The organism is Streptomyces gossypii (assembly GCF_025165795.1).
Lineage (GTDB): Bacteria > Actinomycetota > Actinomycetes > Streptomycetales > Streptomycetaceae > Streptomyces > Streptomyces gossypii.
The window spans coordinates 385991-443661 of record NZ_JAJAGO010000006.1 but is presented as its reverse complement, the minus strand read 5'-3'; the positions used below and the strand labels follow the sequence as shown (position 1 = coordinate 443661).

General features: G+C 71.4%; 37 protein-coding genes and 1 other RNA gene (2 of these 38 running past the window's edge). 25 read left to right on the top strand and 13 right to left on the bottom strand.

The window, feature by feature from the left end; all coding sequences use genetic code 11:
- Window positions 1-191 carry the 5' portion of an Rv3235 family protein gene (locus tag LHJ74_RS15680; RefSeq protein WP_260218634.1) on the bottom strand. The gene continues 427 nt to the left of window position 1, outside the view, so the window shows 191 of its 618 coding nt (coding positions 1-191); it begins with the start codon at window positions 189-191; the stop codon falls past the left edge of the window.
- A gap of 273 nt (window positions 192-464) precedes the next feature.
- Here LHJ74_RS15680 and LHJ74_RS15675 point away from each other — a divergent pair, with 273 nt between their 5' ends.
- From LHJ74_RS15675 to LHJ74_RS15650, 6 genes are all read left to right on the top strand, one after another.
- On the top strand, window positions 465-971 hold the full coding sequence (locus LHJ74_RS15675; RefSeq protein ID WP_260218633.1) for a DUF6912 family protein: 507 nt from the start codon (window positions 465-467) through the stop codon (window positions 969-971).
- A gap of 71 nt (window positions 972-1042) precedes the next feature.
- Entirely contained in the window at window positions 1043-1813 is a 771-nt protein-coding gene (locus LHJ74_RS15670; RefSeq protein ID WP_260218632.1) for an HAD family hydrolase, read from the top strand.
- Between the two features lie 335 nt (window positions 1814-2148).
- Window positions 2149-7122, top strand: coding sequence for an NAD-glutamate dehydrogenase (locus LHJ74_RS15665; protein WP_260218631.1), 4974 nt, complete (start codon window positions 2149-2151; stop codon window positions 7120-7122).
- A gap of 177 nt (window positions 7123-7299) precedes the next feature.
- Entirely contained in the window at window positions 7300-8445 is a 1146-nt protein-coding gene (locus LHJ74_RS15660) for an acyltransferase family protein (RefSeq protein WP_311203301.1), read from the top strand.
- Between the two features lie 169 nt (window positions 8446-8614).
- Window positions 8615-9595 (top strand): class I SAM-dependent methyltransferase, encoded by a 981-nt coding sequence (locus LHJ74_RS15655; RefSeq protein WP_260218630.1) that lies wholly within the window; start codon window positions 8615-8617, stop codon window positions 9593-9595.
- A 302-nt stretch (window positions 9596-9897) separates the two neighbouring features.
- Window positions 9898-12162 (top strand): bifunctional glycosyltransferase/CDP-glycerol:glycerophosphate glycerophosphotransferase, encoded by a 2265-nt coding sequence (locus tag LHJ74_RS15650; RefSeq protein WP_260218629.1) that lies wholly within the window; start codon window positions 9898-9900, stop codon window positions 12160-12162.
- Window positions 12163-12264: 102 nt separating this feature from the next.
- On the opposite strand, the gene LHJ74_RS15645 is transcribed toward LHJ74_RS15650, so the two are convergent.
- From LHJ74_RS15645 to LHJ74_RS15615, 7 genes are all read right to left on the bottom strand, one after another.
- Complete coding sequence (locus tag LHJ74_RS15645) at window positions 12265-16239, bottom strand: bifunctional glycosyltransferase/CDP-glycerol:glycerophosphate glycerophosphotransferase (protein ID WP_260218628.1); 3975 nt, start codon at window positions 16237-16239, stop codon at window positions 12265-12267.
- A gap of 222 nt (window positions 16240-16461) precedes the next feature.
- Window positions 16462-17994 carry a hypothetical protein gene (locus tag LHJ74_RS15640; RefSeq protein WP_260218627.1) on the bottom strand — a complete coding sequence of 511 codons (1533 nt, stop codon included), beginning with the start codon at window positions 17992-17994 and terminating at the stop codon, window positions 16462-16464.
- A gap of 483 nt (window positions 17995-18477) precedes the next feature.
- Entirely contained in the window at window positions 18478-19431 is a 954-nt protein-coding gene (locus LHJ74_RS15635) for a carbohydrate ABC transporter permease (RefSeq protein ID WP_375546754.1), read from the bottom strand.
- Complete coding sequence (locus LHJ74_RS15630; protein ID WP_375546753.1) at window positions 19428-20855, bottom strand: carbohydrate ABC transporter permease; 1428 nt, start codon at window positions 20853-20855, stop codon at window positions 19428-19430. Before LHJ74_RS15630 ends, LHJ74_RS15635 begins: the two co-directional genes overlap by 4 nt.
- A 20-nt stretch (window positions 20856-20875) precedes the next feature.
- Window positions 20876-22240 carry an ABC transporter substrate-binding protein gene (locus tag LHJ74_RS15625; RefSeq protein WP_260218625.1) on the bottom strand — a complete coding sequence of 455 codons (1365 nt, stop codon included), beginning with the start codon at window positions 22238-22240 and terminating at the stop codon, window positions 20876-20878.
- Between the two features lie 85 nt (window positions 22241-22325).
- Window positions 22326-24161 carry a glycoside hydrolase family 13 protein gene (locus LHJ74_RS15620; RefSeq protein ID WP_260218624.1) on the bottom strand — a complete coding sequence of 612 codons (1836 nt, stop codon included), beginning with the start codon at window positions 24159-24161 and terminating at the stop codon, window positions 22326-22328.
- A 312-nt stretch (window positions 24162-24473) separates the two neighbouring features.
- Complete coding sequence (locus tag LHJ74_RS15615) at window positions 24474-25736, bottom strand: ABC transporter substrate-binding protein (protein WP_260218666.1); 1263 nt, start codon at window positions 25734-25736, stop codon at window positions 24474-24476.
- Window positions 25737-26040: 304 nt separating this feature from the next.
- Between LHJ74_RS15615 and LHJ74_RS15610 the strand changes: the two genes are divergently transcribed.
- The 3 genes from LHJ74_RS15610 to LHJ74_RS15600 are packed head-to-tail and all read left to right on the top strand — an operon-like array spanning window position 26041 to window position 29644.
- Window positions 26041-26547: a PadR family transcriptional regulator gene (locus tag LHJ74_RS15610; RefSeq protein ID WP_260218623.1), complete on the top strand. Its 507-nt coding sequence runs from the start codon at window positions 26041-26043 to the stop codon at window positions 26545-26547.
- Window positions 26544-27299 (top strand): ABC transporter ATP-binding protein, encoded by a 756-nt coding sequence (locus LHJ74_RS15605; protein WP_260218622.1) that lies wholly within the window; start codon window positions 26544-26546, stop codon window positions 27297-27299. The genes LHJ74_RS15610 and LHJ74_RS15605 overlap by 4 nt, the downstream gene beginning before the upstream one ends.
- Before the next feature lie 2 nt (window positions 27300-27301).
- The gene (locus LHJ74_RS15600) at window positions 27302-29644 is read left to right on the top strand and encodes an ABC transporter permease (RefSeq protein ID WP_260218665.1); all 2343 of its coding nucleotides are present in this window, start codon (window positions 27302-27304) and stop codon (window positions 29642-29644) included.
- Window positions 29645-29746: 102 nt separating this feature from the next.
- Here LHJ74_RS15600 and LHJ74_RS15595 read toward each other — a convergent pair whose 3' ends face one another.
- The gene (locus LHJ74_RS15595; protein ID WP_260218621.1) at window positions 29747-33193 is read right to left on the bottom strand and encodes an FHA domain-containing protein; all 3447 of its coding nucleotides are present in this window, start codon (window positions 33191-33193) and stop codon (window positions 29747-29749) included.
- A gap of 425 nt (window positions 33194-33618) precedes the next feature.
- On the opposite strand from LHJ74_RS15595, the gene LHJ74_RS15590 reads away from it, so the two are divergent.
- The 4 genes from LHJ74_RS15590 (at window position 33619) to LHJ74_RS15575 (ending at window position 40486) form a co-directional block, all read left to right on the top strand.
- Window positions 33619-35289 carry a serine/threonine-protein kinase gene (locus LHJ74_RS15590; RefSeq protein ID WP_260218620.1) on the top strand — a complete coding sequence of 557 codons (1671 nt, stop codon included), beginning with the start codon at window positions 33619-33621 and terminating at the stop codon, window positions 35287-35289.
- Window positions 35290-35599: 310 nt separating this feature from the next.
- Window positions 35600-36958 (top strand): serine/threonine-protein kinase, encoded by a 1359-nt coding sequence (locus LHJ74_RS15585; RefSeq protein WP_260218664.1) that lies wholly within the window; start codon window positions 35600-35602, stop codon window positions 36956-36958.
- A 974-nt stretch (window positions 36959-37932) separates the two neighbouring features.
- Window positions 37933-39048 (top strand): peptide chain release factor 2, encoded by a 1116-nt coding sequence (gene prfB / locus LHJ74_RS15580; protein WP_260218619.1) that lies wholly within the window; start codon window positions 37933-37935, stop codon window positions 39046-39048.
- A gap of 556 nt (window positions 39049-39604) precedes the next feature.
- Window positions 39605-40486 carry a collagen-like protein gene (locus LHJ74_RS15575; protein ID WP_260218618.1) on the top strand — a complete coding sequence of 294 codons (882 nt, stop codon included), beginning with the start codon at window positions 39605-39607 and terminating at the stop codon, window positions 40484-40486.
- Window positions 40487-40558: 72 nt separating this feature from the next.
- Here the strand turns inward: LHJ74_RS15575 and LHJ74_RS15570 are convergent, their stop codons facing one another.
- Window positions 40559-40756: a hypothetical protein gene (locus LHJ74_RS15570; RefSeq protein WP_260218617.1), complete on the bottom strand. Its 198-nt coding sequence runs from the start codon at window positions 40754-40756 to the stop codon at window positions 40559-40561.
- Between the two features lie 305 nt (window positions 40757-41061).
- Here LHJ74_RS15570 and ftsE point away from each other — a divergent pair, with 305 nt between their 5' ends.
- The 6 genes from ftsE to LHJ74_RS15540 all read left to right on the top strand — a co-directional run bounded on the left by ftsE (window position 41062) and on the right by LHJ74_RS15540 (window position 46243).
- The gene (gene ftsE, locus LHJ74_RS15565; RefSeq protein ID WP_260218616.1) at window positions 41062-41751 is read left to right on the top strand and encodes a cell division ATP-binding protein FtsE; all 690 of its coding nucleotides are present in this window, start codon (window positions 41062-41064) and stop codon (window positions 41749-41751) included.
- Between the two features lie 33 nt (window positions 41752-41784).
- Entirely contained in the window at window positions 41785-42693 is a 909-nt protein-coding gene (gene ftsX, locus LHJ74_RS15560) for a permease-like cell division protein FtsX (protein ID WP_260218615.1), read from the top strand.
- Window positions 42694-42760: 67 nt separating this feature from the next.
- Window positions 42761-44023, top strand: a complete 1263-nt coding sequence (locus LHJ74_RS15555; protein WP_260218614.1) for a S41 family peptidase — start codon at window positions 42761-42763, stop codon at window positions 44021-44023.
- A 17-nt stretch (window positions 44024-44040) separates the two neighbouring features.
- On the top strand, window positions 44041-44523 hold the full coding sequence (gene smpB, locus LHJ74_RS15550) for an SsrA-binding protein SmpB (protein WP_260218613.1): 483 nt from the start codon (window positions 44041-44043) through the stop codon (window positions 44521-44523).
- A 130-nt stretch (window positions 44524-44653) separates the two neighbouring features.
- Window positions 44654-45024: a transfer-messenger RNA gene (gene ssrA, locus LHJ74_RS15545) on the top strand.
- Window positions 45025-45280: 256 nt separating this feature from the next.
- Entirely contained in the window at window positions 45281-46243 is a 963-nt protein-coding gene (locus tag LHJ74_RS15540; protein WP_375546752.1) for a glycoside hydrolase family 19 protein, read from the top strand.
- A 205-nt stretch (window positions 46244-46448) separates the two neighbouring features.
- Here the strand turns inward: LHJ74_RS15540 and LHJ74_RS15535 are convergent, their stop codons facing one another.
- Window positions 46449-47324 (bottom strand): NAD(P)-dependent oxidoreductase, encoded by an 876-nt coding sequence (locus LHJ74_RS15535; protein ID WP_260218612.1) that lies wholly within the window; start codon window positions 47322-47324, stop codon window positions 46449-46451.
- Window positions 47325-47444: 120 nt separating this feature from the next.
- Here LHJ74_RS15535 and LHJ74_RS15530 point away from each other — a divergent pair, with 120 nt between their 5' ends.
- Entirely contained in the window at window positions 47445-47822 is a 378-nt protein-coding gene (locus tag LHJ74_RS15530; RefSeq protein ID WP_260218611.1) for a winged helix-turn-helix transcriptional regulator, read from the top strand.
- Window positions 47823-47926: 104 nt separating this feature from the next.
- On the opposite strand, the gene LHJ74_RS15525 is transcribed toward LHJ74_RS15530, so the two are convergent.
- Window positions 47927-49378 carry an MFS transporter gene (locus LHJ74_RS15525; RefSeq protein ID WP_260218610.1) on the bottom strand — a complete coding sequence of 484 codons (1452 nt, stop codon included), beginning with the start codon at window positions 49376-49378 and terminating at the stop codon, window positions 47927-47929.
- A gap of 126 nt (window positions 49379-49504) precedes the next feature.
- Between LHJ74_RS15525 and LHJ74_RS15520 the strand changes: the two genes are divergently transcribed.
- The 4 genes from LHJ74_RS15520 (at window position 49505) to LHJ74_RS15505 (ending at window position 56048) form a co-directional block, all read left to right on the top strand.
- Window positions 49505-50464, top strand: a complete 960-nt coding sequence (locus tag LHJ74_RS15520; protein WP_260218609.1) for a LysR family transcriptional regulator — start codon at window positions 49505-49507, stop codon at window positions 50462-50464.
- A 224-nt stretch (window positions 50465-50688) separates the two neighbouring features.
- Window positions 50689-52113 (top strand): nitrate/nitrite transporter, encoded by a 1425-nt coding sequence (locus tag LHJ74_RS15515; RefSeq protein WP_260218608.1) that lies wholly within the window; start codon window positions 50689-50691, stop codon window positions 52111-52113.
- A gap of 65 nt (window positions 52114-52178) precedes the next feature.
- Entirely contained in the window at window positions 52179-53312 is a 1134-nt protein-coding gene (locus LHJ74_RS15510) for a uroporphyrinogen-III synthase (RefSeq protein ID WP_260218607.1), read from the top strand.
- Between the two features lie 273 nt (window positions 53313-53585).
- The gene (locus tag LHJ74_RS15505) at window positions 53586-56048 is read left to right on the top strand and encodes a HelD family protein (RefSeq protein WP_260218606.1); all 2463 of its coding nucleotides are present in this window, start codon (window positions 53586-53588) and stop codon (window positions 56046-56048) included.
- Window positions 56049-56269: 221 nt separating this feature from the next.
- Here LHJ74_RS15505 and LHJ74_RS15500 read toward each other — a convergent pair whose 3' ends face one another.
- The gene (locus LHJ74_RS15500) at window positions 56270-56476 is read right to left on the bottom strand and encodes a cold-shock protein (protein ID WP_260218605.1); all 207 of its coding nucleotides are present in this window, start codon (window positions 56474-56476) and stop codon (window positions 56270-56272) included.
- 299 nt (window positions 56477-56775) lie between these two features.
- On the opposite strand from LHJ74_RS15500, the gene LHJ74_RS15495 reads away from it, so the two are divergent.
- On the top strand, window positions 56776-57671 hold the 5' portion of the coding sequence (locus LHJ74_RS15495; protein ID WP_260218604.1) for an NAD-dependent malic enzyme. Its footprint extends 556 nt past the window's final position; 896 of the gene's 1452 nt are visible here — the first part of the coding sequence; it begins with the start codon at window positions 56776-56778; its stop codon lies off the right edge, out of view.

Genomic DNA, 57671 nt, shown 5'->3' with positions numbered 1-57671 from the left:
TCGGGACGGCGCGTGTCCCGGCGGCCCGGCGGTCCGGTGCGTGAGGGCGCACGAGGTGGCCCCTGACCAGGAGCGCGCGCCTCCCGGGTCTCCCTGAGCTGCCGTGCCTCCCGGCGCTGCGGCGCGCTCCCGCGTGCCGCAGCGCCCTCTGGCGGCAACGCGGACGGTGTCTGTGCGCTGGTGCTGGTCATGGCTCCCCCGCTCCCGGCCGCCCCGGTCGCGGCAGTTGGATACCGGGCAGTAGCTTTTGGGACGGTTGTAGCGGGCGGCCCCGTCGACCGCAACGAGCGGGGGCTTGCCGGGTGGCGTCAAGGCAATTCACCCGTCCAGGGCATCGTGGCGTCCGTGATGACGCGCATCGGCGGTGAGCTGCGGTTTCTCGCCGGTCCGTGAGAAGCCCGGGTGCTCCGGCGGGCCGTATGCTGGCGGATCAGTCGGTACGGCGATACACGAAAGCGGCAGCCATGCGTGTCTATGTCCCCCTGACCCTTCCCGCACTCGCCGAGGCACACCGGGCGGGTGAGCTGGGAGCGGGCATGATCGAGGCGTACGCAGTCACTCCCGGACTGAGGGAGTGGTATCTCTCCGAGCACGTCGAGGAGCTGGAGTACGCGGCGCTCAGCCGGGCGGCCCAGGCGTCCCTGCGCCTCCTCGCGGGCGAGCCGGACGCGGCACGTCGGCGGGTGGTGCTCGCCGTCGAGGCGCCGGAGGGCACGGCGGTCGCCGATCCGGAGCGCGGGCTGGATCCGGCGGCGCTCGGTGAGGTCCGGATCGCCGGTCCCGTGGCGCTGACCGAGGCAGCGGCCGTGCACGTCGACGCCGAGGAGGCCGCGGCGGACGTCGCCGCCGCGGCCGACGCGCTGGGGGCGGCGGACCAGGGCGACGAGGACGCGCAGTTCACCGTGGAGGGCGCGGAGGCGCACGAACTGCTGTGGTTCGCCGTGCAGGAGGTCCCCGGCCTGATCGGCTGAGTCCTTCCTCGCCGGAGCCCCCACCGGAAGACTGCTGTCCGGCTGTCAGACCCGGCGCGTACGGTCGGAGGATGGAACAGCGGAACGGGAGGGCCGGAGGCGCGCCGGCCAGCGCACGCACCGGCATCACGCACATCGTCTGGGACTGGAACGGCACGCTGCTGCACGACGTCCACGCGGTGCTGGAGGCGACGAACGCCTCCTTCGCCGAGCTGGGCCTGCCCTCGATCACGCTGGAGCGGTACCGGGAGCTGTACTGCGTGCCGGTCCCGCGCTTCTACGAGCGGCTGATGGGCCGGACTCCCACCGAGGAGGAGTGGGAGGCGTTGGACAGCTCCTTCCATCGCCACTACTGGCAGCGTTGCGACGGCGTGGCGCTCACGGACGGCGCAGCGGAGCTGCTCGCCGAGCGCCGGCGGGAGGGCCACACCCAGTCCCTGTGCTCGCTGGCTCCGCACGATCTGCTGGTCCCGCTCGTGCGCACGCACGGGATCGACGGGCACTTCCTGCGGGTGGACGGCGCGCTCGGGCCGTCCGGCGGTGGCAAGGCGGATCAGATGGCGCGGCACCTGTCGGCGCTCCAGGAGGTCGATCGGGCTCGCACGGTCGTCGTGGGGGACGCCGTGGACGACGCGCTGGCCGCCGCGCACGCCGGGGTGGGTGCGGTGCTCTACACCGGCGGTTCGCACAGCCGGGCCAGCCTGGCCACGGCCGGTGTCCCCGTGGTGGACACGCTGCTCGACGCCGTAGAGGTGGCCGAGGCGATGGCCTCGGGTCGCCGTCGGCTTACGGCCTCCCCCGCGGCAGGGCGTGGGGGCGCAGGGGAGGCCGTTGTCCCGTAGCCGCTCGCCGGCCCGTCGGGCACGGGTCCGGCCCCCCGCGCCAGGCAGATGTCCCGCCGGTGTCCTGCCTGTCCAGAGCGTCCAACTTCACAACCGGGTTTGTACACATAAGCCCATGACGGATCCGCCCAGAAGGGTAATCTTACGCGCGTGATCAGCGCTATAGCCATCGAAGGCCCTCAGGCCCTCACCCGTGCTCCCAGCGCGACAGCGCTCGGGCTGCCGCTGTTCATCCCCGTGGCATAACGTCGGTATGGCGCGGGCACCCCGCGCCATGACGTGTTGCCCGCCGAACCGAACGTCGCGCAAAGGCGCGCGGCAGGGAGCCAGAGGACATGCAGACCAAGCTGGACGAAGCAAAGGCCGAGCGGCTCGTGGAAGCCGCCCGGGTATCCGAGCAGAGCCCGCTCGCGGGCCATCCGGCCCAGGGTCCCGGGGCGGGGTCGCTCGGGGACGAAGCGCTCGCCATGTACCTCCAGCGCTACTACCTGCACACCGCGCCCGAGGACCTCACCGACCGTGACCCGGTCGACATCCTCGGCGCCGCCCTCGCCCACCACCGTCTTGCGCAGGAACGCCCCCAGGGCACGGCGAACGTCCGCGTCTACACCCCCACCGTCGACGAGAACGGCTGGACCTGCAGTCATACGGTCGTGGAGGTCGTCACCGACGACATGCCCTTCCTCGTCGACTCGGTGACCAACGAGCTCTCCCGGCAGGGCCGCGGCATCCACGCCGTCATCCACCCGCAGATCACCGTCCGCCGGGATGTGACCGGCAAGCTGCTGGAGGTGCTCGACACCGGCCGCGACACCCGCCTCCGCGCCGGTCTCGGCGCGGAGGCCGAGGAGCTGCCGCACGACGCGGTCACCGAATCATGGATCCACGTCGAGATCGACCGCGAGACGGACCGGGAGGACCTCAAGCAGATCAACGGCGATCTTCTGCGCGTCCTCTCCGATGTCCGCGAAGCGGTCGAGGACTGGTCGAAGATGCGCGAGGCGGCTCTGCGCATCGCCGCGGAACTGCCCTCGGAGCCCACCGCCGACGACGTACGCGACCTGGAGATCGAGGAGGCCAGGGAGCTGCTGGAGTGGCTCGCCGACGACCACTTCACCTTCCTGGGGTACCGCGAGTACGAGCTGGAGATCGACAAGACCAACGGCGAGGAGGAGCTGCTGCTCAGCGCCGTCCCCGGCACCGGGCTGGGCGTCCTGCGCTCCGACCCCCGGCACACGGACTCCGAGGGGCACCCGGTCTCGCCGTCCTTCAACAGGCTGCCCGCCGATGCCCGGGCGAAGGCGCGTGAGCACAAGCAGCTGGTACTGACCAAGGCCAACAGCCGGTCCACGGTGCACCGGCGTTCGTATCTCGACTACGTCGGTGTGAAGAAGTTCGACGCCGACGGGAATGTCGTCGGTGAGCGGCGCTTCCTGGGGCTGTTCTCCTCCTCGGCCTACACCGAGTCGGTCCGCCGGGTCCCCGTCATCCGCCGGAAGGTGGCCGAGGTGCTCTCCTCGGCCGGTTTCACACCGGACAGCCACGACGGGCGCGACCTGCTGCAGATTCTGGAGACCTACCCGCGCGACGAGCTGTTCCAGACTCCGGTCGAGCAGCTGCGCAACATCGTCACCTCGGTGCTCTACCTGCAGGAACGCCGCAAGCTGCGGCTGTACCTGCGCCAGGACGAGTACGGCCGGTACTACTCCGCGCTCGTCTACCTCCCCCGGGACCGCTACACCACGGGCGTGCGGCTGCGCCTCGTCGATATCCTCACCGAGGAACTGGGCGGCACCAGTGTCGACTTCACCGCCTGGAACACCGAGTCGATCCTCTCCCGGCTGCACTTCGTCATCCGTGTCAAACCCGGCAGCCGGCTTCCCCGGCTGACGGACGCGGAGACCGAGCGGATCGAGTCCCGCCTCGCCGAGGCCGCCCGCTCCTGGGCCGACGGCTTCAACGAGGCGCTTCTCGCCGAGTGCGGCGAGGAGCAGGCCGCCGAGCTGAGCCACCGCTACGCCCACGCCTTCCCCGAGGGTTACAAGGCCGACTTCCCCCCGCGCGCCGCCGTCGCCGACCTGCAGTACCTCCAGCGGCTCTCCACCGAGGGGGACTTCGCCCTCAGCCTGTACGAGCCGGTGGGTGCGGCGGCGGGCGAGCGCCGGTTCAAGATCTACCGCACCGGTCAGCCGGTCTCCCTCTCCGCGGTCCTGCCCATCCTGCAGGCCCTGGGTGTCGAGGTCATCGACGAGCGGCCGTACGAACTGCGCTGCGCCGACCGCAGCAAGGCGTGGATCTACGACTTCGGGCTGCGTATGCCCACCACCCAGACGAAGGAGTTCGGCGACGACGCCCGCGACCGCTTCCAGGAGGCGTTCTCCGCCGTCTGGTACGGCCGGGCGGAGAACGACGGCTTCAACAGCCTGGTGTTCTCGGCCGGGCTCGGCTGGCGGCAGGCGATGGTGCTGCGCGCCTACGCCAAGTACCTGCGGCAGGCGGGCGCGACCTTCAGCCAGGACTACATGGAGGACACCCTCCGCCGGAACGTCCACACCACCCGGCTGCTGGTCAACCTCTTCGAGGCCCGGATGTCCCCGGAGCGCGCCTCCGCCGGACACGAGCTGACCGACGGCCTGCTGGAGGAGCTGGAGGGCGCGCTCGACCAGGTCGCCAGCCTGGACGAGGACCGCATCCTGCGGGCCTTCCTGACGGTCATCAAGGCGACGCTGCGCACCAACTACTTCCAGTCCGACAGCCTCGGCGAGCCGCACGGTTACGTGTCGATGAAGCTGGACCCGCAGCGCATCCCCGAACTGCCCGCCCCTCGCCCGGCGTACGAGATCTGGGTCTACTCCCCGCGCGTCGAGGGCGTCCACCTGCGCTTCGGCAAGGTGGCGCGCGGCGGCCTGCGCTGGTCCGACCGCCGGGAGGACTTCCGTACGGAGATCCTGGGCCTGGTCAAGGCGCAGGAGGTGAAGAACACCGTCATCGTGCCGGTCGGCGCCAAGGGCGGCTTCGTCGGCAAGCGGCTCCCCGACCCGTCCGTGGACCGGGACGCCTGGCAGGCCGAGGGCATCGCCTGCTACCGGACGTTCATCTCGGGCCTGCTGGACATCACCGACAACCTCGTCGGCGGCGAGGTGGCACACCCCACCGACGTGGTGCGGCACGACGGCTCCGACACCTACCTGGTCGTCGCCGCGGACAAGGGCACCGCGAAGTTCTCCGACATCGCCAACGAGGTGGCGGTCGCGTACGGCTACTGGCTCGGTGACGCGTTCGCCTCCGGCGGCTCGGCGGGCTACGACCACAAGGGCATGGGCATCACCGCGCGCGGCGCCTGGGAATCGGTCGCACGGCACTTCCGCGAGCTGGGTCACAACACCCAGACCGAGGACTTCACCGTCGTCGGGGTCGGCGACATGTCGGGTGACGTCTTCGGCAACGGCATGCTGCTCTCCGAGCACATCCGGCTGGTGGCCGCCTTCGACCACCGGCACATCTTCCTCGACCCGAACCCGGACGCGGCCACTTCGTACGCCGAGCGCCGCCGCGTCTTCGAGCTGCCCCGCTCCTCCTGGGCGGACTACGACACGCAGTTGCTGTCGGCGGGCGGCGGCATCCACCCGCGCAGCGCGAAGTCCGTACCGATCACCCCGCAGGTGCGGGCGGCGCTCGGCATCGACGCCGGAGTCACCAAGATGACCCCGGCAGAGCTGCTGAAGGCAATCCTGAGCGCCGAGGTCGACCTGCTGTGGAACGGCGGCATCGGCACGTACGTCAAGGCGTCCACCGAGACGCACGCCGACGTGGGGGACAAGGCGAACGACTCCATCCGGGTGGACGGAAGGGATCTGCGGGTCAAGGTCGTCGGCGAGGGCGGCAACCTGGGCATGACCCAGCTGGGCCGCATCGAGTTCGCCACCAGGGGCGGCAGGCTCAACACCGACGCGATCGACAACAGCGCGGGCGTGGACACCTCCGACCACGAGGTGAACATCAAGATCCTGCTCAACCAGGTCGTGACGAACGGCGACATGACCGTCAAGCAGCGCAACACGCTGCTGGCCGAGATGACCGACGAGGTCGGCGCGCTGGTCCTGCGCAGCAACTACGCGCAGAACGCCGCGCTGAGCAACTCCATGGAGCAGGCGGCGAGTCTCCTCCAGGCCAACCAGCGCCACATGCGGAGGCTGAGCAAGGAGGGCAAGCTCGACCGGGGCCTGGAGTTCCTGCCGAGCGACAAGCAGATCCGCGAGCGGCTGGCGAGCGGCCAGGGCCTGACCCAGCCGGAGCTGGCGGTCATGCTCGCCTACACCAAGATCACGCTGACCGAGGAGCTCGTCGAGGGCACCCTGCCCGACGACCCGTACCTCGAGCGGCTGCTGCACGCCTACTTCCCGAAGCCGCTGCTGGAGCGCTTCACCGCCGAGGTGGACACCCACCCGCTGCGCCGCGAGATCATCACGACGGTGCTGGTCAACGACACAGTGAACACCGGCGGTTCGACCTTCCTGCACCGGATGAAGGAGGAGACCGGAGCCTCCACGGAGGAGATCGTCCGGGCGCATACCGCGGCCCGCGACATCTACGGACTCGGTGCCATCTGGGACGAGGTCGAGGCGCTCGACAACGTCGTGCCCGCCGGGACGCAGACGCGCATGCGGCTGCACTCGCGCCGGCTCGTGGAGCGCGCGGCCCGCTGGCTGCTGAACAACCGGCCGCAGCCGCTGCTGCTCGCCGACACCATCGAGGTGTTCCGCGACCGGGTGGCCGAGGTGTGGGAGGGGCTGCCCAAGCTCCTCAAGGGCGACGACCTCGTCTGGTACGAGAAGATCTACGACGAGCTGGCCGGAGCGGGCGTCCCGGCGGAACTGGCCCGGCGGGTGGCGGGCCTCTCGGCCGCCTTCCCGGCGCTCGACGTCGTCGCGGTCGCGGGCCGTACGGGCAACGACCTGCTGGATGTCGCGGCCGTCTACTACGACCTGGCGGACCGCCTGGCCATCACCCAGCTGCAGGAGCGGGTGGGCGAGCTGCCGCGTGCGGACCGCTGGCAGTCCACGGCACGCGCAGCCATCCGTGAGGACCTCTACGCGGCGCACCAGTTGCTCACGGCCGACGTTTTGGCGGCGGGGAACGGCACACCGACGGCGGAGGACCGGTTCGCCGCATGGGAGGAGAAGAACTCCGCGATCCTCGCACGCGCACGGGCCACGCTGGACGAGATCCACGCCTCGGACACCTTCGACCTGGCCAACCTGTCGGTCGCGATGCGGACGATGCGGACGCTGCTGCGCTCGAACCGCTGAGTCTTCCGAGCCGGCGGGCGCTCTGATCCGGGCGCCCTGATCCGGGCGCCCTGATCGGGTGGACGGGCAGGATGCGGCGGTACGGCCATGGGCCGACTGCCGCATCCTGTCCTCCGTACGGGCCACGGCGGCGAGCGCTGCCTGGCACACAGGTACGTTTTGCGTACTTTCAGGCAGGTGGCACCCGAGACCCTCACCACCCAGGCTCGCCGCACGCCTGCGAGCGGCGGCCGCGCGACCGAGCGCGACAGCTACTTCGACAACGCGAAGTTCCTGCTGGTTCTCCTCGTGGTGGCCGGACACAGCTGGGCTCCACTGATGGAGCAGATGAACGCGGTGAAGGCCGCGTACCTCTTCGTCTACGCCTTCCACATGCCGGTCTTCGCCCTGCTCTGCGGCTACTTCTCGCGCCGCTTCAGCGGCACCCCGGAGCAGATCCGGAAGCTGGCCACCGGGGTGCTGCTGCCCTATCTGCTCTTCGAGACCGTCTATGCGGCCATGTACGCGCTGGCCTGGGACGAGCCCTTCTCGGTCACTCCGACCGAGCCGCGCTACCTCACCTGGTTCCTGGTGGCGCTCTTCCTGTGGCGGCTGACGGCGGCGCTGTGGCAGGCCGTGCGGTACCCCGTCGCCGTGGCCGTGCTGATCTCGCTCGCCGCGGGGCTCACCAGCGTCGGTGACGAGCTGGCGCTGCCCCGAGTGCTCCAGTTCCTGCCGTGGTTCGTGCTCGGCCTCCGCCTGCGGCCGGAGCATTTCCGGTCACTGCAGACCGTCCTCGCCCGGCGGCTGGCCCTGCTCGTGGTGCTGGGCGCGGCTGCGGGCGCCTACTGGCTGGCGCCGAGGGTCCGCGCAGGGTGGCTGCTGATGCAGTTCAGCAGCGCTGAGCTGGCGGTGTCGCCCGGCAGATATCTGGCGGTGCGGCTGGCGCTGTTCGCCCTCACCGCCGTGCTCGGTGCGGCCTTCCTCGCCCTGGTGCCTGCCCGCACCACGGCCTTCACGCTGCTCGGAGCGGTCACGCTCTACCCGTATCTGCTGCACGGGCTGCTGGTGAAGATCCTGCAGGGGGCCGGGGCATATGACCTCCTGGCGCGCGGTGGGGTACTGGTTGCCGCTCTGCTCACGGTGGTGATGATGACGGTGGCGGTGCTGATGTGCGGGGTACCGGTACGGCGTGCGCTGGGACCGCTCGTGGAGCCGCGGATTCCGGACTGGCTGTGGCGCACCCCCGCACGGGCCCCGGAGGCGGGGGAGCCGGCGGCGGCAGCCGTGCCTCCCGGGCAGGTGCTCAGCCGCAGCCGCCGGAGCCCTTCCGAACCCCCATAGACACGCTGTGCAGTCGCATGAATACTCTGTGTATGCAGGATTGAACGGGGGATGGCCACTGCTCGTCCCGCCGTGGAATCTTCGGTATGCACCCGTACCGAACGCCCCGTCACACGGCGGTCGCCCCTATACAGGCAACAGTCGCACCATCCCCCCGAGGAGGCCTCCCATGACAGCAGCAGCCACCGCTTCCGCAGCCGAGGAGCTGCCCGTACCACGGTCGTTCCACGATGTGCCGGGCTGGTTCTACAACACCGATCTCGTCCTCTTCGACTGGTTCCTGTCCCGGCAGAAACGTCTCGGCCAGCGTGGCGACCTGCTGGAGATGGGCGCCTACATGGGGAAGAGCGCTGTGCTGATGCGCTCCTATCTGCGTGACGACGAGCTGTTCACCGTCTGTGACCTCTTCGACTCGGACGCGCCGGACGAGCACAACAAGCGGGAGATGCGCGGCTCGTACTCCACTCTCACGCGTCGCTCGTTCGAGACCAACTTCCTCTCCTTCCACGACGAACTGCCGCGCATCATCCAGGCGCCCACCCTCGTGGTGCCCGAGCAGGTGACGGCGGACAGCTGCCGTTTCGTGCACGTCGACGCCTCGCATCTGTACGAGCATGTGCAGCCCGACATCGCCGCCTCGCGCCAGGTGCTGTCCGAGGACGGCCTCGTGGTGCTCGACGACTACCGCTCCAGCCACACGCCGGGTGTCGCCTGCGCCACCTGGCAGGCTGTGCTGGAGGGAGGGCTGCGGCCGGTCTGCGTCAGCAACAACAAGTTCTACGGCACCTGGGGCAACCCCGGCCCGATACAGGATCAGCTGCACGCGGAGCTGAAGGAGCGGGGCGACTTCTGGCTGCAGTGGCAGGACGTGGCCGGGCACCGGCTGCTGCTGGTCGGCGGCGGCAAGGCCGCACCGCCGCCGCTCCCGCTCTCCCGGCACGCGAACGCGCCCGGAGGAGAGGCCGGCTCCGGACCGGAGAAGGGCACGGGGGCTCGGAAGCCCGGCACGAGTGGCGGGCCGGCGGCGAGGCCGGCGGCTCCGGGCGCGTCGCGCCGCCCCCGCTCGCGGGCGCGGCGGGTGGCGATCGATGTGCTTCCGCCGGCGCTCACCCGCGCGCTGCTGCGTGCCCGGAAGCAGCGCGGCCGCTGACGGCCTGGGGGGCGCGAGCGTACGGAGACGGGTGCAAGCGTACGGAGCGCGAGCGTGCGGAGCGCGAGCGTACGGAGAGGGGCCGGTCCGGGGCGCGGGTAGCTCAGTTGCGTGGTGTGATAGTCGGATATTAGGCCACATAGGCTCATGTGGTGTGACGATCAGCCAACACGCCCGGCACAGTCGAGGACAGCGGACGCTTCCTGGCCGACAGTCGGAAACCATCCTGCTGCTGTCAGCGAGCGTTTGTCCCGTCGCTCGGCGGGTACCCCGCGCCGCGTGTCCGCCAAGGAATGGTGCTCATGCCACGTCTCAGCGTCATCGTCCCCGTCTTCAAGGTCCAGGGTTACCTCCGCGAATGTCTGGACTCCATCGTCGGCCAGTCGTTCACCGATGTGGAGATCATCGCCGTCGACGACCACTCGCCCGACGGCTGCGGCCGAATCCTGGACGAGTACGCCGCCCGGGAGCCCCGGTTCACGGTTCTCCACCTGCCGTCCAACGTCGGCCTGGGTCGCGCCCGCAACGCGGGCGCGGCCCAGGCGCGCGGCGACTACCTCCTCTTCCTCGACAGCGACGACAGCTATCTGGAGGGTGCCCTGGAGGCCGTCGCCGCGCAGCTGGAGGCGTGCGGGGAGCCCGACGTCCTGGTCTTCGACCACGTCCGCTCCTACTGGTGGAACGGCGTACGGCCGAGCGTCTTCGGCGAGCAGCTGGCCGCGCCGGGCACCGGCACGGCCAGTGCCTTCGAGAACCCGGACCTGCTCCGGCTCTTCGCCGTGGCCTGGAACAAGGCCTATCGCCGCGAGTTCTACCAGCACCACGCGTTCGCGTTCGAGCCCGGTCTCTACGAGGACGCGCCACTCGCCTACGAGGTGATGATCTCCGCCCGCAGCATCGGCTGCCTGCCGCGCGCCTGCGTCAGCTACCGGCAGCGCCCGCAGGGCGCGATCACCCGCTCCCCGGGCCGGAAGCACTTCGACATCTTCCCCCAGTACGAGTCGCTGTTCGCCTTCCTGGACGCCCGCCCGGAGCTGGACGAGCTGAGGCCCGTCCTGTTCGAACGGATGATCAGCCACTATCTGTTCTGCGTCGCACGTCCGGACCGGGTGCGCCCGTCCGACAGGCGGGCCTACTTCCGTGCCGCCGCGCGGCACTACCACCGGTTCCGTCCCACCGGATTCCGGCCGCCCGGCGGCATCGAGGGCGCCGCCTTCCGGCTCCTGGCGAGCCGCTCCTACACCGCCTACGCCACGCTGGAGAACGCCAAGCGGGGCCGCAGATCGCTGCTGAAGAGGGCTCGCCGGGGGCGGCACGCGCTGGGCAGGCCCGCGTACCGGATGTACTACCGGCTTCAGCGGCGGCTGCCGCTGGACAAGCGGCTCGCCGTCTACAGCGCCTACTGGGACCGCGGAGTCACGTGCAATCCGGCCGCCGTCCAGCGCAAGTGCGCGGAACTCGTCCCGCAGATCCACGGCGTGTGGGTGGTACGCCGCAGCGCGGTGCCCGACCTGCCGCCGGGGACCGACTACGTGCTGCCGCGCTCCCGCCGCTACTGGCAGCTGATGGCGCGCGCCACCTATTTCGTCAACAACGTCAACTTCCCGGACACCGTGGTCAAGCGCCGGGGCCAGATCCACCTGCAGACGCACCACGGCACCCCGCTCAAGCGCATGGGGCTGGACCAGCAGCCGCACCCCGCCGCGGGCATGGACTTCCGCGGGCTGCTGCGGCGGGCCGCCCGCTGGGACTTCAGCATCTCCGCGAACCCGCACTCCACGGAGGTCTGGGACCGGGTCTACCCCAGCGCCTACGAGCACCTGGAGAGCGGCTATCCGCGCAACGACGTCCTTTCCACCGCCACCGGGCAGGACGTGCTCGCCGCCCGGGACGCCCTGGGCATCCCCCAAGACCGGATCGCGCTGCTCTACCTGCCGACGATGCGGGACTACCGCAAGGGGTTCGTGCCCCTCGCCGACCTGGGGCAGCTGAGCCGGCAGCTGGGTGAGGACTTCGTCCTGCTGGTGCGCACCCACTACTTCTACGGCGACGACCGGGCGCTGCTGGAGCTGCACGAGCGCGGGCTGCTGGTGGACGTGTCGCGCCATCCGAGCGTGGAGCAGCTGTCGCTGGCCTCGGACGCGCTGATCACGGACTATTCCTCGGTCATGTTCGACTACGCGGCACTGGACCGTCCGATGGTGATCTACGCCCCCGACTGGGCCGCCTACCGTGCCTCCCGTGGCGTCTACTTCGACCTGCTCTCCGGCCGCCCCGGCGAGACACCCGGTGCCCTGGCCCGGACCGAGGACGAGCTGGCCCGGGTGTTCACCTCCGGGGCTTGGCGGGGGCCGGAGGCGGAGGAGCTGCGGAGGGCGTTCCGCGAGCGCTTCAGCACGTACGACGACGGGTACGCGGCCGAGCGCGTGGTCCGCCGCGTGTTCCTGGGCGAGGACGTCGCGGCGCTGCCGCCGGTGGTGCCGATGGCCGACCGGCACCCGGCGCCGCCCGCGCGGCAGGCCGAGCCGCCGCCACCACCGAAGGTCCCCCTCCGGTCACTCCCGTAAGAGGCTGTCGGGTGACCTCCGATGGGAAAGCGGACGCGGTCCGGTGCGTGCCAGGGCGTGGCCGCCCGATCTGAGGTCACCCGACAGCCTCTGAGCGGCGGCTCACTCCCCGGCCTCTCCGTACGGCTCGGCGCCGGGCCCGGTCTCCCCGCCGGGCCCGGTCTCCCCAACCGGCTCGGCCTCCCCGCCGCGGGGGGCATCGGGCTTGCTGCCGGACTTGCCCCCCTGCTTCCCCGCCCCGCCCGGCGCGTCCCCCGCCGCGAGCATCCGGTCCACCACCCGCGCCGCGGCCCGCCCGTCGTCCAGATCGCAGAACGCCTGCTGGAACTCCGCGTACCGCGCGGTGTGCTCCGCGGCCACCGCCTCCACCTCCCGCAGCGCCGCGATCACATCCGCCGAGCCGGACAGCAGGGGGCCGGGCGCCCGCTCCGCGAAGTCGAAGTAGAAGCCGCGCAGCACATCGCGGTAGCGCTCCAGGTCGTAGGTGAAGAAGAGCATCGGGCGCCCGGTGTGCGCGAAGTCGAACATCAGCGACGAGTAGTCGGTGACCAGGACATCGGCGATCAGCAGCAGCTCCGCGATGTCCGGCCAGGCGGAGACGTCGCGCACGAACCCGTCGCCCGTGCCGGGCACCGCGTCCGCCACCAGGTAGTGCTTGCGCACCAGCAGCACATGGTCGGCGCCGAGCGCGGAGCGGGCCGCGTCCAGTTCGAGACGCAGGTCGAACTTGCAGTTGCTCTGGTCGAAGCGGCTGTCGTCCCGCCAGGTCGGCGCGTACAGCACGACCCGCTTGTCCGGCGGAATGTCCAGCGCCTCGCGCACCTCCTCGGCATGCTTGTGCCGGTCGGCCGCGTAGAGCAGGTCGTTGCGCGGATAGCCGGATTCCAGGATCTCGCCCTGGTAGCCGAACGCCCGGCGCAGAATCGGGGTGCTGAAGCGGTTGGGTGAGAGCAGGAAGGACCATTCGGCGGCCCGCCGGGGGAGCCCCGACAGATAGTCGTGGTTGGCGAAGCTGGACCCGGCCAGATCGAGCCCGATCCGTTTCAGCGGGGTGCCGTGCCAGGTCTGTACGGCCGTCTGCCCCTCCCGCCGCACGAACCAGCGCGGGAAGTGGGTGTTCCCCACCAGCCAGCGGCTGCGGGCGAGCGCCTCGTGCCACTCCGCGCTGCCCATGGCGACGGTACGGGCGCCCGCGGGCACGGCGGCCTGCCCGTCACGTACCGCCCACAGGTGCTCCACCCCGGTGTCCCGGTGCCGCAGTTCCTCGTACAGCGCGCGTGGCGAATCCGAGAACTGGCGGCCGTCGAAGCTCTGGTAGAGCACCGCGTCGCGCAGCGGTCGGCGCCGGGCAGCCGGATAGCACACGCTGCTCAGCCGGTGCTGCTGGTACGCGCCCTGTTCCCGGGGCCCGAGGACGGAGCCGGACAGCAGGAACAGCCGGTCGTGGAAGCGCCGCTCCAGCGTGTAGTCGCGGTCGGCCTGATAGCTGGACGGCAGTGCGGCGTGCAGCGCGGGCCGTAGCCGCAGGGGCACGTCGGCCGTACGGTGCTCGGCACCCGCCACCCGCAGGAACGGGTACCAGCGGCCCTGGCGCAGCGGCAGCCCGCCGGGCGCACCGCTCGACGGGCGGAGGCGGGCGGTGAAGCGGTCGCCTTCCCGCTCGACCGGGACGGCCACCTCCTCCCGGTGGCCGCTGTGCTGCCAGACCAGATCCCGGGCGCCACGCATCCGGCCCGGATAGCTGCCGGACAGCACGAGTTCGCCCCCGGTGCTCCACTCCATCGTGTCGACGACGGGGTGGACCGTCCGGTCGGTGAGCACCAGGTGGCCCGCGGTGTCCGGGCCCAGGCACAACTCGCGGGGCACGCCGCCGAGCCGGGCGTCGGGGCCGAGCGGATAGTGGCCCGGCGGGGAGTCACCCGGCGCCACGATCCGGCAGGTGGTGCCGTCCTCCAGGACCAGGGCCGCGCGCCAGAGGTCGGACGTGCGGGCCCCCCGTACGGGCGCGGGCGGTGCGGAGCGCTCTGCCGGACGCGGTGCGGCGGCGCCGTCCTCCGGTGTGCGGCCGGGGTCTGCCGCGTCCCGGTCTGCCGCGTCCCGGTCTGCGGCGTCCCGGCCCGCGGTGTCCTCTGCCGCGTCGCCGCCGCTCTCCCGCGGCGCGCGGATCCGGGCCAGCTCCGCCAGCGGCACCCGCACGGTGAACCTGGTCCAGCCGTCCCCCGCCGCGCCCTCGGTACGCACCGGGTACTCGGCCGATCTTCCGGTGCGCTGGTGTCCGGCCCGGAACACCACCGGACGGTGCCGTTCGCGGACCGTGCCCGTCAGCTCCAGCGTCTCCCCGTCCGAGCGGTGGTCCTCCAGCCGTGCCACCGTCTCCTCCACCGAAAGCCGCAGCCACCCGCGCCGGAAGGCGGGCACGATCCGGAGCCCGTCGCCGAGGTCGCGCGCCGGTGGCTGCGCCCCGGAGCCGTCGCCGCCCGGCTCGATCCGGCCGCGCCGCAGCAGGCCGCCGCTGACCACCGCGATGACCGGGGTCCAGGTGTGGGGGCGGGCGGCGCCACCCCCACCTCCACGGTTACCGCCACCGCCGTCACCGTCGCCGGGGGAGCGGAGCAGCCGCGCCGGATCGAGGGTGATCTCGAAACCGGAGGCGTCATAGCAGTGCAGCCGCTGCCGTGAGTTCCGGGTCGCGTCCGGCGCCGGGACGGTACGGACACGCAGCGGCGTCCGGCGGCGGCTTCCCTTCTGACGCAGCCAGGCGATCTTGCGGGAGTCGCGGCGGCGCCCGGCGTCGACGGAGCGCACATACGCGTAGCCGCGCAGCAGCAGCGTGCCGTCGGGCTGCCAGCGGGCCTCCCGCAGCCGGGTGATCAGCGGCAGGTCGTCGGTCTTCGGGCGGGCGGTCCGGCGGGGGACGGGGATCTCCCGGCCGTCCGGGTGCTGGTACGCGGCGCGGCGGGCCCGCATGCCGTGCGTACGGAACACCCTCGGGTTGTCCCGTTCGAACGCGAGTGCGTCGAGCAGGTCGGCGGTGCGGCGCTCGCCGATCAGGTGCCACTTCATCCGCAGGCCGACCGGGAGCGACGCGAGGACCGCCGGGTCGACGCGGGAGACGAAGTCCGAGGCGAGGACGGTGAACAGCCCCTGGAAATCCGGGCTGCTCCGGGGCAACGCCTTGATGAAGGGCACCATGTCGCCGGTGAGCACGGAGGCGTCGTAATGCCGCTTCGCCGCCCAGCCGTCCCCGCTCGCGCCCTTGTCCTTGCCCGCGCCGGTGGCCTCACTTCCGTGCGCGGCCAGGAGACGGCTCACTCCGTCGACCACTGCCAGCCGGTCACGCAGCGCCCCGCTGTCGCTGCCGGGGCGGGCGGGGACGCCGCCGGGCAGCTCGCGCCAGTGGTAGACGTGGTCGCTCAGTACGTCCACCGCCTCGGCGAGGTAGTGCGCGGGGAGCGTGACGAGGGTGTCCTCCTGCACGGGGCCGTCCGGCCAGACGGGGAAGCCGTGCCGCTCCCAGAACGTGCGGCGGAAGACCTTGTTCCAGACGGGCCGGTCCTGGGCCAGTGCGGGATGCCGGGTGATGTGGGTGCCCCGGCGGGTCCGCTCCATCGGCTTACGGAAGCCCTCGGCCTGCACGGCACTTGCCTGCACCCCGCCCGCCGTGCCCACGCCCGCCCACGGCAGCCGCAGCACGTTGCCCGTGGCGAAGTCCGACCCCGTGTCGTCCAGGCTGCCCACCAGCAGGGCGTAGGCGTCCGGCGGCAGCGTGTCAGACGGATTGACGAAGGCCAGATACACGCTTTCCGGGTCGGAGTGCCGCAGACCCGTCGCACGTGCCTCACCCAGCCCGCCGCCCCTGTCCTGCCGCACCACGCGGAACCGGCTGTCGGCCGCGGCGAATCCGGCGGCGGCCCGGCCCGCCGCCTCGGCCGCCTCGGCGTCACCGTCGGCGGCGGCTGCCGTCACGAGCACGACCTCCAGGTCCGCCATCGCCTGCGCGGCGAGCGAGCGCAGGCACTCCAGGAGATGGCCTCCGGCATGGTGGACGGGGACAACGACGGAGAGACGGGGACTCATCGGGGCACACGACCGTTCGTTGACAGCGGACTTCTGCACACTGCTCAACCCCGCCACGGCGAGAGGGTCACGCTGGTCCACCATCCGGGTGAGCGGCGAGCAGGCCGGGAGCTGCACCGGTCGGTGCTTTTGCCACGATCCGGTGCTTCGTGCGGTCAAAGCGTCGACCGATCCAGGTGTGTTTCTCGGATCGCCGCGGCGATCCGAGAAACACGGCGTCAGTCACCCCACCGTGTGCAGCCGTTCCGCCGTCGTGCGCGCCCAGCGGCGCAGTTCCGGGAGCCGTTCGGGGGCGGTGACCGCGCTGCGGTGGACGAAGTCGCCGCTGTCGCCCCGGCGGAGCAGCGGGCGGTAGCCGTTGGCGGCCAGCAGCTCGGGGGTGAGGCCGGTGCGGCGGGTGAGCGCGCCGTCCAGGTGCACGAACTCGGGGCGGGCGCGGTCGAGTACGTAGCGGCGCAGCCGGGCCATGTCGTGTGCGGCGTAGGCGGCGGCCACCTGGGGGTCGGTCCCGCCGGTGAGCCCCAGGATCTGCTGCGCGCCCGGTGCCGGTGGGCCCGCTCTCCCGGCGGCCAGCAGCGCGCCGCCCGGCGCGGGCAGGGCGACGGTGCTGCGCTCCAGACCCAGCCGGTGCGCGTATGCGGCGAACATGCCGCCGTACCGCTGGGCGGTGAAGGACAGCGAGGGGCCCTGGGGCGGCGCGGGCCGTGCCGTGAGGGAGAGGGCAAGGCCGCCGGCGACGGCGAGCGCCACCGCCGCCCGTGCGTAAGGACGTTCGGCCTGTCGCAGCAGCAGGCACGCTCCCCGGCGGAACCGTCCGCCACGGACGAGGGCGAGAGCGAGCACGACTGCTGTGACCAGTGCGGCAGCCGTGGCCCCGGGCGGCGGCTCGGTGCGCGGAAACCAGTGGCCGAAGGAGGCGTGCCACCAGAGCAGTCCGATCCCGCAGGGCACGCAGAAGGCGAGCCCGTACGCCCCCATGCCGCGCGCCACCGTGGCGAGGCGGGCATGGCGCAGGCCGGACCGGAGCAGGCCGGACCGGAGCAGAGCGGGCCCGAGCAGGGCCAGGGCCGGAAAGACGGCGGCGATCCCCGCCGTGTCGGTACGCGCGCTGACCGCCAACGCGGCGAACAGACCCGCGGCCGCGGCCGTGCGCGGGCTCAGCAGCCGCCCTCGGGCCAGCCCTCGTACCAGGGTGCAGGTGAACAGTGCGAGGGCGAGCGCGTACAGCGGGCTCGCCAGACCGGAGAAGAGCCAGCGGACCACGGGCAACGGCACGGCCAGCGCCCCGGCCGCCAGCAGGACCACCGGCCAGCCTCGCCGGTGGGTCAGCGCCCGAGCCGTGCCCGCGACGGCGGCCAGGACGCCCGCCGTGCACAGCAGCGCCAGCAGCTTGGGGAACCAGACGTGGTCGGGGACCCCGGACAGCGAGCCGTGGTCGAACAGGGCCAGCCGTCGTCCGAGTACCAGCAGGCCCAGCCAGCCTGGTCCGGCGAACCCCTCGGATGGTTCGGCGCCCGGTTGCGGGACGGCACCCAGACCCTCGTCGAGGCTGCGCGCGTAGGCGAACGTGACGGCGGCCTCGTCCGCGACCCACGGGCCGAGCCGCAGGGCCTGGGCACCGACCAGCGCGGTGCCCGCGGCCACCGCCGCGGCCTCCGCACGGTGGGCGGCCCACCCGTCCGCCCATCGGGCCCGCACCGCGCGGGTGCCGGAGGACACGTGCGGGCGGGGGCGTACGACGGCTGGGTTCGTCATGCTCGGCACAACTGGGCAGCGGGGAAGGGGTTACTCGGCCTCCCCCGGTCCGGTGAGCGGATAAGCCCACCTGGCGCAGTTCCCTCCACGTATGCGCCATGCCGCGCGCAGACACCGCGCTACCGCCGGTCCCCTCGGCTGACCGCCGAACAGTCGCTGCTGCGCGCACGCGCCTGCGTGCTGTCGGCACCACCGCGCGCGAGTTCCCGCCGTGTCGGGGGAGGGAAGCAGGTGGGTCGGCTGGCCGCCGGGCAGGCACCGGCTTCGCGTACACGCGGGCGGCGCGCCTGGGCGCCAGCGTGGCGCGGTTCAGCGCGTACGGCCGGGCCGAGCACCACGGGTGCCGCGCGTAGCGGTGGCGCGCGATGCCGCCGGACTGAAAGACGGCTGGCCGGGTCCTGTCCGGCGCGGCTGCGCGCCGTGGCGGCGGAAGAGGATTCCGCTGCCACGGCGCGCGGGCGTGAAGGGCGCCGCAGGCGGGTGTTACTTCACGGCGCCGGCCATTACCCCGGAGACGAACTGCCGCTGGAAGGCGAAGAAGACCGCCAGCGGGATGATCATCGAGATGAACGCGCCGGGCGCCAGCACGTCGATGTTGCTGCCGAACTGCCGTACCTGCTGTTGCAGCGCGACCGTGACCGGCGGGGACCCTGCGTCCGCGAAGATCAGAGCCACCAGCATGTCGTTCCACACCCACAGGAACTGGAAGATCCCCAGTGAGGCGATCGCCGGACCGCCGAGCGGCAGGACGACCCGGGTGAAGAGGCGGATCTCACCCGCACCGTCCAGCCGGGCGGCCTCCATCAGCTCGCGCGGGATCTCCGCGAAGAAGTTCCGCAGCAGGAAGACGGCGAACGGCAGCCCGAAGGCGGTGTGGAAGAGCACCACCCCTGGTGTGGTCTCGAAGAGCCCGAGGGTGTTGAACAGCTTGGAGACCGGGATGAGCGCGACCTGCACGGGCACCACGAGCAGCCCGACGACCACCAGGAACCACCAGTCGCGGCCGGGGAAGTCCAGCCAGGCGAAGGCGTACCCGGCCAGCGCTCCGAGGATGACGACAAGCGCCGTCGAGGGCACCGTGATCATGATGGTGACCATCAGCGAGTCGGTGATGGCGTCGTTGGCGAACAGCGCGTCGTAGTTGGTGAAGGTCAGCTGGCCCGGGTCGCTGAAGACGCTCCACCAGCCGGAGTCCGCGATGTCGGCGGAGTCCCGGAAGGAGGAGCCGAGCAGCCCGGCGGTCGGCAGCAGCCAGAAGAGCCCGATCAGCAGCAGGACGACCCGCATGACCGTGCCGCCGGTCAGTGCGGCGATCCGGGACCCGACTGACGGCTTCGCCCGTACGGGCTTCGCCTCGGTGACCGGAGCGCTCTTCTTCGCGCCCGTCTTCTCGGCCGGTGCGGCCTTCTTGGGAGGTGCGGGGGACGGGGTGCTCATCGGCGGTTCTCCCTCCGCAGTCGGCGGATGTTGATGATCATCACGGGGACGACGAGCAGCAGCAGGACCACCGCGATGGCGCTGCCCACCCCCTGGTTCGCACCCCCGCCGAAGGACGAGAGATACAGCTCCAGTGCGAGCACGTTGGCGTCGGACTGGGTGGCGCTGGGCGCGATGATGTAGACGAGGTCGAAGATCTTCAGCACGTTGATCATCAGGGTGACGACGACGACCGAGAGGACCGGGGCGAGCAGCGGCACCGTCACCTTCCGGAAGACCTGCCACTCGTTGGCCCCGTCCATCCGTGCCGCCTCCAGCAGCTCACGGGAGATCCCCGCGAGTCCGGCCGCGATCAGCACCATCGCGAAGCCCGCCCACATCCAGATGTACGAGGCGATGATGGCCGGGGTCACCAGCGAGGGGCCCAGCCAGTCGACGCCGTTGTACGCCTCCGCGAAGTTCGAGGAGGGGAGCCGGAGCTTGGCGCCCTCGGCCTCCTTGGGCAGGGCGTACGTACCGTCGTCGCCGGTCTTCGCGGAGGCGACCACCTCGCCGTCCTTCACCGCCTCCACGGTGACTCCGGCGAGCGCCTTCTCCTTCGGGTCGATCGATCCGGGCTTGCCGCCGCCGCCCTTGGTGAAGTCCAGCCACACCGTCCCGGTGACGGCACCGTCGGCGCCGCTGCCGCCCGCAGGCTTGGCGGGTGCCGCCTCGGCGGCGCCCGCGACGTCCTGCGGCGGTACGCCGACGAGTGGCAGGTCCGTGGTGCCGGAGCCCTCGGCGGCGGATTTCGTGGTGAAGGCGCCGCCGCCCGATGCCGCCAGATCCGAGGTCGGGCGCGGCCGGGCGCCCGGCCAGGCGGAGGATTCGGTGAAGGTGTCATGGACGCCCACCCACACCGCGTTGGCGACCCCCCGGTCCGGGTCCTGCTGGTAGACCAGCCCGAAGATGATGCCCGCGGCGAGCATCGAGATCGCCATCGGCATGAAGACGACCATTTTGAACGCGGTGCCCCAGCGCACCCGTTCGGTCAGTACCGCGAAGACCAGACCGAACGCGGTGGCGACGGACGGGGCGACGATCACCCACACGAGGGTGTTCTTGACGGCGGTCAGCCGGTCGCCGGAGAACACCTCCGCGTAGTTGTCCAGCCCGACGAAGCCGTCACCGGAGGCGCCGAAGAAACTGCGGTAGAGGGAGTAGACGATGGGATAGGCGACCAGCGCCCCGAGCAGCAGAAGTGCGGGGAGCAGGAAGCCTGCGGCTATCCAGGGACGGGTGCTCATGAGCGAGGCGCGTCCCCGGGCGGCCCGGACCGGTGAAGGGGACGGGCCGCCCGGACCTTCTGAACTGCCTGAGCTGCCTGGGTTGCCGGGGTCCTTGGACACGGGCGTTCCCGGGCCGCCCGCCGATGCGTGCGACATGGAGATCCTGTCCCTGTCCGTCAGTTCTTGAACGCCTTGGCGGCGGCTGCCTCGAGGGCGCGCTGGGCGCCCTTGACGTCCTTCGGGTTCTTCAGGAAGTCCTGGAGCGCCTTCCACTCGCCCTCACCCTTTGTGCCGCCGAAGGCGGCCGGGGCCTGGTCGGACATGTCGAAACGGAAGTCGTCGCCCGCACCGACCAGCGCCTTGGCGATCTCGCGCTGTACGTCGTCGGGGTAGGAGGCGGAGTCCATCTCCTTGTTGGGGGAGACGAATCCGCCCTGCTCGGCCCAGATCTCGGCGGCGTCGGTGGAGGCGAGGAAGGTGAGCAGCGCCTGGGCGCCCTCGCCGTCCTTGAGTGCCACCGCCGCGTCTCCGCCGGTCACCACCGGCGACTTGGCGCCGACCTTGGGGAACGGGAAGACCTTGGCGTCCGTACCGATCTTCGCCTTCGTGTCGTTGGTGATGCTGGAGCCGACGAAGTCGCCCTCGAAGACGACGGCGGCCTTGGGCGCGTCGGTGCTGGAGAAGGTCTTGGTGACGGACTCGGGGAACGGCGTCTGGAGCGCGCCCTCGTTGCCGCCTGCCAGCAACTGGTCCTTGCCGAAGAGCTCCCCGAGCGTGGTGAGCGCCTTTTCCACGGACGGGTCGGTCCACTTGATCTCGTGCTTGGCCAGCTGGTCGTACTTCTTTGGCCCTGCCTGCGAGAGGTAGACGTTCTCGAACCAGTCGGTGAGCGTCCAGCCGTCGGCGCCGCCGACGGAGACGGGCTCGACCCCGGAGTCGGAGATGAGCTGTGCCTGGGCGAGGAAGTCCTTCCAGGTCTTCGGTTCCGCGGCCCCGGCCGTCTCGAAGGCGCTGGTGTTGTACCACATCAGGGACTTGTTGGCGGCTTTGGCGTAGACGCCGTACTGGGTGTCCTCATGCGCGCCCAGATCCTGCCAGCCCTGCGAGAAGTTCTTGGTCAGCTCCTTCTTGGCACTGTCGCCCAGCGGCTTGAGCCACTTCTTCTCGGCGAACTGGTGCAGAACGCCGACCTGCGGCAGGAATGCGACGTCCGGCGGCGCGCCGCCCTCGATCTTGGTGCCGAGGAACGTGGCGGTGTTGTCGCCGGTCGGTACGAACTCGACCTCCGCGCCGGTGCGCTTCTCGAACTCCTCGAGGACCTTGCGGAAGTTCTTCTCCTCGGGCCCGGTCCACACGGCGGCGACCTGGAGCTTCTTCCCGTCGAGCTTGGGAAGTTCGACGGCGGGCTTGGCGGGCTTCGCGCCCTTGTCGCCGCCGTCGTCGCTGTCGTCGCTGCCGCAGGCGGCGGTGAAGGAGAGGGCGAGCGCGGCGATCAGGGCGGTGGCGGCGCGGGTCGTGGTGGTGGAGGTGAACGGTCTCATGCGGGATTCCTTCCAGGAGCGGGAAGTCGGGAAAGCGGGAACCGGGGGCGGGGCAGGGGACGGGGGAAGAGGGAAGGGGACGGGGTCAGGGCGCGGTGCGGTCGCTGATCCACCACGCGGCGGTGGAGCCGGGGAGTACCGGGCCGGTGCACGGCCCGCTGGCGAGCAGCAGCGTGGCGGGGACGGGCGCGTCCACGGGTGAGGTGCCGAAGTTGACGGCGCACACGAGGCCGTCGCCGCGCGCGAACGCCAGGACGTCGGGGGAGGACTCCAGCCAGCGCATGGTGCCCCCGCCGAGCTGAGGGAGCCCGCGCCGCAGTTGCAGCGCCTCGCGGTAGAGGTGCCAGAACGACCGGGGATCGGAAAGGGCGCGGTCGGTGGCGTGCGCCGCGAACCAGTCGGGCTGGGGCAGCCAGGGCTGTACGCCCTCGGTGCCCGAGGTGAAACCGAAAGGGGAGGCGTGCCCCGACCAGGGAAGCGGCACCCGGCAGCCGTCCCGTACGCCCGTACGGCTGCCGGTGCGGCGGAAGATGGGGTCGGTGAGCAGTTCGTCGGGCAGGTCCAGGACCTCGGGCAGGCCCAGTTCCTCGCCCTGGTAGATGTACGCGGCGCCGGGCAGCGCGAGCATCAGCAGTGCCGCCGCGCGTGCGCGGTCCGAGCCCAGGTCCTGTCCGGTGGGACTTCTCGGGCCCGCGACGCCTGGCACGCACGCTCGCTGCGTTGTCGGATTCGCCCCAGTACGCCCAGTACGAGGCCGATCCTCCGTCTTGCGATCGCACGCACCAGCCGCCGCGGGCTGACCCTCAAAGTCCCAACGGACAGGACCTGGGCCGCCGGAGTCGATGCCGGGCTCGCCCGCGTAGCGGGTGACGGACCGCACCTGGTCGTGGTTGTTGAGCACCCAGGTGGTGGTGGAGCCGGTGTCCGCGATGTCGCGCAGGGCCTCGGAGATGGACTTGCGGAAGGCGTCGGCGTCCCAGGGGGCGCTCAGCAGGTCGAAGAAGAACGCCTGGTGCAGTTCGTCGGGCCGGATGTACTCGGCGTGCTCCCGGGTGGTGGGTACCGATATCTCGCCGACCAGCAGCCGGTCGCAGCCGTCCTCGGCGGTGTACTCCTCGCACACGGCCCGCCAGCGGCGCCACACGTCGTGCACCTCGGGCTGGTTCCAGGCGAGCGGGTTCACCGAGTCGCGGGAGCGTTCGTCGGCCTTGGGGTCGGGGGAGTCGGGCAGTTCGCGGTCCTTGAACAGGCCCGCGGCGACGTCGATACGGAATCCGTCGATGCCGCGGTCCAGCCAGAAGCGCAGAGTGCCGTCGAAGGACTCGGCGACGTCGGCGTCCCGCCAGTTGAGGTCGGGCTGCTCCGGGGTGAACAGATGCAGATACCACTGGCCGGGCGTGCCGTCCGGCTCGGTGATCCTGCTCCAGGCCGGGCCGCCGAACATCGCGTGCCAGTTGTTCGGCGGCTCCGCGCCGTCGGGGCCCCGGCCGTCGGCGAAGTGGAAGCGGTCGCGCGGTGCGCTGCCCGCCGGCGCGCGGAGCGCGTCGCGGAACCAGGGGTGCTCGCTGGAGCAGTGGTTGGGCACGATGTCGAGGACGAGCTTCATGCCCAGCCGCCGGGCGTCGGTGACCAGCCGGTCGAACTCCGCCAGGTCGCCGTATACCGGGTCGACGTCGCGGTAGTCGGCGACGTCGTAGCCGTGGTCGTGCTGCGGTGAGGGGTAGAAGGGGCTGAGCCAGATGCCGTCCACGCCGAGCTTCTTCAGATAGGGCAGCCCGGCCCGGACACCGGCCAGATCGCCGATCCCGTCGCCGGTGCTGTCCAGAAAGCTCCGGACGTACACCTGATAGATCACCGCGTCACGCCACCAGGCGTCCGCCGTGCGCGGGGAGGGGCCTTCACCAACAGTGAGTGCCGACATTCGCTGACCCGTTCTCTGGAGATACCTGGCGCCCGCTGGCCGCCGGTTGCCTTCATGTTAGGTAGGCGCTACCTGGAGGTGTCAACGGGAAAGCACACGGGAACAGAGAACCGAGCCTGTATTGCCCGGATATGACGCGTGTTTGAACGTGCCGCGGCCTGGCCAAGATACGAAGCACGTACTTAACAAGTGATCAATGAGCCGGGAGCGTGCGCGATGTGCTGGACGTGCCCGACGGGCAGGACGTGCCCGAGGTGCCCGAGGTGCCCGGTGTACGCAAGTGCCTCCGAGGGTGGGCCACCTGGGCGCGCCTCAGTCTCTGCGGGCGATGGCCGTCAGCTCGCGGGTGAGCCGGGCCACGGCTTCCTCCGGCGTCTGGCGCAGCGTCAGCACATCGTGTGTCACCGCCTGGACGGCGAGCGTCACCTGGTCGTAACGCGGGCTCTTGGCACGCGGCTCGGCGGTGAGGATGCTCTGGCGGAGGGTCGGCAGATACGGATGGTCCCGTACGAGGGCCGGGTCGCTGTAGAGGTCGGCGCGCACCGGCGGCAGCGCGCCCTCGGTGAGTACCCGGCGCTGGGCCGGGGCGCTGGTCAGATACGCGATCAGGTCGGCGGCGGACTTGCCGTTCCGCGAGCGGCTGTGCACCGCGAGGTTGGAGCCGCCCAGCACGCTGGTGCCGGGCCCGCGCGGCCCCGGCAGCCGCACGGCGCCGAACTTCCCGGCGACCGCCGATCCCCCCTGCCCGGCCAGGGAGTACACGTAGGGCCAGTTGCGGAGAAAGAGCAGCTCCCCGCTCTGGAAGGCCTTGCGCGACTCCTCTTCCTTGTAACGCAGTGCCTCGCGGGGGATCCAGCCCTCCCGCACCCCGTCGGCGAGCAGTTCGAGCGCCTCGCGCACCCCCGCGCCCACGGTGACGCGCGCACCCTCGTCCGCCAGCAGCGATCCCCCCGCCGACAGCACCGCCTCGGTGAGATTGGCGGTGAGCCCCTCGTACGGCAGGAACTGGCCCGCGTAGCCGTCGAGTCCGTGCCGCGGCGCGATCGTACGGGCCTGGCGGGCCAGCTCGGCCCAGGTACGCGGCGGGCTTTCGCCCTCCCGCTCCAGGATGTCCTTGCGGTAGTACAGCAGACCGGCGTTGGTGACATAGGGGACGGCGTACAGCCGGCCGTCGAAGGTGGCGGTCTCCACCACCGGGGGCAGGAAGGTGTCCAGCGCGAAGCGGTCGCGGTCGAGCGGGGATATCCAGCCCGCCGCGGCGAACTCGGAGGTCCAGGCGACATCGATGTTGAGGATGTCGTAGCGCGGATCGTCCGCGCGCAGGTCGGTGATCATCTGCGAGCGGGTCTCGTCGGCCGACTCCGGCAGCTCGACGACCGTGACCTCCTCGCCCGGGTGCGCGCTGTTCCAGTCGGCCAGCAGCGGCGCCAGATAGCGGGTCAGATCATCCGACGTCGCGAGCGTCATCGGCCCCCGGCCGGGCGGGGTGTCGCGCTGCGGGCCGATCCCGGCGTAACCGGAGGCGATCACGGCGGCGACCAGAAGTCCTCTGCCCGCGGCCCGCATCCACCGCATCCGCACCCCCTCGTACGTCCGCCACCGTTGCTCCTTGCCCCGACATCTGGGGCTCATATATACCCGTTAGGCATGGGCGATACTAGAGCTTGCGACCTGGTGCGCGGTAGCGAGTGGATCAGTGAGCGGTGGCCTGCGGCTTCCGATCCAAGGCGGAGCCGCAGGCCACCGGGAGCCCGCTGACTGTCGGGCACCAGGTCGTAAGAGGGGTGCGGAAGCGTCCGCGGACCACCCCGCACCAGGGAATCGCCCGCGCACCACCAGCGCTCGAAGGCGCTCACGAGACCGGAGGAGGAGAGCACGCTTGCGTCTGCCGCTGCTGGCTCTCCTCGCGCGGGGCCCGGCCCATGGCTACGAGCTGAAACAGGACCTTGAGAAGCTCCTGGGCTCCGCGTACCCTCAGCCCAACGTCGGCCAGATCTATGTCACCCTCGGGCGCCTGGAGAAGGCCGGGCTGATCGCCGGGGAGGACGTCGAACAGACGAGCCGCCCCAACAAGCGCATCTACCAGCTCACCGAAGCCGGGCAGGAAGCCGTGCTCGCCTGGTTCGAGGGGACGACGGACGAACCACGCGTCCGGGACGAGTTCTTCATGAAGCTCGCACTCGCCGCGCCCTCCGGCATGGCCGACCGGATCGCCCTGATCAACAAGCAGCGGCGTCAGTACCTCAACACCATGCGCGACCTGTCCAGACTGGGCACGGCCGAGGACGCGGACAACCGGATCGCCCAGCTGCTGATCGAGGGCGCGATGCTGCACCTGCAGGCGGACCTCGACTGGCTCGAACGATGCCAGGAGGAGCTGGAATGACCGCCGACGACGCCGTCGCCGCCCTGCGGGCCGAAGGCCTCACCAAGACCCATCACGGCGAAGCCACCCCCGTACGGGCGGTCCGCGGAGTCGACCTGACCGTCGAACGCGGCGAGTTCGTCGCCATCACCGGCCCCTCCGGCGCGGGCAAGTCCACCCTGCTCCACCTGCTCGGCGGACTCCAGCAGCCCGACAGCGGAAGCCTCTGGATCGACGGCCGCCGCATGGACGGCCTCTCCGAGGCCCGCTGGGCGGTACTGCGGCGCAGCGGCATCGGCATCGTCTTCCAGTTCTTCAACCTCGTCTCCAACCTCACCGTCGCCGACAACATCGAACTGCCCGCGCTGCTCGCCGGATCCTCCCCCCGCAAGGCGCGTGCCGCCCGCGAGGAACTCCTCGCCGACCTGGCGATGACGGGCAAGGAACGCGCGATGCCCGGCGAGCTGTCCGGCGGCGAACAGCAGCGCGTCGCGCTGGCCCGCGCACTGGTCAACCACCCCGGCCTGCTGCTCGCCGACGAGCCCGCGGGCAGCCTCGACAGCAAAGGCACGCGTGAGGTCCGCCGGCTGCTGAGCACCTTCCACCAGCAGGGCCAGACGATCCTGATGGTCACCCACGACGCCCGGATGGCCAGCGCCGCGGACCGGGTGATCAGCTTCTTCGACGGCCGGATCGTGGACGACGCGGACCTGGGCCCCGCCCGCAAACCCACCGCCCGAGGCGTCTCCGGCGTGCTGGAAATCGACCCATGACGGTGCGTGCCACCCTGCGCTGGGCGAACGCCGACCTGCGGGCGCACCGGGGGCAGACCATCGTCAGCGTCCTCGCCACCGCGGGGATCGTCGCCTCGCTGCTGCTCGCCGCCGCGCTCTTCAGCTATGCCACCAACCCCTGGGAACGCATCTTCAGCCAGACCCGGGGCGCCCATGTCTGGCTCAGCACCGGCGCCGACGCCGACGTGGCGGCGCTGACCCGCCTCGACGGCGTCGCCGACGTCTCCGGCCCCTTCCCGACCGCCCGTACGACCGCCACCTCCGGGGGCGTACGCGCGGCGGTCGAGATGCGGGCCGCCGCCTTCGAACCGCCCGAGGTGGGCACACCCGCGCTCGTCTCCGGGCAGTGGCTCGACCCCGAGAAGCCCAGCGGCATCGTGCTGGAGAACTCCTTCGCCCAGGCGCTCTGGGCCGAGACCGGCGACACGCTGACCGTCCCGGGCATCGGCGGCACCCGCACGCTGAAGGTGATCGGCGTCGCGGAGACCGCCGAGCCCCACTACCGGCCCGGTGAACAGCCCGGCGTCGGCTGGGTGCTGCCGAGCACCCTGGCCGGCACGGCCAACACCGCGGACGGCGACGCCGGGCAGACGCTCGGACTGCGGCTGCACGACCCGCGGGACACCGACTTCATCGTCCAGCGCGCGGTCACCGAACTCGGCGCCGACCAGGTGGCCGGTGTCACCAAATGGCAGGAGGCGCGCGCGGACGCCGAGGAGGGCTACCGGCTGCTCGGCCTCGTCTTCGGAGTCTTCGGCCTCGGCGCGCTACTGGCAGGCGCCCTTGTCGCCTCCGGGGCCATCAGCACCCGGATACGCGGTCAGCTGCGGGACATATCCGTACTCAAGGCGATCGGCTTCACCCCCGGGCAAGTGACAGGTGTCTTCCTCATCCAGCACCTGGCCATGGCGCTGCTCGCCGTCGCACTCGGCACCGGCACCATCCTGGCCTTCGGCTCGCGGATACCCGGCCGGGTCGGCGAGGCGGCGGCCGTATGGCAGGAGTTGCCCGGGCACCTCACGCTGGTCCTCGGCCTGCCCGCGTCCGCCGTACTGCTGATCGTCATCGCCACGGGCCTCGCCGCCTGGCGGGCCGGACGGATCTCACCGGTGCCCTCCGCGCGCACGGCGGGCACGGGAACGACCGTCGGCCCGCTCTCCAGAATCACCCGCAGCGCGCTGGGGCTGCCGCTGGGGCTCGGGCTCTCCGTCTCCTCCACCCTCGTCCTCGGCTGGCGCAGCGCTTTCCCGCGCCGCCCCCAGGCGGCCTCGGCGGTGCTGCGGCTGGCGGTGCCGCTGCTGCTGATCACCGTGGCGCTCAGCGTCTGGTCCACCATGGAGCGCTTCCAGGAACACCCGGAACAAGTGGGCCTGCCCACCGCCCTCACCGCCCGCTCCGGACACAACGGGAACCTCACCGAGCAGCAGACCCGGCGCCTGCTGGCCGGCCACCCGGACGTCACCGGCGTCCACCCGGGCGCGGAGGTCGACGCCCTCATACCCGGCCAGACGGGCACGATCACCCTGCGCGGTCTGGGCACCGACGCGCACCCGTACCCCTTCACCGTCGAGGAGGGGCGGCATCCCGACGGCCCGGACGAGGCGGTCGCGGGGCAGGGGCTGCTGGAACTGCTGCGGGCCGAAGTCGGCGACTGGGTACGGATGACGGTCGGCGGCCGTCCCCAGATCCTGCATATCGTGGGCCGCAGCCTGGAGCCCGCGGACGGCGGCAGAGTCATCTCGACCTCGCTGGACACCCTCCGGGACCGCACCTCCGCCATGCGGCCCGACTTCTCACTGCTCGAACTCCGGCCCGGCAGCGACCCGAGGGCCGTCAGCGCGGAGCTGGGCGAACGGGTGGACGGCGGCCTGGAGATCTGGGAAGTCGCCAACCCGGCCGACGGGCTGTCGCCCGCACGCTGGGGAATCGCCGGACTCGTCGTGGTCCTCGCCCTCATCGGCTTCACCGAACTGCTGACCACGATCGGCGCCTGCGTACGGGACCGGGGGCGGGACCTGCTGGCGCTCCGCGCGATCGGACTGACACCACGCCGCATCAGCGGGGTCGTCGTCGTCTCCACGGGCTATATCGCGCTGGCGGCGGCCGTGGTGGGCATCGGCGGCGGGGTGCTGCTGAGCCGCTGGCTCATCGACACCCAGGGCAGACTCAGCGGGATCGGGGCGGGCATCGCACAGCTTCCGTCGGTCTGGATGCTGACGGGGCTGGGGGCGGCGGCCGTGCTGGGCGCGGTGGCGTCCGCGCTGCTCCCCGCCGCGCGGGTGTCGAGGCGGCGCATCGCGGACTCGCTGAGCGAAACCCTCTGAGAGCCTGCCGGGTGGGCACAGGAACGGGAACGGGAACGGGCACGGGAACGGGCGTGGCGGTGCGCGGTGGTGCGGCGGTGAGTCGCGGAGTGGCCGGGCCGGTCACCCCGCCGTGCGGGAGCGGTCGGAGGCGGGCTCGGCGGACGGGGCCTGGAGGCCCTCGGCGGTGCGGAAGTCCGCCACCCCGAGGGACTTCGCGGCCCGGTCCATCGCACTGGCGAGGAGGGCCAGATCCGTCGGGCCGTTCCCCAGCTCCCGGACGGGACGCCGGGTCGGCGGATCACCGGAGCGGGCCCAGTCGAGCGGGACCACCGTCGGCCGGAGCGTGGCCGTACGCGGAATCCGGCTTGTCACCCGGCCCGCCTGGAAGGCGGTCACCGTACCTCCGGGGAGCCGGACGATCCCGCGCCCGGGGACCGGCTCGTCCTCCCCCTGGCCCGTCAGCTCGATACGTATGACCGCGCCCTGATCCACGGCTGTACGGCCGGTGCGCTCCGGCCGGGCGGAGGCGGTGACCAGGTGCACCCCGAGCCGTACGCCCTCGCGCGCCACCGATTCCAGCGCCCGCACCACCGAACCCGCGGCGGGGCGGCCCGGATTGCCCAGCGCCGGATCGACGAGGGTGTCGAAGTCGTCCACCAGGACGACGAGCCGGGGCAGCGCACCCGACGGCGCCGTCCCGTCCTCGCCGGGCTCGCCCCGGTAGGCGTCGTACTCGTCGTAGGTGCTGCGCTCGCCGATCAGCTCCGCGCGCCGCTTCAGCTCCCGACTCAGCGACTGGGCGAACTCCCGCATCCGCACCGGGTCGCCCGCCGTGAGGTGGGACCCGGCGTGCGGCAGCTCGGCACAGGCCGCCAGACCGCCGTCGCGCGCCTCGCCCGAGCCGTCGATCAGCACCAGGCCCAGGCGGTCGGGCCGCTCACCGGCGGCCAGTGAGGCCGCGAGCGCGCGCAGCAGCTCCGTGCGGCCGGAGCCCGGAGGCCCGGTGATCAGCGCATGCCCCCGGTCGGCTGCGAGATCCGCGCCGATCGGCCCCTGCGGGCCCGCACCCAGCACGAACGGAGCGCGGCTGTCCGTACGAGGCGCCTCCCCACGGGCGGAGCCCGTCCAGCGGGCCAGCACCGCGACCGGGGTGGCACGGGCGAGACCCAGCTCATCGAGCAACCGGCAGCTCTGCGGGAGGGCCACGGAGGCGGCCGGGTGGCCATGCACTCCGCCCCGGCCCCGGCCGTCCGCCTCCCGCAGCGGGGCGAGAGCGCGGGCGAACCGCTGGGCCCAGGCGGCCGACACGCCGTCTATCGAGGCGAGAGCCGTGCCGGGCCCCCAGCCGCCGAGCGGCGCCGGGGCGTCACGCCGCACGATCTGGACGGCGGTGGCGACGGAGCCGCTCAGCAGTGCCAGCGTGCGGCACTCGCGGAAGGGCGGCGAGGCGGCACAGGCCGCCTCGACAGTGGCATCGAGCGGCGAAGCCGGGGTCGCGGGCGGAGTCTCCGCGAGGGTGAGTACGTGGATACCGGCGGCGGCGCCGTCGCCGGTGAGGCGCGCCACGGATTCGCGCAGGGCGGCCGAGCCCGGATCACCGTCGACGACGAGCACGGTGTACGGGCCGTTGTGCGGCTCGGCCGCAACGGCGGAGCCCACGCCGGTGTGGCCGGCGGCGTCGCCGTCGCCTGGGGAAGAGGGGTGCCCGGCGGCACCGTGATCGGCCGGGGGCGGGGGCGGCACGGCCTTGTCCAGCCGCCGGACCAGCTCCGCCGTACGCGCTGCCGCCTGCTCACGGTCATAGGCGACGAGCAGACGGCAGTCCTGGCCGCGCGCGGGGCGCAGATGGGGCAGCCAGCCCAGCCAGGCCCACTCCTCGACGCGGCTCGCGACGTCACGCGCGTGGTCCGCCGAGATCAGCACGATCTCCAGGTCGCTCGGTGCGTGCAGCGCCGCGAGCTGGGCCAGCAGCGAGCGCGCTACCCCGGACAGCCGCGAGCGGGGGCCGGCCAGGCCCAGACCGTCGGCGTCGCGGAGATTCACCGTCACAGGCAGCTCGCCCGAGGCGTCACTGTGGTGCGTGCTGCCGAGCCGCACGGTCAGCGCCTCCGGGTGCCCGGGGCCCCGCTCCCACAGCCGGGGGCCGGGGCCGAGGGTGGTCAGCAGCACCGTGGCCGGATCGGGCCAGCGGGCGTCCCACTCGCCGTCGGCCGGGACACCGGCCGGGGTGCCGGAGGCGGCACGCGAACCGCCGCCGTGCCCCTCGTCGCCGCCCCGGCCGTCGTACCCGCCCGGCTGGTCGTAGCCGTCGTAGCCGTCGTAGCCGTCGTCGGGGTCGGGCTCCGCGAGGCCGTCGCGGGCCGTGGTGAACCGGCGGGCCCAGGCGCCTATCCCGCGCCCGCGTCTGCGCCGCCGCGACTCCTCGTCCGACGGGCCGGAATCGGCGGGGGGTCTCGCGCCCGGCGGCAGGACCAGCCCCGCACTGCGGGTCTCCTCCGAGCCGGGAAACGGCCCGCCCGTGGCGTAGGCATGGGTGGGCGGCTGGGGCTCGCCCGCGCCCGAGCCGGTGCGCCCCTCCTCGCCCGGCCAGGGCGAGGCGGGTGCGGGATGCGGCCGGTCGCTGCTGCGTACCGCGGTGTCGCGCCGAGAGCTGCCCGGTACGCCGCCGCCCGTGATCTGCGCGCCGCCCGCCCCGCCGCGCCCGCCACCGCCCGGCATCTCACCGACGGCATCGCTCGCCGGAGCGCCCGCACCGCCGCCTGCCGTGCCACCTCCTGCGGTCGGAGCGCTGCTGGTCAGCCTGCCACCCGGGGGTCTCGCCGCCGGGGGTCTGGCTGCGGGAGGGTGCAGGGCCTGCGGAACAAGACCCCCGGCGGAGCCGACCGCCGGACCCGGCAGCCGCAGGTGGCCCTCGCCGTCCGGAGCCGTCGGAACGACCGGCAGCAGCCCGGCGGGCGCGGAGCCCTCCACCCGGATCACCGATTCCCCCAGCCGCAGCCGCGCACCCGGGGCGAGCAGTGCCGGACTGCCGCCGATCACCGAGCCGTCGACCGTCGTGCCGTTCGTGGAGCCGAGGTCCGTCACCGTCACCGCGCCGCTGTCCGTCACCGTCACCGTGCAGTGCAGGCGGGAGACGTCGGGGTCGTCGAGTGCCACATCGGCCTCCGCCGAGCGGCCGAGCTGGACCCGGCCGCCGCCCAGCAGATGGACACCGCCGGAATCCGGACCGCTCACGACATGGAGCCGGGCCTTCGCCGACCCGTAGGCCGAGACGGGGACGGGCGCGGCCGGGCCGTACAACGAGAGCACCGCGCCGTCGATCAGGGGCGGCTCGCCGAGCAACCGACGGTGCGGATCGAGCCGCTCCGCCCCCGCATACACCGACACCGCCTCATGCGAGGCATCGGCTGCGGAGCCGTGCGTGGCGGCAGCGGCGGCTGCCGTCGTCACCAGGGAGTCCGTCACCGCTGCCAGGGCTGTGCCCGGCGGGGCGGTCACCAGCACATCGCAGGGTCGCGCCGCAGCCTGGCCGCTGCGCGACGCGAGGACAGTCAGACGGATCTGCATCGGCCCCTCCCGGTCCCACCAACGCTCCGTACTGGGTGCATCCTCGCACCCGGCACTGACAATATGCTGCGCTGGCACTATCTAATGATCTTGATTTCCCGGTTCGGTGCGCAAGAGTGCCTGCTGGGAAAAGTGGCAGACCGACTGTGACCGCATATGACAGATACCGCCTGGTACTGCCCGAACCATCCGGTCCCGTGCACCTCGCTCTCCACCCGCTGCCCGCCGATGTCCGCAACCAACCGTCTGTGCCATGCGTCTCCCCGGAGAGGCGGTCGGCCCCGTGCCCAGGGACTTCCGGATCCCGCGGGGTCCTCGGCGTGGGCCGGACCTGCGGCTGGTGCCCCTCAGGCGCGACGGCACCGCAGGCTGCGGCACTACAGTGTGCGGGATAGTAGGACGAGACAGACCAGGGAGCGCATGACGTGCGGCCTGTTGGCAGCAAATACCTGCTCGAGGAGCCGCTCGGTCGCGGCGCCACGGGCACCGTCTGGAGGGCCCGTCAGCGTGAGACGGCGGGCTCCGAGGCGGCCGTCGCCGGGCAGCCCGGCGAGACCGTTGCGATCAAGGTGCTCAAGGAGGAATTGGCCAACGACCCGGATGTGGTGATGCGCTTCCTGCGGGAGCGCTCCGTCCTGCTCCGGCTCACACACCCGAACATCGTGCGCACCCGCGACCTCGTCGTCGAGGGTGATCTGCTGGCGCTGGTCATGGACTTGGTCGAAGGCCCCGACCTGCACCACTACCTGCGCCAGAACGGCCCGTTCTCACCGATGGGAGCCGCCCTGGTGACCGCGCAGGTCGCGGACGCCCTCGCCGCCAGCCACGCCGACGGCGTCGTGCACCGCGACCTCAAGCCCGCCAACGTGCTCCTCGCCGAGGGCCCGGACGGGATGCGTCCGCTGCTCACCGACTTCGGCATCGCACGCCTCGCCGACTCCCCCGGGCTCACCCGCACCCAGGAATTCGTCGGGACGCCCGCGTACGTCGCGCCCGAGTCGGCCGAGGGCCGTCCGCAGACGTCCGCGGTCGACATCTACGGCGCGGGCATCCTGCTCTACGAGCTGGTCACCGGCCGCCCGCCGTTCAGCGGTGAGAACGCGCTCGCCGTCATCCACCGCCACCTGGGCGAGGAGGCGCAGCGCCCGCCGGGCCTGCCCGACCCGCTGTGGACCGTCATCGAGCGGTGTATGCGCAAGCGGCCCGAGGAGCGTCCCAGCGCGGAGAACCTGGCGCGCTCACTCCGCACCGTCGCGAACGGCATCGGCGCGGGAGCGACCCCCGAACAGGCCCGTGCCGCGCTCGGCGTCGCCGCACTGCTCCTACCGGACCCGCAGCCCGCGCCCGTGCCGGAAGGCCAGCCCGGCGGTGACGCGGACCCGACCCAGGTGCTGCCGAGCAGCGGGCCGGGGCAGGGCCAGGGTTACGACCCGAGTGCACCGACCAACGTGATGCCCCAGACGAGTGGACCGGGTGGGCCTAGTGGACCGGGCGGACCAGGTGGACCGCCGCCGCCCGACGGCCCGCACCCCTGGCAGAGCCAGATGGCGGCAGCCCGTGACCGCAACGAGCAGACCCAGGTCCAGCCGCTCGATCCCAACCTGGACCCACTGCGCCGCCGCCCGCAGCGCAATGTCGCACCTCAGCAGCCGCCCCAGCAGCCGCCGCGAGGGCAGCAGGGCCAGCCACCTCAGCGGCAGCCGCCGCAGCAGCAGCCACCTCAGCGGCAGCAGCCGCCGCCGCAGCAACAGCAGTACGCGCCGCCGCCCGCGCAGCCGCAGCGTCGGCAGCAGCCTTCGCGCCGTCGGCAGTCACAGCCGGAGCCCCAGCGGTACGAGCCGCAGGGCCCACCCGCCGCGCCGCAGCCGCCCCAGCGGCGCGAACCACGTCAGCCGAACCCCAACCGGATGCGGATCCCGGGCCTGGGCTGCCTCAAGGGCTGCCTGTTCATGGTCCTGATCCTCGCCGTGATCGGTGTTCTTGTCTGGAATTTCACCCCCGTGCCGGAGTGGTGGGCCGAGGGCAAGAGCTTCTGGGAGAAGACAAAGGACTTCGCCCAAGAGGTCGGGGACATCTTCGAGAGCCTCGGAGGGTGAGCGTGAGCCGTCCGGCGGTCACCGACCGTTGAGCGCCGGACGGCGGAAGCCGAACGCGAGCACGCGAGAACGCGACAGATATCGGACGGAAGTTCGGCGAGTTCAGAGATTTGTCGACTTCTCCGAGGTAAATCGCTCGCAGAAATGACATTTGGCACCAGTATTGGGTTCCTGACGGGTCTGCGACGCGTAACTTGTCGCCGTGACGCTCAGCTCGCTCAGCTCACTCGGCCTGCATGATTCACACGGTTCACACGCACACGGTTTATACGGCTCACTCGGCTCACACGGCTCCAGCGAGGGACGGATGGTGGCACGGAAAATCGGCAGTCGCTACACCGCTCACCAGATCCTGGGACGCGGCAGCGCGGGCACGGTGTGGCTCGGCGAAGGGCCCGAGGGCCCGGTCGCCATCAAGCTGCTGCGCGAGGACCTCTCCTCGGATCAGGAGCTCGTCGACCGCTTCGTACAAGAGCGTGCGGCGCTGCTCTCACTCGACCACCCACGGGTGGTCGGCCTGCGCGAACTGGTCGTCGACGGAAGCGACCTCGCCCTGGTGATGGACTTGGTGCGAGGCACGGATCTGCGCACCCGCCTCGAACACGAACGCCGTCTCGCCCCGCAGGCGGCGGTGGCCATCGCCACCGACATCGCGGACGGGCTGGTGGCGGCGCACGCCGCCGGAATCATCCACCGCGACGTCAAACCCGAGAACGTACTGCTCGACGCGCACGCGCCGCCCGGCCCGGGCGGTGCGCCGCCCGCCCTGCTCACCGACTTCGGCATCGCCAAACTGATCGACTCACCGCGGCGGGCAGCGGCGCTGCGCAACTCCGGCGGCGCAGGCCCGAGCCAGGCAGCACAGGGGCTGGGCGGCCAGGCGTTCTCGAGCGGCTCGCAGGGCCTGCAGGGGCCGCGCGGCATCATCGGAACGCCCGACTATCTCGCCCCCGAGCTGGTCGAGGGCCTGCCGCCACGGGCCGCGGTGGACATCTACGCCCTGGCCACCGTCCTGTACGAGCTGCTCGCCGGGTTCACCCCCTTCGGCGGCGGCCACCCCGGGGCCATCCTGCGCAGGCATGTCACCGAGCGGGTGGCACCGCTGCCCGGCATCCCGGACGAGCTGTGGCAGCTCATCCACCAGTGCCTGGCCAAGGCCCCGGCCTCGCGGCTGCGCGCACCCGAGATGGCAGCCAGGCTGCGCGAGATCCTTCCCGAACTGGAGGGCGCCCCGCCGCTGGAGATCGACGAGCAGCCGGACGAGCCGTACGACGAGCCGCCACCGGGCCGTTCCGCGACCGGCACCGTCCCCGCCGCCGCCCCGGCGCAGGACGTCCCGCCGCGCGTCGCCGTCCCGCTGGTGGAGACCAGCACCGGACCGGAGTCCAACCGCGACACACACACCTCGATGCGGGTGCCCGGCGCGGACGAGCTCGCCGGGGGCGCACACGGCACCGCCCGGGCACCGCGTGCGACAGGTGCCCGCCGGGCGGGCTCGGCCCGCAATCGCGCCGCACAGGCGGCGGCGCTGCGGAAGCGCCGGGTGCGGCTGGGAGTGGTCGCGGCGGTGATCGCGGTGGCGGCCGGACTGGGCGGCTGGCTGGCGACCTCGGGTGACGACTCGTCCAGCCGTCCCGCCCCCGAGGTCCAGCAGTCCACCAACCCCTGAATCAGGGACGACGGGCGGCCCGGCGGCGGCCACGAATCGGTCTGTCCACCGCCGGTGCCGGGGGGAGCCTGCAAGGCGGCCTCGGACCGGCGGCACGGCGGCCTGGCCCTGGGACGCACGCTTCCGTCGCCTGGCGTCAGCCGCCTCAGCCTGCGCCCCGGTCCCCAACGGCCGCCCCCGGTGCGGTGCCGCCCGGGGAGGGCTCTTCTGAGTCGGCGGCCCCGGCTGCCGCCCATGTCACCGCGGCCACGGGAACGGGTCTCGCCTCCCGGCCCCGGCCCCCTCGACCGCTGCCTCTGTCGCGTGCCGCCGGTGCGGGTGGCTTCCGGGTGCCCCCGGCTGTCGGCCGCGTTCCGGTGCCGCCCGAGGGCTGCTCTTCTCGCCCGGCGGCACTGGCTGCGGCCTGCGTGGCGGGTGCCACCGGGGCGGGCCATGGCGGGTGGTTTTCGGCGCCGCTGTCTGAACCGCATGGTGCCGGTACCGCCCGGCCCCTCCCGCTACCGCCCCCGGCGCGAGGCTGTTGGGACGGGTGGGCTTCGGGCCCGGTCTCCGGCCGTCACTCATGTTGCCGTGCGGACGGGGCGGGCCGTCCCCTGGCTCGGTCGCCCGTGCCGCCCGTGCCGCCCGTGCCGCCCGTGCGGGTGGTTGCCGGGCGTCACCGGCTGGCGGCTGCGGGCCGGGGCCGCCGGAGCGGCGGTCTTCCCGCCCGGCTCCCGACTGCCGCCCCTGGTGCGGTGCCGCCACGCGGGTTCTCGGGCCCGTGGCCCGTGGCTGCCGCGCCCGGGTCGCCGAAAGGCGCGGGCAGGCCGCACGAAGGTGCCCGGGCGGCGACGTTCCGGCCGGGTGGACGGCCCGCCAGGGCCCGTCCGCCCGCGCCGCCGCCGCAGGCAACCGCACCGCGTCGGAGTGCCGGGACCGGAGGTCCCGGACGCAGGCGCGGAAACACCCGTGCGGTCAGCCGTTAGGCTGGGCCCGTGGCAGTCGTCGATGTATCCGAACAGCTGAAGTCTCTCTCCTCCACCATGGAGTCGATCGAGGCGGTCCTCGACCTGGACAGGATGAGGGCCGATGTCGCCGTGCTCGAGGAGCACGCCGCGGCCCCTGACCTGTGGGATGACGTCGAGAACGCGCAGAAGGTGACCAGCAAGCTCTCCTACCTCCAGGGCCAGCTGCGCAAGGCCGAGGAGCTGCGGTCGCGCATCGATGATCTCGAGGTGCTGTTCGAGCTGGCGGAGGCCGAGGGGGACGCCGACGCGCGCGCCGAGGCCGAAACCGAGCTGACTTCCGTGCGCAAGACGGTCGACGAGCTGGAGGTCCGTACGCTGCTCTCCGGCGAGTACGACCCGCGCGAGGCCGTGGTCAGCGTCCGTGCCGAGGCGGGCGGCGTGGACGCCGCCGACTTCGCCGAGCAGCTGATGCGGATGTATCTGCGCTGGGCCGAGCGCAGGGGTTACCCGACTGACGTATTCGACATCTCGTACGCGGAGGAGGCGGGCATCAAGTCGGCCACCTTCGCCGTCAAGGCCCCGTACGCCTACGGGACGCTCTCGGTGGAGCAGGGCACCCACCGCATGGTGCGGATCTCGCCCTTCGACAACCAGGGCCGCCGCCAGACCTCGTTCTCCGGCGTTGAGGTCCTGCCGGTGGTCGAGCAGACCGACCACATCGACATCCCGGAGAACGAGCTCCGTATCGACGTCTTCCGTTCCTCCGGGCCGGGCGGCCAGTCGGTCAACACCACGGACTCGGCGGTCCGGATGACGCACCTCCCGACGGGCATCGTCGTCTCCTGCCAGAACGAGAAGTCCCAGATCCAGAACCGCGCCGCCGCCATGCGCGTCATGCAGTCCCGGCTGCTGGCCCACCGCAGGCAGGAGGAGCAGGCCAAGATGGACGCCCTGAAGGGTGACGGCGGCAACTCCTGGGGCAACCAGATGCGTTCGTATGTCCTGCACCCGTACCAGATGGTCAAGGATCTGCGTACGGAGCATGAGGTCGGCAATCCGCAGGCGGTGCTGGACGGGGACATCGACGGCTTCCTGGAGGCGGGCATCCGCTGGCGCAAGCAGCAGGAGCAGTCCACCGACTGATCGGACCGGCCCCGGCTGCTCGGGCTGACGGGTGCCGTGAGGTATCCGGCTGATAACGATTGCACTGATCCACTCCGGGATCCACAGCTGTGACTCCGCTCGCTCGCAGCGGGCCTCTCCGTCGCACCCTTGCCCAAAGCGGGACAGAACCCCTCAGTCGAGCCTCGGACGCACCGCACGCCAATTCTGCGCGATCGCTTGCCTATTGCCGGTACATCAGGTGGTCGAAGGTGAAGACCCCTACTATCGGAGTCAGTTCACACACCACGAAGATGCCCTCGGACAGGCTGAAGGCGTCAAGTTCTGTCCAGTGCCGAGATGTCGAAAGACTCACACTCCCTTCACCGGGGTTGATTCGGGGCTCGCTTGACGATGGTGTGGAAACTGGGAAAGCTGTTTTCTCGGCAGACGTGTGACGGGGAACGTGTGCGGGCTGGGGTGAGCGTGGTACCCGATCGGCAGACGGCGGGCGGCACTGCCGCCTCAACGGCCCGGCGCGGGAGGCCCCTTCACACAACTGCCCCACTGACGAGTATCTACTGGGGGTAGTTGGCAGATGACCAAATCCAAGACGCGACTCCGCGTTGCGCGAATTGCAGCCGGCGCGGTTTTCGCGGCTGGTGCTTCGCTCACCGCCGCAGGCGTGGCCCAGGCGGTCAGCCCGGCCGAAGCTGAAACGACACAGTCCGAGACATCGCCCGGCACTCTCGGGCTCCTCGGCGGTGACGACGGCGGGCTCCTCGAAGGCGCCATCACCGGAGTCGACCAGGGCCAGGACGGCGGCGCTCAGGACGGTGGCGCTCAGGACGGTGGCGCTCAGGACGGTGGCGCTCAGGACGGCGGTGCCCAGGACGGTGGCGCTCAGGACGGTGGCGCTCAGGACGGCGGTGCCCAGGACGGCGGCGCTCAGGACGGCGGTGCCCAGGATGGCGGCGCTCAGGACGGCGGTGCCCAGGATGGCGGCGCTCAGGACGGTGGCGCTCAGGATGGCGGCGCTCAGGACGGTGGCGCCCAGGACGGTGGCGCCCAGGACGGCGGGAACGGCAACGGCGGAAACGCCAACGGCGGGAACGGCAACGGCGGCAATGGCGGCAACGCCAACGGCGGCGACAGCGGTGGCGGCGACAGCGGCGGTGGCAACAGCGGCGGTGGCGGCGAGGAGCCTGCCACCATCGGTGGCAGCGGCGGCGGTGGCGGCGACGACACCCCGACCTGCGAGCTGAGCGAGTCCGAGGTGGACTGCGCCGAGGGCGGCGGCACCAAGCCCGACGTCGGCGGTACCGAGCCGGTCGGCCAGGAGAAGCCGAAGGACGAGCTGGCCGAGACCGGTGCGGCCGAGACGACCTTCCTCCTCGTCGGTGCCGCGACCATGATCGCGGGCGGTGTCGGCTTCCGGGTCATGCCGCGCATGCTGAACCGTCGTATGACCGCTGCCTGAGGCGTTCGTACGGCACAGTGACGCACGAGGGGCCCGGGACACGTCAGGTGTCCCGGGCCCCTCGTGCGTCCTCTACGCGACGGCCACCCGCTGGGCCACCACCGCCACCGCTATCAAGGTCAGCAGGAGGCCGAGCAGCGCAGCAGGCGTGAGAGCCGCCAGCGGCCCGCTCTCCTGGTGCAGCCGCGCCCGGTGCGCACGGCACACGGAACAGCGGCCCTCACTCACCGGGCCCGCGCAATTGGCACACACCAGTCGGTCGCATGTCATGCGATCTCCTCCTCAGTCCGCCAACGGCCACGGTGGGTGAAATCGTTCCCCGCCGGGCTCCCCTCCACTGTGCCAGTTACGCCCTGGTACGCCATAGCGAGGGCGGACGCACGGGAAACGCGAGGGAGACGGGCGTCGGCAGATCGTGGGGCCTCGTCGCGATTGTACGGAACGCGCACCGCGGAAACCCGCATACACAGGACGCCGACTGCGCAGTGCACAGCCCGTCGCGTAGGGTCGCCTCCACCAAGGGGAGCTGTAGCGGCTTCCACTGTCCCTACCCAGGCCGACGTGGTGCGAAAACCGTGATCCGATTCGACAGTGTCTCAAAGTCCTACCCCAAGCAGAACCGCCCCGCGCTCCGCGATGTCTCGCTGGAGGTCGAGCGCGGTGAGTTCGTCTTCCTGGTGGGTTCTTCCGGCTCCGGCAAGTCCACCTTCCTCCGGCTGCTGCTCCGTGAGGAGCGTGCTACGCACGGTCAAGTACACGTGCTCGGCAAGGATCTGGCCCGGCTGTCCAACTGGAAGGTGCCGCAGATGCGCCGCCAGCTGGGTACCGTCTTCCAGGACTTCCGCCTCCTTCCGAACAAGACGGTCGCCGAGAACGTCGCGTTCGCGCTCGAGGTGATCGGCAAGTCCCGTGGCCAGACCCGCAAGACCGTGCCCGAGGTGCTCGACCTGGTCGGGCTCGGCGGCAAGGAGGAGCGGATGCCCGGTGAACTCTCCGGTGGTGAGCAGCAGCGGGTTGCCATCGCCCGCGCGTTCGTCAACCGCCCCATGCTGCTGATCGCCGACGAGCCCACGGGCAACCTCGACCCGCAGACGTCCGTCGGCATCATGAAGCTGCTCGACCGGATCAACCGCACCGGAACCACCGTGGTGATGGCCACGCACGATCAGCAGATCGTCGACCAGATGCGCAAGCGCGTCATCGAGCTCGAGGCGGGCCGTCTCGTACGTGACCAGTCGCGCGGCGTCTACGGCTATCAGCACTGAGCTCACGCAAGCAGGAACGCAGGAAAGGACGCCATGCGCGCCCAGTTCGTACTGTCGGAGATCGGTGTCGGTCTCCGCCGCAATCTCACGATGACCTTCGCGGTGATCGTCTCGGTCGCCCTGTCGCTGGCTCTGCTGGGCGGTTCGCTGCTCGCCCGCGACCAGGTGAGCACCATGAAGGGGTACTGGTACGACAAGGTCCAGGTGTCGATCTTCCTCTGCAACAAGAACGACGCCAAGACCGAGGCCTGTGCCGGTGGTGCGGTCACCGAGGCGCAGAAGAAGAAGATCAAGGCCGAGCTCGACGATCTCGACATCGTGGAGAAGGTGTACTACGAGTCCGCCGACGAGGCGTACAAGCACTACAAGGAGCAGTTCAAGGACTCTCCGCTGGTCGACTCGCTCACCTCCGACCAGATGCAGGAGTCATACCGGATCAAGCTCGCCGATCCGACGAAGTTCAAGGTGATCAGTTCCGCCTTCTCGGACAGACAGGGGGTCCAGAAGGTCCAGGACCAGAAGGACCTGCTGGAGAATCTCTTCAACCTGCTCAACGGCATGAACATCGCGGCGCTCTGCGTGATGGCGTTGATGCTGGTGGTCGCCCTGTTGCTGATCATCAATACAGTCCGGGTCTCCGCCTTCAGCAGACGCCGGGAGACCGGGATCATGCGGCTGGTGGGCGCGTCCGGCTTCTACATCCAGTTGCCGTTCATCCTGGAGGCCGCCATCGCGGGCCTCATCGGGGCGGGCTTCGCCTGCACCCTGCTGCTCGGCGGCAAGTACTTCCTGATCGACAACTGGCTGCAGGAGAAGATCCCGCTGATCAACTTCATCGGCTGGGACGCGGTGGCGCAGGTACTGCCGCTTATCCTCGCGGTCGGCATGCTGATGCCCGCTATTGCAGCTTTCTTCGCACTGCGCAAGTACCTCAAGGTGTGACGCAGGACGCGGGTGCCGGAGGGGCAACTGCCCTTGCGGCACCCATGTCTGGCCTAGACTCCGCAACATGTCGGGCACGTGGAAGTATGTGCGCCCCCGCCGCGCCTGTCGCGGGGCCGTCCTGACGCTGGTCTTCGCAAGCGTGCTGGCGACCGGTGCCGCCACCAACTCGTGGGGCGGCGAGACGCACCGTGGCGCAGCCGACCTGCCCCGCCACCGTGCGGGCGACGGTCCCCCTTCGAGTGAACCGAGGCCCGACGCTCCGGAAGCGGCGTCGCCGGGGACGGAGCCGGAATCAGGGCGGGGATCGGACGAGGGTGCGGGCCGCACCTCGGGCGCGCGCGGTCCGGGTGACGCCACCGAGGGCGCCGAGGAGCTGGTCAGCCGGAGCGGCGACCGCTGGTCCGCCGCCTATTCCGCCCGCGAGTACGAGGGGCTGGAGCGGACACTGAGCGGCGAATACGTCGGAGTGGGGATCTCCGTCCGGCGCGGCACCGACGCGGCGGACAGCCGGGTCATCGAGGTGGCGCGGGTCCGGCCGGGCAGCCCGGCTGCCGAGGCCGGGGTGCGCGCGGGTGACCGGCTGCGCGCGGTGGACGGCGAGCGGGTGGCGGCGCTCCCTGTCACGGAGGTCGTCGCACTGCTGCGCGGGGCCGCCTCGGCCGCGAGCCAGGGCCCCGGCAGCACGGTCGAGGTGGAGCTGGGCAGGGACGGCAGGCAGTGGGGCGAGATCCTGCACCGCGCCCTGCTGGCCGACACGAACGTCACCTCCGACAACCTGTCGCCCGAGGTGACGCGGATCAAGATCACCCGCTTCACCGAGGACTCCGGCGAGCAGGTGCGGCGCGCTGTCCGCGAGGTGCCGGACGGCAGCGGCATCCTGCTGGACCTGCGCGGCAACCCCGGGGGACTTGTCGACGAGGCGGCGGACGCGGCCTCCGCCCTGCTGGACGGCGGCCTGGTCGCCACGTACGACGTGAACGGCACCCAGCGCGCGCTGTACGCGGAGCGGGGCGGCGACACCGAAGCACCCGTTGTCGTACTGGTGGACGGCGGCACGATGAGCGCGGCCGAGCTGCTCACCGGAGCGCTGCAGGACCGCGGCCGTGCCGTGGTGGTCGGCTCGCACACCTTCGGCAAGGGTTCGGTCCAGGTGCCGCACCGGATGGCCGACGGCTCGGTCGCGGAGCTGACCGTCGGCCACTACAGGACGCCGGCGGGGCGCTCCGTGGACCGCGCGGGGCTGGCGCCCGACCTCGTCGTGGCCTCCGGTACGGCGGCGGAGTCGAAGGCGCGGACGGTATTGGGTGGCCTCGCGGCGGGCTCGTAGTGGACCATGGTGGGGTTATGGCCAAAAAACAGACGGATCGCAAGTTCATCGCGCAGCACAAGAAGGCGCGCCATGACTACCTCATCCTGGACACGTACGAGTGCGGTGTGGTGCTGACCGGGACGGAGGTCAAGTCGCTGCGCCAGGGCAGGGCCTCGCTCGTCGACGGCTTCGCACAGCTGGACGGCGCCGAGGTGTGGCTGCACAACGTGCACATCTCGGAGTACTCGCAGGGCACGTGGACGAACCACAGTGCCCGGCGCAAGCGGAAGCTGCTGATGCATCGTGCCGAGATCGACAAGCTGATCGGCAAGACGCAGGAGACCGGGTACACGCTGGTGCCGCTGTCGCTGTACTTCAAGGAGGGGCGCGTCAAGGTCGAGCTCGCGCTCGCGAAGGGCAAGAAGGAGTACGACAAGCGGCAGACGCTGCGGGAGAGGGAGGACCGCCGGGACGCGGAGCGGGTGATGTCCGCGGTGAAGCGGAAGGAGCGGGCGTAGCCTGGCCGGGCGCCGGCGCAGGGTCTGGGACCACCGCATCGGGCGGTGGGAACGCACTGGCACCCTCGGGTGTTGTTCCCGTAGGATGGAGACTGCGCCCCTCGGGGTGCGGTGTTTGTTAACTCAACATGGGGATGATCGGTTTCGACAGCGGATGTCGAAGCAGGGGAAGCGAGCCGAGGAACGCGGCAATGATCTCGTTAACCATCTGCCGCAAAAAAATAATCGCCAATAACAAGCGCGATTCCTTCACCCTCGCTGCCTGAGCAGCGACTGTGAGGTGCTGGCCCGGAGGTGTTCCCGCTCCGGTGCCCAGTATCATTTAGGGGACTCACCGCGTAAACCCGGTCACGGGGTTTACCGGGACACTTCACAGTGACTGAGCCCGTCGGAAACTTGTCCGCGTGATTTCCGGGGCTGAGAAAATCGTAGCGGACTGCGCTCGGAGAAGCCCTCCTTCCACTTCGTTGGACGCGGGTTCGATTCCCGCCATCTCCACCCCCGTGTTAAGCCTCCGGCCTGCGAATCTCGCAGGCCGGAGGCTTTTTGCTGTCCGGGGTCGAGTGCTGGCCCCGGTGCTGTCCCGGTGCGGTCTCCTGCTGTGCTGGCGCTGCTGTCACCTCACGTAGCAGGCCGAAGGTGCAGAGTGAAGAAAATATTGGTCTATACCTTGACTGGTTTAGACCAAGAGAGTTGACTGCACTCCGTCATTGATTCCCCCCTGTGGCCAGAGCCGCACGTGAGGAGCGACCCAGTGTTGAGACAGCTCAGGCAGTTCAAACAGTCAGGACAGTTCAGGCAGCGCCTCAAGACCGTCTTCGCGGTGGCGGCCGCATCCGCCACGCTCGCGGTGGTCGTACCGGCGTCGTCCGCGACCGCCGCTCCCGCCGCTCCCGCAGCCGAGGCGGCTGCGGCATGCGCGACCCCCTGGAGCGCCGACAAGGTCTATCTGGGTGGCGACACGGTGTCCCACGCGGGCCACAACTGGTCCGCGAGCTGGTGGACCCAGGGCACCGCACCGGCGGACACCGGCCAGTGGGGAGTCTGGGTGGACAAGGGTGCGTGCGGTGACGGCGGCGGCGACCCCGACCCGGACCCCTCGGGCTTCGTGGTGAGCGAGGCGCAGTTCAACCAGATGTTCCCGAACCGGAACCCCTTCTACACCTACCGCGGCCTGGTCGACGCGCTGCAGTCCTACCCCGGCTTCGCGAACACCGGCAGCGAGGAGACGAAGAAGCGGGAGGCCGCCGCGTTCCTCGCCAACATCAGCCACGAGACTGCCGGTCTCTACTACATCGTGGAGCAGAACGAGGCCAACTACCCGCACTACTGCGACGACAGCAAGCCCTACGGCTGCCCGGCGGGCCAGGCTGCCTACTACGGCCGTGGGCCGATCCAGCTGAGCTGGAACTTCAACTACAAGGCCGCGGGTGACGCGCTGGGCATCGACCTGCTCAACAACCCGTACCTGGTGGAGCGGGACCCGGCCGTGGCGATGCAGACCGCGCTCTGGTACTGGAACACCCAGCAGGGCCCGGGCACCATGACGGCGCACGACGCCATGGTCGGCGGCCACGGCTTCGGCCAGACGATCTGGGCGATCAACGGCGCCCTGGAGTGCGAGGGCGGAAACCCGGCCCAGGTCCAGAGCCGGATCGACAAATACCGGAACTACACCGCGATGCTCGGTGTGACGCCGGGCAGCAACCTCAGCTGCTGATCCGCTAGTGCTGCGTTGGGCAAGGTTTGCCCGCGGGGCGAACCTTGCCTGACGCGGCACTGAGAGCTCGCGCGGATAGGCGGGATGGGCTTCCACCGCCCGCGGACCAGCGACCGGGCCGTCTTCGAGAAGCTGCCGCAGCTCCGGCACATCGCCTGGAGCGCACACCCGCCTGGCAGAACGCCTTCCACCGCCTTGCACGCTGCTAGCCCGGTTGCTTGATGCTCTCGATGATTCGGGCGAAGCCTTCCTCTCCATGGCCTGCATCGATCTGACGCTGGATGAGCCGCTGGACCATGGTGACTACCTCGGTGCTGATGCCCTGGTCGGAACTGGCAGCCAGGAGGTCACTGAGGCTGGAGAACTGGAGGCTCTGCTGCCCTTCGACGGTGTAGTCCCCACCGTCGATGACTGCGGCGAAACCTTGGAAGGCGCCGGTCATGGCGGTCAGCCAAGGTGTGGCCTCAGCAGCGAACTCGCCCGCCGTCACTCCGGCTGGCGCGACCATGGCGGCGCCGTGCATGAATCCGGCGAACATGACGTACATGCCCGCGAGCAGGGCGAGGTCGTACAGGGACGCCAGCCCGGCATCCTCACCGAAGTAGGTACTGGTTCCCCACAGGTCGAGCAGCGGCCTGTACTGATGGAAGACATCGGCCGACCCGCTGTAGAGGATCGATGCCCCAGGCTGGCCGATCATGTGCGGTACGGCCATGATGCCGCCGTCCAGATACGCGACTCCGGCCTGGGCGGCCCAATCCGCCAACTCCCGTGACTGAGCAGGTGACGTCGTCGTCACGTTGACCAGGGTTCGTCCGGCCAGCTCATCGGAGAGCGGATCGAGCACCTCATGGACCGACGCGTGGTCCAGCAGGCATGCGATCACCAATCGGCTGGCCCGGACCGCGTCGCCGGCCGTGTCGGCAGCCTTGGCGCCCTGCGCAACGAGGCCGTCCGCCTTCCCCGGCGAGCGGTTCCAGCATGTGGTCGCGTATCCGGCCTTCACCAGGGCGCCCGCGAGAGCGCTGCCCATAGCCCCTAGCCCGAGAACACTCACCTGGACGCTGCTGTCAGTTGTCATTTTTGGCGCTCCCCCTCGTGTCTGTCCTTCGGCTCGATCCTCTCCGCAGCCGGTAAAGTTGACCAGTACGGACTAATTAGTCGGGTACTCACCCGTAGGTAAGTGCCTCTTGGAGGGCGGATGGCAACTGCAGCGCGACGTGGTCCCTATTTCTGTGGCATCGACGCGGCGATGGACGTAGTCGCCGGCAAGTGGAAGTCGCTCATCCTCTGGGAGCTCCACCACCACGGGATCCGCCGGTTCGCCGAGCTTCGACGCGGTCTGCCTGGTGTCAGCGAGAAGATGCTGATTCAACATCTGCGGGAGATGGAAGAAGACGGGCTCGTGCATCGTGAGGTGTACCGCGAGGTGCCGCCGAAGGTCGAGTACTCCTTGACGGAGCACGGCGTCTCGCTCAACGTGGCCCTGGCCTCCTTGGGTGAATGGGGGACCGCACGCATGGGGCGGATCGGGGCCGAAAAGATCTCCGGCGACGTTGCCGCGACAGCTCGGCGCTAGTGCTGCGGGCCGGATCGTAGATACAGGTCTCTCCCTGTGATCACAGAGCGCCGCGACTCCGTGATCGCTAAGCCTTGAGCCTGTCCTACTCCTGGGGCGCTCCATCACACCTGCCCGCGCGAGCTCTGGGACAGCAGACCCTGAGGATGCCGGAACCCCGCCGCAGCGGTGGCGGCGGCCAGCGCCGCTGCGGTGACCGGCACCCAGTAACCCGTGCTCGCACCCTCTCCGAGGTGCTGCGCAGCCCATCCGCCCGTCGCCGACCCGGCGGCGACGCCGCCGAGCAGAGCGGTGACCGAGAGCGTCATGCCCTCGTTGAGCCGCGCGGCCGGGGTGACCAGCTGGACGAGCGTCATCCCGGTGACCATGGTCGGCGCCGTGGCCATCCCCGCGAGCAGCAGCCCCGCCCCGACGGCCGCCAGACTGCCGGTCGTGGTGGCAGCAAGCAGCGGGAGCGTCATCAGTACCGCCATCGCGCACACGCACAGCACGAACCGCCGTGCGAGCGGCCCAGGCGGCCGCAGCGCGCCGAAGACCAGCCCCGCCGCTGCCGAGCCCCCGGCCTGCAGAGCGAGGACGACGCCCGCCGCCCCCTGGTGGCCCAGCTCGTCCGCGAAGGCCAGCGTCACCACCTCCATCGAGCCGAAGACCGCCCCGGTGCACAGGAAGGTGAACAGCAGCGGAGGCATTCCCCGCAGCCGTAGGGGTGACCGCTGGCGGCCGGGGGTGCGCGGACTGGGCGGCGGTTCGGTGCGCCGCTGCGAGGCGAACAGCAGCACCCCGGTGAGCAGCAGGAACGCGGCGGTCAGCGTGCCCGCCTCCGGGAAGAACGCCGTGCACAGGAGGGCGGCGATTACCGGCCCGAGCATGAAGCACAGCTCGTCGGCGGCCTGTTCGAAGGAGTTCGCGGTGTGCCGGGCGGCGGCGTCGTCGCGGTAGAGGTACGCCCACCGGGCGCGTGACATGCCACCGGTGTTCGGTGTGGTCGCGGTCGACACGTAGGCGGCGAACAGCGACCAGTCGGGCGCGTCGTAGCGGACGCACAGGGCAAGCGCGACCGAGCCGCCGACCGCGAGGGCCGCGGCGGGCACCATGATGCGCGCCTGCCCGTACCGGTCCACCAGGCGGGCGGTGAGCGGCCCGACGACCGCGGTCGCGGCGAGCCCGCAAGCGGTCACGGCACCGGCGAGCGCGTACGAGTCCCGGGAACCGGCGATCATGATCACCGCGGAGACGGTGAGCATCCCCATCGGCAGCCGTGCGATGAGGTTGCCGGCGGTGAAGGCCACGGAGCCGGGCGCGGTGAAGAGGCGCGCGTACGGGGCCGCCCACCGGGGGCCGGTCCATCTCCGTCCGGTCCATCTCGGTGCGGCGCCGCGCGGTGCGCGGCGGTCGGGGGAGCGGCGGCGACCGGAGGTGTCGGCTCCCGCACGTGGCAGCACGATCAGCCGGTCGCCGGAGACGGTGAACAGCGGGCCGTCCGCCGGTGCATCCGGGTTGTCCGGGGTCTCGGAGGCGTCCCGGATGTCTCCGGTGCGGGAGGGAGATTTCGGCATGTGCACCACACTTCCGGAGTGCGTCCGCCCAGGTCCAACACCTTTTCAGAGCCCACTCACGCACTCTCGTTGTCAATATCTCGATGCGGCGGACGCCGGGCCGCCCTCGTCGGCGACAATCAGCCCGTGCCCCATGAGACCGACCCCCGCCTGCTGCGCGCCTTCGTCACCGTCGCCGAGGAACTGCACTTCACCCGTGCCGCCGCCCGGCTCTTCGTCGCGCAGCAGGCCCTCAGCAGGGACATCCGGCGGCTGGAGGGCGAGTGGGGCGCCACGCTCCTCCTGCGGACGACGCGCCGGGTGACCGTGACCCCTGAGGGAGAGCGGCTGCTGCCGTACGCGCGAGCGGTGCTCGCCGCGCACGACGCGCTGGCCGCGGCGGTCTCGGCTGCCGACCGGCCGCTGCTCGTCGATGTGGCCGCCCCCGTCAGCACGGGGCAGCGGGTGCTCGACGCGGCTCGGCTGGGTGCGCCCGGGGTGGAGTTCGTCGCCCGTTTCCACAGCGGCCTGGCTGGTGCGTCCGCCGATCTGCTCGCCGGGCGGCTCGACGTCTCCTTCGGCCGGGTCGCCGGGCTGGCGCCGCATGTGCTGGCCGGACTGGACCACACCCTGATCCGCTACGAACGCGTCGCCGTACTGCTGCCCGAGGACCATCCGCTCGCGGGCCTGCCCGCGATCCCGCTCTCCCGGCTGGCGGGCGAGACGCTCTACGCCGGAGCGGGCAACGCGGACACCACGGAGTGGACCGACTTCGCCCGCGCCCTCTTCGCCGGGCGCGGCATCGCGCTGGCCGCACCCTTCCCCAAGCTGGAGGGCGAGGAGGAGTTCACCCGTGTCGTACGCAAGCAGGGCTGGTCGGTGTTGGCCAGCGAGGTCTTCATCGGCGTACCGGGGATGGTGCTGCGCCCGCTGACCGATCCGGTGGCGCTGGCTCCGGTCTCCCTGGTGTGGCGGCGCGGGCTGCGCCATCACGGACTGGAGGTGCTGCGGGCGGAGGCGGCCCGGCTGGCCTCGGACGGCGGCTGGCTGGAGGTGCCGGACGGCGCCTGGCTTCCGGCGGCGGACCGGGTGCTGTGCGCGCCGTGACAGGAGCGTTCAACTGCGTCGCGGCACGGTGGTGATCCTTCCCGCGGGTCGCTAATGTGAGCCCGTCGCGAAGGCCCCGCCCGTGCTCACGAAGCCGCGCGGCGCCGGGTGAGCCGACGGTTTCACGGGTGTCACCTGGCGGCACGGCGTGGAAATCCCTGCTGCCTAGCCTCTGCCCGTGACAGGGAACCGGCCCAGTCCGGCCAACCGCCCGGGAGGCGTCCATGACCGCTCCAACCGCCGCCGTCCACCGACGAGGACGACGCTGGATCGAGCACTGGGATCCCGAGGACGCGGAGTTCTGGGAGAACGGCGGAAAGCGGATCGCCCGCCGGAACCTCGCCTACTCGGTGCTCGCCGAGCACATCGGCTTCTCGGTCTGGAGCATGTTCTCCGTGCTCGCGCTCTTCATGGGCCCGGAGTACGGAATCGACGCGGCCGGGAAGTTCTTCCTGGTGGCGGTCGCCTCGCTGGTCGGCGCGGTGCTGCGGGTGCCGTACGGCTTCGCGGTGGCCCGCTTCGGCGGCCGGAACTGGACGGTGTTCAGCGCCGGCATGCTGCTGCTGCCGATGATCGCGCTGCTGTTCGTGCTCGAACCGGGCACCTCGTACGGCACTTTCGTGGCGGTGGCCGTGCTCACCGGGGTCGGCGGCGCCAACTTCGCCTCCGCCATGACGAACATCAACAGCTTCTATCCGCTGCGCCTGAAGGGCCGGGCGCTCGGGCTGAACGCGGGCGGCGGGAACATCGGCGTCGCCGTGGTGCAGCTGGCCGCGCTGCTGGTGATCGGCGTGGCCGGAGCGGATCGGCCGCGCCTGCTGCTGGCCGCCTACCTGCCGCTGATCGTGCTGGCCACGCTGTGCGCCCTGCGGTACATGGACAACCTGGGCCCGGTCACCAACGACACCGGTGCCGCGCGGGAGGCCGCGGCGGACCGGCACACCTGGATCATGGCGGTGCTCTACATCGGCACCTTCGGCTCGTTCATCGGCTACAGCTTCGCCTTCGGACTGGTCCTCCAGGGGCAGTTCGACCGCACGCCGCTGCAGGCCGCCGCGCTGACCTTCATCGGCCCGCTGCTCGGCTCGCTGATCCGGCCGGTCGGCGGCCAGCTGGCGGACCGGCGGGGCGGGGCGCGGGTCACGCTGTGGACCTTCGTCCTGATGACCGCGGCCTCCGCCGTGGTCATCACCGCGTCGATACGGGCCTCGCTCCCGCTCTTCGTCACCGGCTTCGTACTGCTGTTCATCCTCACCGGCGTCGGCAACGGGTCGTCCTACAAGATGATCCCCGCCATACACGAGGCCGGGGCCCGGTCCCGCGGCCTCACCGGAGAGGCCGCCTCGGCCCACGCGCGGCGGCTGTCCGGTGCCGCGATGTCCCTGATCGGCGCGGTGGGCGCCATCGGCGGACTCGGCATCAACCTCGCGCTGCGGCAGTCCTTCGTCAGCACCGGGGGAGGTACGGGCGCCTTCATCGCCTTCGCCTGCTACTACGTGCTCTGCGCCTTCGTCACCTGGGCGGTATACCTGCGGGTGAGGCCCCTCGCCGCTGCGGGGCGCAACACTGCTGCGGGGCGTAACACTGAGGAAATGCCCGCGAACCGGGACCGTCACGGACCGTTGACAGGCTCGGCACCGGGTCGGTGAACAGCACACCGGTGCACGGATGAACCGGTGGGCCCTTCTTGAGGAACACTGTGGACGAGGAGCGCATGGATCAGCTCAACCCCGCGCACGAGATCAAACCCCTGGAAGGCTTCACCGTCGGGGTCACCGCCGCCCGGCGCGCCGAAGAGCTGGGGAACCTGCTGGAGCGCCGGGGTGCCGAGATCCTGCACGCGCCCGCGCTGCGCATCGTCCCGCTCTCCGACGACGCCGAACTGCTGGCCGCCACCACCCGGCTGACCGAGACCCCGCCCGACGTGGTGGTGGCCACCACCGCCATCGGCTTCCGCGGCTGGCTGGAGGCCGCGGACGGCTGGGGCCTCGGCGACGCACTGCGGGAGCGGATGGCGGGAGCCCAGCTGCTGGCGCGCGGCCCCAAGGTGCGCGGTGCGGTGCGGGCGGCAGGGCTGCGGGAGAAGTGGTCACCGGCCTCCGAGTCGATGGCAGAGGTGCAGCGGCGACTGCTGGACGAGGGTGTGCAGGGGCGGCGGATCGCGGTGCAGCTGCACGGCGAGCCGCTGTCCGGATTCTCGGAGGCGCTGCGAGAACAGGGCGCGGACGTGGTGGGGGTGCCGGTGTACCGCTGGCTGCCCCCGGAGGACATCAGGCCGGTGGACCGCCTGCTCGACGCCGTCCTCGCCCGGAGCATGGACGCGGTGACCTTCACCAGCGCGCCCGCCGCCGCCTCGCTGCTGAAACGTGCTGCCGAGCGGGGCATCCAGAAAGAACTGCTGGCGGCGCTGAGCGGCGAGGTCTTCGCCGCGTGCGTGGGCCCGATGACGGCGGCGCCACTGGAGCGGCACGGCGTGCCGACCGGGCAGCCGGAGCGCTTCCGGCTGGGCCCGCTGGTGCAGCTGCTCTGCGCCGAGCTGCCCGGCCGGGTGCGGCCTCTGGAGATCTCCGGACACCAGGTCGGGATCCGCGGTCACGCCGTGATCGTGGACGGCGAGCTGCGCGCGGTACCGCCCGCCGGTATGGCGCTGCTGCGGGTGCTGGCCGAACGGCCGGGCTGGGTGGTCCCGCGCGCGGAACTGCTCCGCGCGCTGCCCGGCTCGGGCCGCGACGAGCACGCGGTCGAGACGGCCATGACACGGCTGCGGTCGGCGCTGGGCACGCCCGGCCTGATCCAGACGGTGGTGAAGCGCGGCTACCGGATCGCGACGGACCCGGCCGGGACCTGAGGGCTGTCCCGTGATCCCTGGTGGATCAGCGCGCGGCGTCAGATGCGGTGCTTCGCAAGGCGGAGGGGCGTCCTCATACTGGGCGTGTCCGGGCGCTCCGGCAACGCAGCGAGGTGCCGCAGCTGTCGTCGTGCGCCCGCCAGGGATCACGGGACAGCCCTTAGGGCCTCTCGGGGGTATTCGACCTCCTGCCGGGGCTGACCGCGGGTGCACACCGCACTCTCGGTCGCGTACGGTTGACGGCTGCCCTGAGTACGGAAGAAGGGGGCCGCGTTGGCAACGCAGGACACAGCCGAGCACACCGTGCGGGACGACGGCGTCCGGGACCGCGAGATCCGGGCGGAGCAAGGCCACCTCGACCGGGTGTACCGCCGCCTGGAGGAGAAGATCGACGAGGCCGAGTTCCTGATGAAGGACGCCTCGGAGCGGTCGCAGGTCGGCACCCCGGGGGCCCTCGCCGAGCGCGACGCGCAGGTCTTCCGGGCGGGGGTCCATCTGAACCGGCTCAACAGCGAGTTCGAGGACTTCCTCTTCGGCCGCGTCGACCTGCTGGCCGGCAAGGACAGCGTGCGCGGCGCGGACGGGGCGTACCAGTCGCTGGAGCCCGACGAGTCGGCGATACGCGTCGACGGCAGCGCCGACATCGCCGAGACCCTGCACATCGGACGCCTCGGCGTGCTCGACTCCGACTACTCGCCGCTGGTGATCGACTGGCGGGCACCCGCCGCCGCGCCCTTCTACCGGGCCACACCACTGGACCCGGGCCGCGTCGTCCGGCGCCGGGTGATCCGGAGCAAGGGGCGCCGCGTGCTCTCGGTCGAGGACGACCTGCTGCGCCCGGAGGTCCGCGCCAGCCTGGACGGCGCCGAGCTGGCCGTCGTCGGCGACGGCGCGCTGATGGCCGCGCTCGGGCGGGCCCGCGGCCACGCCATGCGGGACATCGTGGCGTCCATCCAGGCGGAGCAGGACTTGGTCATCCGGGCACCGGCCGCCTCGGTGACGGAGGTGGAGGGCGGCCCCGGCACCGGCAAGACCGCCGTCGCCCTGCACCGGGCCGCCTATCTGCTCTACCGGGACCGGCGTCGCTACGCGGGCGGCATCCTGATCGTGAGCCCGACACCGCTGCTGGTGTCGTACACGGAGGGCGTGCTGCCCTCGCTGGGCGAGGAGGGCCAGGTCGCCATCCGCGCGCTGGGCTCGCTGGCGGACGGGGCGGAGGCAGCCGCGTTCGACCCGCAGCCCGTGGCCCGGATCAAGGGCTCCGGCCGCATGGCACGGGTGCTGCGCAACGCCGCACGCGGCGCCCTGGAGACGGTGGGAGCGCCCGGAGCGCCCGCCTCGGCGTCCGATGCGCCGTCCGACGCGACGTCCGGGATGCTGCCCGGAATGGCCCTGGAAGCCACGGAGGCTCCCCACGCCCGCCAGGCGCCGCACCGTACGCCCACCCGGCTGCGGGTCGTCGTGTTCGGCGCCCGCGTCGAGCTGGGGCCCGAGGAGCTGCGCCGGGCCAGACAGCAGGCGCTGGGCGGCACCGCGCCGGTCAACCTGATGCGGCCACGCGCCCGGCGGTTCGTGCTGGACGCGCTCTGGGAGAAGTCCGGTGCGGCCGGCCGCCACCTGGACGATCCGGAGCTGGCGGCGGAGACGCGCCAGGCGTTCGACGAGGACGTCTCGACGGAGCCGGAGTTCACCGACTTCATGGACGCCTGGTGGCCCGAGCTCACCCCGCGCCGGGTGCTCGCCGCGATGGCGGACCAGGGGAGCCTGGAGCGCTGGGCACGCCGGACGCTGCGCGGTGCGGAGGTGCGGCTGCTGGCGCGGTCACTGCGCAGGCTGGACGCGGCGGGGGACGGGCCGCTGTCCGTGCACGATGTCGCGCTGCTGGACGAGCTGCAGACGCTGCTGGGTACGCCCGTGCGGCCACGGCAGCCGACCGAGGCCGACATGCTGGCGGAGCTGGGCGTACAGGAGCTGACCACCGCTGCCGACCGCAACCAGGGCCGCCAGAGTCGGACGCAGCGCCTCGCCGAGGAGCGCACCGAGTACGCGCACGTGATCGTGGACGAGGCGCAGGATCTGACGCCGATGCAGTGGCGGATGGTCGGCCGCCGGGGCAGGCACGCGACTTGGACGGTCGTGGGTGACCCGGCGCAGAGTTCCTGGACCGACACGCAGGAGGCCGCCGCCGCGCGGGACGAGGCGCTGGGCACCCGGCCGCGCCGCCGTTTCGAACTGACCGTCAACTATCGCAATCCCGCCGAGGTCGCCGTGCTGGCCGACCGGGTGCTGGCGCTGGCGATGCCGGGGTCGGTGCCACCGGCGGCGGTGCGCTCCACCGGCATGGAGCCCCGGTTCGCCCTCGCGCGGGGCGGATTGGGCGCTGCCGTTCGGGAGGAGACGCGGCGGCTGCTGGCCGAGGTGGAAGGCACGGTCGGCGTCGTCGTCGCCATGGAGCGGCGCGCGGAGGCGCGCGAGTGGCTGGCCGGGCTGGGGGGCCGGGCGGTGGCGCTGGGGAGTCTGGAGGCCAAGGGGCTGGAGTACGACGCGACGCTGGTGGTGTCGCCCGCCGAGATCGCGGGCGTGGCCTCGCGCGAGCAGGTCTCCAAGGGGGAGCGCCCGGCCGGTCTGCGGGTGCTGTACGTGGCGCTGACGCGCGCCACCCAGCGGCTGACGATCCTGTCGGCGGAGGGGGACTTGCCCGACGAGGACGGGGTGCCCGATCTGCTGAAGGGGTGAGGAGGAGCCCCGGCGCGGCATCCTGGAAGGGGTGATTCCGGCGGGGCCGACCCGGGCGGCGGAATCGGTCGCGTGCGGGGGAATCGCCTCGTGGGACTCTTTGTTAGCCTTGTGAGTGGCACCGGCCCGATCCATGCCCCCGGGCCCAACCATAGTCGCTACGAGCGACCACTTGCCGCGAGGCGAGCTGGCGGGTCGGTGCCACCTTGAAGTCGTTTTTCTTACGAAATGACGCGGACTTGCTCCGCCTGCGGCCCCTTGCGCCCTGCCCCGATCTCGAACTCCACGCGCTGCGTGTCCTCCAGGCTGCGATAGCCCTCGCCGTCGATCGAGCTGTAGTGGACGAAGACGTCCGGCCCGCCGCCTTCCTGGGCGATGAAGCCGTATCCCTTCTCCGCGTTGAACCACTTGACCGTGCCCTGAGCCATGTCCTGGTCTCCCGTGAGTGCAGACGGTTGCGGGCCAGATCCTAGGACGTTTCGGGGCAATTCATGATGATTGATGACGCATTTTCTTCTGAAGTGACCCGTGGCGGCTCACGTAGCGACCCGTGCGGCGGTCCACCCGGCTCCACGGAATGAGGGCTTCCGTAACCCCTGTTCCTCTCGTATGGTGGAATTCTGTTTCCAATACTGGAGGGTGGTTACCGCGCACCCGCCGGTAGGTGGGATTATCTCTGGTGCGCCGCACGGCGCATCGTGACAAGGGAAAGCAGAGGAAGTCGGCCATGGCAACCGCGCCAAGCGTCTCGTATTCGATGACGGTCCGTCTGGAAGTCCCCGCCGGCGGGTCCGCGGTCAGTCAGCTCACCACGGTCGTGGAGTCCTCCGGAGGTTCGGTCACCGGCCTCGACGTGACCGCCTCCGGCCATGAACGGCTCCGGATCGACGTCACGATCGCCGCGACCTCCACCGCGCACGCCGACGAGATCGTCGGCAAGCTGCGCGGCATCGAGGGTGTGACGCTGGGCAAGGTCTCCGACCGTACGTTCCTGATGCACCTCGGCGGCAAGATCGAGATGTCTTCGAAGCATCCTATTCGCAACCGTGACGATCTCTCCATGGTGTACACCCCTGGCGTCGCCCGGGTGTGCATGCAGATCGCCGAGAATCCCGAGGACGCCCGGCGGCTGACCATCAAGCGGAACAGCGTCGCGGTGGTCACCGACGGCTCGGCCGTGCTCGGCCTGGGCAACATCGGCCCGCAGGCCGCGCTGCCGGTGATGGAGGGCAAGGCGGCCCTCTTCAAGCGGTTCGCGGGCATCGACGCCTGGCCGATCTGCCTGGACACACAGAACTCCGACATGATCGTGGAGACCGTCAAGGCAATCGCCCCGGGCTTCGCGGGCATCAACCTGGAGGACATCTCGGCGCCCCGCTGCTTCGAGATCGAGGCGCGGCTGCGCGAGGCGCTGGACATCCCCGTCTTCCACGACGACCAGCACGGCACCGCCATCGTCGTGCTCGCCTCGCTGCACAACGCGCTGCGCGTGGTGGGCAAGCGGATCGAGGACGTACGGGTCGTCATGTCCGGGGCGGGCGCGGCGGGTACGGCGATCCTGCGGCTGCTGCTGTCGGCCGGCGTCAAGCACGCGGTCGTCGCCGACATCCACGGTGTGGTCCA

What these genes read in the sequence shown, in the direction of transcription:
- LHJ74_RS15575 (WP_260218618.1), top strand. Translation starts at nt 39,605, where the DNA reads ATGACCAAATCCAAGACGCGACTCCGCGTTGCGCGAATTGCAGCCGGC.
- LHJ74_RS15595 (WP_260218621.1), bottom strand. Translation starts at nt 33,193, where the DNA reads ATGCAGATCCGTCTGACTGTCCTCGCGTCGCGCAGCGGCCAGGCTGCG.
- LHJ74_RS15535 (WP_260218612.1), bottom strand. Translation starts at nt 47,324, where the DNA reads ATGACAACTGACAGCAGCGTCCAGGTGAGTGTTCTCGGGCTAGGGGCT.
- LHJ74_RS15635 (WP_375546754.1), bottom strand. Translation starts at nt 19,431, where the DNA reads ATGAGCACCCCGTCCCCCGCACCTCCCAAGAAGGCCGCACCGGCCGAG.
- LHJ74_RS15630 (WP_375546753.1), bottom strand. Translation starts at nt 20,855, where the DNA reads ATGTCGCACGCATCGGCGGGCGGCCCGGGAACGCCCGTGTCCAAGGAC.
- LHJ74_RS15665 (WP_260218631.1), top strand. Translation starts at nt 2,149, where the DNA reads ATGCAGACCAAGCTGGACGAAGCAAAGGCCGAGCGGCTCGTGGAAGCC.
- LHJ74_RS15570 (WP_260218617.1), bottom strand. Translation starts at nt 40,756, where the DNA reads ATGACATGCGACCGACTGGTGTGTGCCAATTGCGCGGGCCCGGTGAGT.
- LHJ74_RS15645 (WP_260218628.1), bottom strand. Translation starts at nt 16,239, where the DNA reads ATGAGTCCCCGTCTCTCCGTCGTTGTCCCCGTCCACCATGCCGGAGGC.
- LHJ74_RS15500 (WP_260218605.1), bottom strand. Translation starts at nt 56,476, where the DNA reads ATGGCTCAGGGCACGGTCAAGTGGTTCAACGCGGAGAAGGGATACGGC.
- LHJ74_RS15555 (WP_260218614.1), top strand. Translation starts at nt 42,761, where the DNA reads ATGTCGGGCACGTGGAAGTATGTGCGCCCCCGCCGCGCCTGTCGCGGG.
- LHJ74_RS15650 (WP_260218629.1), top strand. Translation starts at nt 9,898, where the DNA reads ATGCCACGTCTCAGCGTCATCGTCCCCGTCTTCAAGGTCCAGGGTTAC.
- LHJ74_RS15625 (WP_260218625.1), bottom strand. Translation starts at nt 22,240, where the DNA reads ATGAGACCGTTCACCTCCACCACCACGACCCGCGCCGCCACCGCCCTG.
- LHJ74_RS15525 (WP_260218610.1), bottom strand. Translation starts at nt 49,378, where the DNA reads ATGCCGAAATCTCCCTCCCGCACCGGAGACATCCGGGACGCCTCCGAG.
- LHJ74_RS15515 (WP_260218608.1), top strand. Translation starts at nt 50,689, where the DNA reads ATGACCGCTCCAACCGCCGCCGTCCACCGACGAGGACGACGCTGGATC.
- LHJ74_RS15615 (WP_260218666.1), bottom strand. Translation starts at nt 25,736, where the DNA reads ATGCGGTGGATGCGGGCCGCGGGCAGAGGACTTCTGGTCGCCGCCGTG.
- smpB (WP_260218613.1), top strand. Translation starts at nt 44,041, where the DNA reads ATGGCCAAAAAACAGACGGATCGCAAGTTCATCGCGCAGCACAAGAAG.
- LHJ74_RS15620 (WP_260218624.1), bottom strand. Translation starts at nt 24,161, where the DNA reads ATGTCGGCACTCACTGTTGGTGAAGGCCCCTCCCCGCGCACGGCGGAC.
- ftsX (WP_260218615.1), top strand. Translation starts at nt 41,785, where the DNA reads ATGCGCGCCCAGTTCGTACTGTCGGAGATCGGTGTCGGTCTCCGCCGC.
- LHJ74_RS15640 (WP_260218627.1), bottom strand. Translation starts at nt 17,994, where the DNA reads ATGACGAACCCAGCCGTCGTACGCCCCCGCCCGCACGTGTCCTCCGGC.
- LHJ74_RS15605 (WP_260218622.1), top strand. Translation starts at nt 26,544, where the DNA reads ATGACCGCCGACGACGCCGTCGCCGCCCTGCGGGCCGAAGGCCTCACC.
- LHJ74_RS15530 (WP_260218611.1), top strand. Translation starts at nt 47,445, where the DNA reads ATGGCAACTGCAGCGCGACGTGGTCCCTATTTCTGTGGCATCGACGCG.
- LHJ74_RS15675 (WP_260218633.1), top strand. Translation starts at nt 465, where the DNA reads ATGCGTGTCTATGTCCCCCTGACCCTTCCCGCACTCGCCGAGGCACAC.
- LHJ74_RS15655 (WP_260218630.1), top strand. Translation starts at nt 8,615, where the DNA reads ATGACAGCAGCAGCCACCGCTTCCGCAGCCGAGGAGCTGCCCGTACCA.
- LHJ74_RS15510 (WP_260218607.1), top strand. Translation starts at nt 52,179, where the DNA reads ATGGATCAGCTCAACCCCGCGCACGAGATCAAACCCCTGGAAGGCTTC.
- LHJ74_RS15670 (WP_260218632.1), top strand. Translation starts at nt 1,043, where the DNA reads ATGGAACAGCGGAACGGGAGGGCCGGAGGCGCGCCGGCCAGCGCACGC.